Annotated in this window: 55 protein-coding genes (1 of these 55 running past the window's edge); 31 read left to right on the top strand and 24 right to left on the bottom strand. The window is 67.6% G+C overall.

What is annotated here, in order from left to right:
* Positions 1-4: 4 nt before the first annotated feature.
* Positions 5-792, bottom strand: a protein-coding gene (locus tag ACTJI6_RS15320) for an IS5-like element ISPme2 family transposase (RefSeq protein ID WP_088238952.1) whose coding sequence is annotated in 2 segments (ribosomal slippage) — positions 5-456 and positions 456-792 — 789 coding nt in all. Because the reading frame shifts where the segments join, the coding sequence is not laid out codon by codon here.
* 176 nt (positions 793-968) lie between these two features.
* Positions 969-2279 carry a peptidoglycan-binding domain-containing protein gene (locus ACTJI6_RS15325; protein WP_440801856.1) on the bottom strand — a complete coding sequence of 437 codons (1311 nt, stop codon included), beginning with the start codon at positions 2277-2279 and terminating at the stop codon, positions 969-971.
* A gap of 93 nt (positions 2280-2372) precedes the next feature.
* On the opposite strand from ACTJI6_RS15325, the gene ACTJI6_RS15330 reads away from it, so the two are divergent.
* Genes ACTJI6_RS15330 through glyS form a run of 3 tightly spaced genes read left to right on the top strand, consistent with a single transcriptional unit; the run spans position 2373 to position 5988 of the window.
* Positions 2373-3290, top strand: a complete 918-nt coding sequence (locus ACTJI6_RS15330) for a glycine--tRNA ligase subunit alpha (RefSeq protein ID WP_440801857.1) — start codon at positions 2373-2375, stop codon at positions 3288-3290.
* Positions 3287-3757, top strand: coding sequence for a DUF6446 family protein (locus tag ACTJI6_RS15335; protein WP_440801859.1), 471 nt, complete (start codon positions 3287-3289; stop codon positions 3755-3757). Before ACTJI6_RS15330 ends, ACTJI6_RS15335 begins: the two co-directional genes overlap by 4 nt.
* Positions 3757-5988, top strand: coding sequence for a glycine--tRNA ligase subunit beta (gene glyS, locus ACTJI6_RS15340; protein WP_440801861.1), 2232 nt, complete (start codon positions 3757-3759; stop codon positions 5986-5988). The genes ACTJI6_RS15335 and glyS overlap by 1 nt, the downstream gene beginning before the upstream one ends.
* A 142-nt stretch (positions 5989-6130) precedes the next feature.
* On the opposite strand, the gene ACTJI6_RS15345 is transcribed toward glyS, so the two are convergent.
* The 12 genes from ACTJI6_RS15345 to ACTJI6_RS15400 all read right to left on the bottom strand — a co-directional run bounded on the left by ACTJI6_RS15345 (position 6131) and on the right by ACTJI6_RS15400 (position 14766).
* Positions 6131-6910, bottom strand: a complete 780-nt coding sequence (locus ACTJI6_RS15345) for a succinate dehydrogenase iron-sulfur subunit (protein WP_440801862.1) — start codon at positions 6908-6910, stop codon at positions 6131-6133.
* 12 nt (positions 6911-6922) lie between these two features.
* Positions 6923-7762 (bottom strand): hypothetical protein, encoded by an 840-nt coding sequence (locus ACTJI6_RS15350; RefSeq protein ID WP_440801865.1) that lies wholly within the window; start codon positions 7760-7762, stop codon positions 6923-6925.
* A 1-nt stretch (position 7763) separates the two neighbouring features.
* A complete protein-coding gene (locus ACTJI6_RS15355; RefSeq protein ID WP_440801867.1) occupies positions 7764-8063 on the bottom strand; it encodes a hypothetical protein in 300 nt (99 codons plus the stop codon).
* A 25-nt stretch (positions 8064-8088) separates the two neighbouring features.
* Entirely contained in the window at positions 8089-8454 is a 366-nt protein-coding gene (locus ACTJI6_RS15360) for a hypothetical protein (RefSeq protein WP_440801869.1), read from the bottom strand.
* Positions 8454-10256, bottom strand: coding sequence for a succinate dehydrogenase flavoprotein subunit (gene sdhA / locus ACTJI6_RS15365; protein WP_440801871.1), 1803 nt, complete (start codon positions 10254-10256; stop codon positions 8454-8456). Before sdhA ends, ACTJI6_RS15360 begins: the two co-directional genes overlap by 1 nt.
* A 7-nt stretch (positions 10257-10263) precedes the next feature.
* Complete coding sequence (locus ACTJI6_RS15370) at positions 10264-10650, bottom strand: succinate dehydrogenase, hydrophobic membrane anchor protein (protein WP_440801872.1); 387 nt, start codon at positions 10648-10650, stop codon at positions 10264-10266.
* A gap of 8 nt (positions 10651-10658) precedes the next feature.
* Entirely contained in the window at positions 10659-11051 is a 393-nt protein-coding gene (gene sdhC / locus ACTJI6_RS15375; protein ID WP_126155574.1) for a succinate dehydrogenase, cytochrome b556 subunit, read from the bottom strand.
* A gap of 212 nt (positions 11052-11263) precedes the next feature.
* On the bottom strand, positions 11264-12298 hold the full coding sequence (locus ACTJI6_RS15380) for a MaoC family dehydratase (RefSeq protein ID WP_440801874.1): 1035 nt from the start codon (positions 12296-12298) through the stop codon (positions 11264-11266).
* Positions 12295-12501: a DUF1737 domain-containing protein gene (locus tag ACTJI6_RS15385; protein ID WP_126155576.1), complete on the bottom strand. Its 207-nt coding sequence runs from the start codon at positions 12499-12501 to the stop codon at positions 12295-12297. Before ACTJI6_RS15385 ends, ACTJI6_RS15380 begins: the two co-directional genes overlap by 4 nt.
* Before the next feature lies 1 nt (position 12502).
* On the bottom strand, positions 12503-13051 hold the full coding sequence (locus ACTJI6_RS15390; protein ID WP_440801876.1) for an NnrU family protein: 549 nt from the start codon (positions 13049-13051) through the stop codon (positions 12503-12505).
* A 41-nt stretch (positions 13052-13092) separates the two neighbouring features.
* The gene (locus ACTJI6_RS15395; RefSeq protein ID WP_440801878.1) at positions 13093-13938 is read right to left on the bottom strand and encodes an HpcH/HpaI aldolase/citrate lyase family protein; all 846 of its coding nucleotides are present in this window, start codon (positions 13936-13938) and stop codon (positions 13093-13095) included.
* 81 nt (positions 13939-14019) lie between these two features.
* On the bottom strand, positions 14020-14766 hold the full coding sequence (locus ACTJI6_RS15400; RefSeq protein WP_440801880.1) for a sulfite exporter TauE/SafE family protein: 747 nt from the start codon (positions 14764-14766) through the stop codon (positions 14020-14022).
* Between the two features lie 155 nt (positions 14767-14921).
* Between ACTJI6_RS15400 and mdh the strand changes: the two genes are divergently transcribed.
* The 14 genes from mdh to ACTJI6_RS15470 all read left to right on the top strand — a co-directional run bounded on the left by mdh (position 14922) and on the right by ACTJI6_RS15470 (position 27805).
* Positions 14922-15884: a malate dehydrogenase gene (gene mdh, locus ACTJI6_RS15405; protein ID WP_126155579.1), complete on the top strand. Its 963-nt coding sequence runs from the start codon at positions 14922-14924 to the stop codon at positions 15882-15884.
* A 117-nt stretch (positions 15885-16001) separates the two neighbouring features.
* A complete protein-coding gene (locus ACTJI6_RS15410) occupies positions 16002-16337 on the top strand; it encodes a hypothetical protein (RefSeq protein ID WP_440801881.1) in 336 nt (111 codons plus the stop codon).
* Positions 16338-16508: 171 nt separating this feature from the next.
* Complete coding sequence (gene sucC, locus ACTJI6_RS15415) at positions 16509-17702, top strand: ADP-forming succinate--CoA ligase subunit beta (RefSeq protein ID WP_440801882.1); 1194 nt, start codon at positions 16509-16511, stop codon at positions 17700-17702.
* Positions 17703-17783: 81 nt separating this feature from the next.
* On the top strand, positions 17784-18668 hold the full coding sequence (gene sucD / locus ACTJI6_RS15420) for a succinate--CoA ligase subunit alpha (protein ID WP_440801884.1): 885 nt from the start codon (positions 17784-17786) through the stop codon (positions 18666-18668).
* A gap of 71 nt (positions 18669-18739) precedes the next feature.
* Positions 18740-19090: a hypothetical protein gene (locus ACTJI6_RS15425; RefSeq protein WP_126155583.1), complete on the top strand. Its 351-nt coding sequence runs from the start codon at positions 18740-18742 to the stop codon at positions 19088-19090.
* Between the two features lie 65 nt (positions 19091-19155).
* Entirely contained in the window at positions 19156-19551 is a 396-nt protein-coding gene (locus tag ACTJI6_RS15430; protein ID WP_440801887.1) for a hypothetical protein, read from the top strand.
* A gap of 7 nt (positions 19552-19558) precedes the next feature.
* Entirely contained in the window at positions 19559-20023 is a 465-nt protein-coding gene (locus ACTJI6_RS15435; RefSeq protein WP_440801889.1) for a hypothetical protein, read from the top strand.
* A gap of 43 nt (positions 20024-20066) precedes the next feature.
* Positions 20067-23033, top strand: a complete 2967-nt coding sequence (locus tag ACTJI6_RS15440; RefSeq protein WP_440801890.1) for a 2-oxoglutarate dehydrogenase E1 component — start codon at positions 20067-20069, stop codon at positions 23031-23033.
* Positions 23034-23037: 4 nt separating this feature from the next.
* A complete protein-coding gene (gene odhB / locus ACTJI6_RS15445; protein WP_440801893.1) occupies positions 23038-24642 on the top strand; it encodes a 2-oxoglutarate dehydrogenase complex dihydrolipoyllysine-residue succinyltransferase in 1605 nt (534 codons plus the stop codon).
* 54 nt (positions 24643-24696) lie between these two features.
* Positions 24697-24951 carry a hypothetical protein gene (locus ACTJI6_RS15450; protein WP_440801894.1) on the top strand — a complete coding sequence of 85 codons (255 nt, stop codon included), beginning with the start codon at positions 24697-24699 and terminating at the stop codon, positions 24949-24951.
* Positions 24951-25340, top strand: coding sequence for an MAPEG family protein (locus tag ACTJI6_RS15455; protein ID WP_126155824.1), 390 nt, complete (start codon positions 24951-24953; stop codon positions 25338-25340). The genes ACTJI6_RS15450 and ACTJI6_RS15455 overlap by 1 nt, the downstream gene beginning before the upstream one ends.
* A 53-nt stretch (positions 25341-25393) precedes the next feature.
* Positions 25394-26788 (top strand): dihydrolipoyl dehydrogenase, encoded by a 1395-nt coding sequence (lpdA, locus tag ACTJI6_RS15460; protein ID WP_440801897.1) that lies wholly within the window; start codon positions 25394-25396, stop codon positions 26786-26788.
* 70 nt (positions 26789-26858) lie between these two features.
* Positions 26859-27317, top strand: coding sequence for a transglycosylase SLT domain-containing protein (locus tag ACTJI6_RS15465; RefSeq protein ID WP_440801973.1), 459 nt, complete (start codon positions 26859-26861; stop codon positions 27315-27317).
* 155 nt (positions 27318-27472) lie between these two features.
* The gene (locus ACTJI6_RS15470) at positions 27473-27805 is read left to right on the top strand and encodes a hypothetical protein (protein ID WP_440801899.1); all 333 of its coding nucleotides are present in this window, start codon (positions 27473-27475) and stop codon (positions 27803-27805) included.
* A gap of 22 nt (positions 27806-27827) precedes the next feature.
* Here ACTJI6_RS15470 and ACTJI6_RS15475 read toward each other — a convergent pair whose 3' ends face one another.
* Positions 27828-29030 (bottom strand): phosphoglycerate kinase, encoded by a 1203-nt coding sequence (locus tag ACTJI6_RS15475; RefSeq protein WP_440801901.1) that lies wholly within the window; start codon positions 29028-29030, stop codon positions 27828-27830.
* Between the two features lie 162 nt (positions 29031-29192).
* On the opposite strand from ACTJI6_RS15475, the gene ACTJI6_RS15480 reads away from it, so the two are divergent.
* The 7 genes from ACTJI6_RS15480 (at position 29193) to glmM (ending at position 36989) form a co-directional block, all read left to right on the top strand.
* Positions 29193-29699, top strand: coding sequence for a peptidylprolyl isomerase (locus ACTJI6_RS15480; RefSeq protein ID WP_440801903.1), 507 nt, complete (start codon positions 29193-29195; stop codon positions 29697-29699).
* Positions 29692-30282 (top strand): peptidylprolyl isomerase, encoded by a 591-nt coding sequence (locus ACTJI6_RS15485; RefSeq protein ID WP_126155829.1) that lies wholly within the window; start codon positions 29692-29694, stop codon positions 30280-30282. Before ACTJI6_RS15480 ends, ACTJI6_RS15485 begins: the two co-directional genes overlap by 8 nt.
* 76 nt (positions 30283-30358) lie before the next feature.
* Positions 30359-32902 (top strand): putative PEP-binding protein, encoded by a 2544-nt coding sequence (locus tag ACTJI6_RS15490; RefSeq protein ID WP_440801905.1) that lies wholly within the window; start codon positions 30359-30361, stop codon positions 32900-32902.
* A gap of 283 nt (positions 32903-33185) precedes the next feature.
* Positions 33186-33851 (top strand): cell wall hydrolase, encoded by a 666-nt coding sequence (locus ACTJI6_RS15495; RefSeq protein ID WP_241232868.1) that lies wholly within the window; start codon positions 33186-33188, stop codon positions 33849-33851.
* Positions 33852-33897: 46 nt separating this feature from the next.
* Entirely contained in the window at positions 33898-34674 is a 777-nt protein-coding gene (locus tag ACTJI6_RS15500; RefSeq protein ID WP_440801907.1) for a dihydroneopterin aldolase, read from the top strand.
* On the top strand, positions 34671-35642 hold the full coding sequence (gene folP, locus ACTJI6_RS15505) for a dihydropteroate synthase (protein ID WP_440801908.1): 972 nt from the start codon (positions 34671-34673) through the stop codon (positions 35640-35642). The genes ACTJI6_RS15500 and folP overlap by 4 nt, the downstream gene beginning before the upstream one ends.
* Positions 35643-36989 (top strand): phosphoglucosamine mutase, encoded by a 1347-nt coding sequence (gene glmM / locus ACTJI6_RS15510; RefSeq protein WP_440801910.1) that lies wholly within the window; start codon positions 35643-35645, stop codon positions 36987-36989.
* Between the two features lie 57 nt (positions 36990-37046).
* On the opposite strand, the gene ACTJI6_RS15515 is transcribed toward glmM, so the two are convergent.
* Both ACTJI6_RS15515 and dksA read right to left on the bottom strand, forming a co-directional pair.
* Entirely contained in the window at positions 37047-38174 is a 1128-nt protein-coding gene (locus ACTJI6_RS15515; protein WP_440801913.1) for an FAD-dependent monooxygenase, read from the bottom strand.
* 7 nt (positions 38175-38181) lie between these two features.
* On the bottom strand, positions 38182-38604 hold the full coding sequence (gene dksA, locus ACTJI6_RS15520) for an RNA polymerase-binding protein DksA (protein ID WP_126155835.1): 423 nt from the start codon (positions 38602-38604) through the stop codon (positions 38182-38184).
* A 161-nt stretch (positions 38605-38765) separates the two neighbouring features.
* On the opposite strand from dksA, the gene ACTJI6_RS15525 reads away from it, so the two are divergent.
* The 3 genes from ACTJI6_RS15525 (at position 38766) to ACTJI6_RS15535 (ending at position 41424) form a co-directional block, all read left to right on the top strand.
* Positions 38766-39605 carry an AAA family ATPase gene (locus tag ACTJI6_RS15525; protein ID WP_440801916.1) on the top strand — a complete coding sequence of 280 codons (840 nt, stop codon included), beginning with the start codon at positions 38766-38768 and terminating at the stop codon, positions 39603-39605.
* Positions 39602-40045, top strand: coding sequence for an N-acetyltransferase family protein (locus ACTJI6_RS15530; protein WP_440801919.1), 444 nt, complete (start codon positions 39602-39604; stop codon positions 40043-40045). Before ACTJI6_RS15525 ends, ACTJI6_RS15530 begins: the two co-directional genes overlap by 4 nt.
* A 98-nt stretch (positions 40046-40143) precedes the next feature.
* Positions 40144-41424 (top strand): O-acetylhomoserine aminocarboxypropyltransferase/cysteine synthase family protein, encoded by a 1281-nt coding sequence (locus tag ACTJI6_RS15535; RefSeq protein ID WP_440801920.1) that lies wholly within the window; start codon positions 40144-40146, stop codon positions 41422-41424.
* Between the two features lie 27 nt (positions 41425-41451).
* On the opposite strand, the gene ACTJI6_RS15540 is transcribed toward ACTJI6_RS15535, so the two are convergent.
* A complete protein-coding gene (locus ACTJI6_RS15540) occupies positions 41452-42435 on the bottom strand; it encodes an SIMPL domain-containing protein (protein ID WP_440801922.1) in 984 nt (327 codons plus the stop codon).
* Between the two features lie 188 nt (positions 42436-42623).
* Here ACTJI6_RS15540 and ACTJI6_RS15545 point away from each other — a divergent pair, with 188 nt between their 5' ends.
* Positions 42624-45536, top strand: a complete 2913-nt coding sequence (locus ACTJI6_RS15545; protein ID WP_440801924.1) for a hypothetical protein — start codon at positions 42624-42626, stop codon at positions 45534-45536.
* Positions 45537-45541: 5 nt separating this feature from the next.
* Here the strand turns inward: ACTJI6_RS15545 and ACTJI6_RS15550 are convergent, their stop codons facing one another.
* Both ACTJI6_RS15550 and ACTJI6_RS15555 read right to left on the bottom strand, forming a co-directional pair.
* Entirely contained in the window at positions 45542-46162 is a 621-nt protein-coding gene (locus ACTJI6_RS15550; RefSeq protein WP_440801926.1) for a DUF1345 domain-containing protein, read from the bottom strand.
* Between the two features lie 40 nt (positions 46163-46202).
* Complete coding sequence (locus ACTJI6_RS15555; protein WP_440801929.1) at positions 46203-47219, bottom strand: TraB/GumN family protein; 1017 nt, start codon at positions 47217-47219, stop codon at positions 46203-46205.
* Between the two features lie 194 nt (positions 47220-47413).
* Here ACTJI6_RS15555 and groES point away from each other — a divergent pair, with 194 nt between their 5' ends.
* The 3 genes from groES to ACTJI6_RS15570 all read left to right on the top strand — a co-directional run bounded on the left by groES (position 47414) and on the right by ACTJI6_RS15570 (position 49769).
* Positions 47414-47701, top strand: a complete 288-nt coding sequence (gene groES, locus ACTJI6_RS15560) for a co-chaperone GroES (protein WP_126155842.1) — start codon at positions 47414-47416, stop codon at positions 47699-47701.
* Positions 47702-47736: 35 nt separating this feature from the next.
* Entirely contained in the window at positions 47737-49374 is a 1638-nt protein-coding gene (gene groL, locus ACTJI6_RS15565; protein ID WP_126155843.1) for a chaperonin GroEL, read from the top strand.
* Between the two features lie 131 nt (positions 49375-49505).
* Complete coding sequence (locus tag ACTJI6_RS15570) at positions 49506-49769, top strand: hypothetical protein (protein WP_440801934.1); 264 nt, start codon at positions 49506-49508, stop codon at positions 49767-49769.
* 7 nt (positions 49770-49776) lie between these two features.
* Here ACTJI6_RS15570 and ACTJI6_RS15575 read toward each other — a convergent pair whose 3' ends face one another.
* The 4 genes in view from ACTJI6_RS15575 to ACTJI6_RS15590 are tightly spaced (at most 59 nt apart) and all read right to left on the bottom strand, a layout consistent with a single transcriptional unit that may run on beyond the window.
* A complete protein-coding gene (locus tag ACTJI6_RS15575) occupies positions 49777-51306 on the bottom strand; it encodes a Ppx/GppA family phosphatase (protein WP_440801936.1) in 1530 nt (509 codons plus the stop codon).
* A gap of 59 nt (positions 51307-51365) precedes the next feature.
* Entirely contained in the window at positions 51366-53531 is a 2166-nt protein-coding gene (locus ACTJI6_RS15580) for an RNA degradosome polyphosphate kinase (RefSeq protein WP_126155846.1), read from the bottom strand.
* Between the two features lie 23 nt (positions 53532-53554).
* Positions 53555-54253, bottom strand: coding sequence for a chromosomal replication initiator DnaA (locus ACTJI6_RS15585; RefSeq protein WP_440801939.1), 699 nt, complete (start codon positions 54251-54253; stop codon positions 53555-53557).
* A protein-coding gene (locus tag ACTJI6_RS15590; protein ID WP_440801942.1) for an AI-2E family transporter crosses the window boundary here: on the bottom strand, positions 54254-54755 show its end. 713 nt of this gene lie beyond the right edge of the window; 502 of the gene's 1215 nt are visible here — the last part of the coding sequence; the start codon falls outside the window, past its right edge; it ends in the stop codon at positions 54254-54256. It abuts the gene before it with no gap.

The following is a 54755-nucleotide window of genomic DNA, read 5'->3' on the forward strand; positions in this document are numbered from 1 at the left end:
TAGGTCATGTTGACAAATGGCGGAGCCAGAGGCGGATCGACGTGATGTCGATGAAGCCCAGGAAGCTTTCGGCGGTCTTGTCGTAGCGGGTGGCGACGCGACGGGCATTCTTGAGCTTGTTGAAGCACCGCTCAACGAGATTGCGCAGGCGGTAGAGCCTGCGGTCAACGGCGACCCGTAGCTTCCGGGTTTTGCGCATGGGGATGACCGGCACCACGTCGCGCACCTCCATGGTCTTGCGGATGTTGTCGGAGTCGTAGCCGCGGTCTGCGAGCAGAACGCTTGGCTCGGGCAGGTTGTCAGCCATGACCAGATCGAAGCCGAGGTAGTCCGATGTCTGCCCGGCCGTGATCTCGGTTCTCATGGGCAGGCCTGCCGCATTGACCCGCAGATGGATCTTGGTCGTGAAGCCACCTCGCGAGCGGCCGAAACCTTGGCGCGGAGTCCCCCTTTTGCGCCCGCTGCCTGATGATGAGCGCGAACCACGGTGCTGTCGATCATCTGCAGCGCATCCGGCACGATCCGGCTCTCGTTCAGCGCCTCCAGGATCTGTTCCCACAGCCCCGCCAACGTCCAGCGCCGGAACTGCCGATAGACAGACGACCATTTGCCGAACTCTTCCGGCAGGTCGCGCCAGGGCGACCCCGTTCGGGCGATCCAGAAAATCCCATCCAGAACAAGCCGATGGTTCGTGGGCTTGCGGCCGTTCGGAGAACGGACAGCCAGGATGAAGCGTTCAAAGAACGCCCACTCGTCGTTCGACATCAGGTTTCGTGCCACGCTGGTCTCCATTGCAGATACCAGCTTGAATCACGATCACCGCGCCCGGTGAATCCCTTTTGTCAACACGCCCTAACCTAGGCTTCGGCGTCACGCCAGATTTCCACATCAACTTGCCCCACTTCTCTGACTGTCTCATTGGTCCGCATTGCACACCGCGACTAACCCCGACTGTCAGTGGTCCGGTTTCACTCTACCGGCAAAGTCGCTTCACTTGACGCCCCCTCATTCACCGCCGGACCCTTGCGCGCAAAACTATCCGACATCTCCGCCGCGATCGGCGCCTGCGCCTGCGCGTCGCCCACGGGCCAGATCAGCACGAAGCCCTCGGCCCGGCCATCGCGGACCCAGCCTTCGGCCCGGCCGATATGAGCCTCGTTCGAGCCTTCCAGCAGCACATGGCCGGGCTTGATGGTGCGGGTCGGCTGCGGCACCCAGCCAAGCGCGGTGACAAGGCCTGACAGATCCAGCAGCTCCTGTTGCCCGCCGGGCTGGCTGAACAGGATCAGCGCCGCGCCGGACCCGTCCCTGGGACCATAGATCGACAGCGCCCGTTCCGTCCGGTCGAACTCCAGCCGGTCCATCGGCGCCAGCAGCGACAGCCCGGTCGCCGCGTCCTCCAGCGTTTCCAGCCCGACCTCGGCCCGCCAGGCGTCGCGGCGTGCGATCAACTCGCGCATCGCGGTGCCGGGGTCGGTGGACAGGCGTTCGGCCAGAATCTCGGCGCGGATGGCGTCGCGGGTGCGCGGGCCGTCCTTGCCGTCGATCTCTCCGTCATAGACGCCCGCCCAACGCAGCGCGCGCTGCACCTGGTCCAGCGGCGGCATTTCGCCGGGGGCGGCCGGGGGCGCGGGCAGGTTCGGCGCCTGCCCCGCCTGGACCACCGCCGCCAGATCGGCGGCGTCCGACACGAAAGCGTCGTTCGGGACAAGGTCGCCATCCTTGAAAACCTTCAGCCAGGCATCGGCGGCAGCCCGGTCCAGCGGACCCAGAACCACCCCGAACCAGCCGTTCGGCAGGCCCGCCAGCCCCGCCTCGGGGAAGGTCTTGCGCCATTCGACAAGGGCCGCGTCCGCATCTGTCCGCGACGGGACCGATTGCAGGCGCAGATAGGCGCCCGGCGCGGGCAGATCCGGCTGCGGCACGGCGGGTTCTGGCGCGGCAGCCGGCGCCTCGGCCACGGGCGCGGTCTGGCCTACCGGGGTCAGCACCACATCCTCGCCCGGCACGGTGACGAAACTGTCCGCCGGGATCTGCCGTGCCTCTTTCAGCGCGCCGATGCGCTCGCCCGCCTCCTCGGGCGTCAGCGGCCCGATGGCGATGGCGGTCCAGCCGCGCGGCAGCGGAAAGGTCACCACATCGCCCAACTGGCTGGCCCAGCGGGCGGCGGCCTCGGCCACGTCGCCGCCCCGCTTGGCCTCGATGCGGATCACGGCGTCCTGCGCGAAGCCCGCCATCGGCAGTCCCGCCGCCATCACCACGAAAGCCAGTCGCCGCATTCCCATCCCCTTTTCCGGCCTTTATTGACCCTGTTCCCCGCGCCGCCTAGAAGGCGCGCAAGCATGTGCTGATCTATGCAAAGGACGGCCCCGATGACCAGCCCCAACCGACCCCGCAGCTTTCAGGAGATCATCCTGCGCCTGCAAGCCTATTGGGCCGAACAGGGCTGCGCGATCCTGCAACCCTATGACATGGAGGTGGGCGCGGGCACCTTCCACCCGGCCACCACGCTGCGCAGCCTGGGCGGCAAGTCCTGGGCGGCGGCCTATGTCCAGCCCTCGCGACGCCCCACGGACGGGCGCTATGGCGAAAACCCGAACCGGCTTCAGCACTATTACCAGTATCAGGTCATCATCAAGCCGTCGCCCGCGAACCTGCAAGACCTGTATCTGGGCAGCCTGCGCGCCATCGGCCTGGATCCGCTGGTCCATGACGTGCGCTTCGTCGAGGATGACTGGGAATCCCCCACGCTGGGCGCCTGGGGCCTGGGATGGGAGGTCTGGTGCGACGGCATGGAGGTCAGCCAGTTCACCTATTTCCAGCAGGTCGGCGGCCATGACTGCCGCCCCGTTTCGGGCGAGCTGACCTATGGGCTGGAACGGCTGGCGATGTATGTGCTGGGGGTCGAGCATGTGATGGACATGCCCTTCAACGATCCCGGCGCGCCGATCCCGCTGACATATGGCGACATCTTCCGCCAGACCGAGCAGGAATATTCCCGCTGGAACTTCGATCAGGCCGATACGGACATGCTGTTCCAGCACTTCAAGGATGCCGAGGCCGAATGCGCCCGGATCCTCGCCGCCGACCCGGTGGACGGCGCGGGGCGGACCATCCCCATGGCCCACCCGGCCTATGACCAGGCGATCAAGGCCAGCCATATTTTCAACCTGCTGGATGCGCGCGGCGTGATCTCGGTCACGGAACGGCAGGCCTATATCGGCCGGGTCCGGGCGCTGGCGAAAGCCTGCGCCGACCTGTTCGTGACCACGGAAGCGGCCCAGGCATGAACGGCAAGATCATCGGCATCGGCCTGCTGGCCGCCGCCGTGATCGCGGGCGGCGGCATGTGGTATTTGCAGGAATATCATTTCTACGACCGGCTGGACCCCTCGGCCGTGGCACCGACCGTGATGGTTGACGGCGCCCCCCTTCCCCTGGCGACCACCGGGGTCGAGGCGATCGACGCCGACAGTTCCCCCCTGCGGTGGCGCGCCTGTTTCCGCCTGGCCGAACCCCTGCCCGCGGGCGCGGAACCCTTTGCCCAGCCGACGCCGCTGGCGGCGCCCTCATGGTTCGGCTGCTTCGACTATGCCCAGCTAACCCGCGACCTGGAATCGGGCGTGGCCGCCGCCTATCTGTCCCGGCCCGAAATCCGGCCCGACGTGGACCGCGTGATCGCCGTTTATCCCGACGGCCGCGCCTTCGGCTGGCACCAAATGAACGACAAGACCCCGGAACGCGGAGTGATGGACTGATGCCCGACCTGCTGATCGAACTGTTTTCCGAGGAAATCCCCGCCCGGATGCAGGCCCGCGCCCGCGAGGATCTGAGGAAGCTTGTGACCGACGGCTTGGTGAACGCCGGGCTGACCTATGCCTCGGCCGGGGCGTTTTCCACGCCGCGCCGCCTGACCCTGACGGTCGAGGGGCTGACGGCCAACAGCCCCACCACGCGCGAGGAACGCAAGGGCCCCCGCACCGACGCGCCGGACGCCGCGCTGGAAGGCTTCCTGCGTTCGACCGGCCTGACCCGCGACCAGTTGCAGGCCCGCGACGACAAGAAGGGCCAGGTCTGGTTCGCCGTGATCGAACGCGCGGGCCGCCCCGCCTCGGAAATCGTGGCCGAGGTCCTGGACGCCACCATCCGCAACTTCCCCTGGCCCAAGTCGATGCGTTGGGGTGCGGGTTCGCTCCGCTGGGTCCGCCCGCTGCATTCGATCCTCTGCCTGCTGTCGGACGAAGCGGGCGCCACCGTCGTCCCCCTGGCGGTCGAAGGCATCACGGCGGGCAACAACACGCGCGGGCATCGCTTCCTGTCCCCCGATGCCTTCACCGTCACGGGCTTTGACGATTACGCCGCGAAACTGCGCCGTGCCCATGTGATTCTGGACAGCGCCGAACGCGAGGCCGCGATCCGCCAGCAGGCCGAAAATCTCGCCTTCGCGCGCGGCTGGCAGATCGTCCCCGACGACGGGCTTCTGTCCGAGGTCGCGGGCCTTGTCGAATGGCCCGTCCCCCTGATGGGCGTGATCGAGGACCGCTTCCTGGACCTGCCGCCCGAGGTGCTGCAAACCTCGATGAAGGAACACCAGAAGTTCTTCTCGGCCAAGAACCCCAAGACCGGCCGCATCGAAGGTTTTGTGACTGTCGCCAATATCGAGACCCCGGACGACGGCGCGACGATCCTGGCCGGGAACCAGCGGGTGCTGGCCGCGCGCCTGTCGGACGCCGCGTTCTTCTGGGAAAACGACCTGCGCGAGGCGAAGGCGGGGATGCAGGCCTGGGCCGAGGGTCTGAAATCGGTGACGTTCCACAACAAGCTGGGGTCACAGGCGGATCGTGTTGCGCGGATCGCGGCGCTAGCCCGAGAGATCGCGCCCTTGGTCGGCGCCGACGCGAACCAGGCCGAACAGGCCGCAAAGCTGGCCAAGCTGGACCTGCGCAGCGCGATGATTGGAGAGTTCCCCGAACTGCAAGGCACCATGGGCCGGTATTACGCTCTTGCGGCAGGCCAGCCCGAGGCGGTAGCGGATGCCGCCCGCGACCATTACTCGCCGCTTGGGCCATCCGATGCGGTGCCGACTGCGCCGGTTTCGGTGGCGGTGGCCTTGGCTGACAAGATCGACACACTGACCGGGTTCTGGGCGATTAATGAGAAGCCTACCGGCTCGAAGGATCCCTATGCGCTGCGGCGGGCGGCGTTGGGGGTTATTCGGTTAGTACTGGAGAGCAAAAATGCAATCAGAATTTCTGACCTTATCCATTTTGCCAACAATAGTATTTCTGACGAATACAATGCTAAAGCGGACAAGATAAAACGAAGCCTGAAGGAGGCTGCTGAGAGTGTAGGTTTACCACTGGGCGAAACAGCCGAGATTGCATTCAAGTCGGTCAATCAAGTTAGCGGTGAAATCGCTAACGCGACGGGTCATGAGATGAAGTGGGTTGTCGGAGAATGGCGCACCGACCTCCTCTCCTTCCTCCACGACCGCCTCAAGGTCTACCTCCGCGACCAGGGCATCCGCCACGACATCATCGACGCCGTGCTGGCGCAGCCCGGCAATGACGACCTCGTGCTCGTGGTGAACCGCGCCACCGCGCTCAACGCCATGCTGCAAACCGATGACGGGAAAAACCTGACCCAGGGCCTCAAGCGCGCCGGGAACATCCTGGCGCAGGCCGAGGAAAAGGACGGCGTCGAATACAGCTTCGGCGCCGACGCGAAATTCGCCGAAACCGACCAGGAACGCGCCCTGTTCGCCGCCCTCGATACCGCCGAACCCGCGATCAAGCAGGCCATCGCGGCGGAAGACTTCCCCGCCGCCATGACGGCCATCGCCGCCCTGCGCGCGCCCATCGACGCCTTCTTCGACACGGTGCAGGTCAACACCGACAACCAGATCGTCCGCCGCAACCGCCTGAACCTGCTGCACCGCATCCGCGCCGCAGGCCAGCAGATCGCCGACTTCACCAAGGTCGAGGGGTGAAAAGCGCCCGGAAAAAGGTCCACTGGACCTTTTCCAGCGACAAACAAGCGACTCGCAGCAAAAGGGCCACAGGCAAAACCTCCGGCCCTTCTTCTTTGTCCCAATACCCCGCGGGGGTCCGGGGGCGCGAAGCCCCCGGCTTTTACACCATCCGGTCGACCATCATGTGCTTGATGGACGCGATCGCCTTGGCCGGGTTCAGCCCCTTGGGGCAGGTATTGGTGCAGTTCATGATCGTGTGGCAGCGATACAGCTTGAAGGGATCCTCCAGATCGTCCAGCCGCTCCCCAGTCGCCTCGTCGCGCGAATCGATGATCCAGCGATAGGCGTGCAGCAGTGCCGCCGGACCCAGATAGCGGTCGCCGCTCCACCAGTAGGACGGGCAGGCGGTCGAACAGGAGGCGCACAGGATGCACTCGTACAGCCCGTCCAGCTTCTTGCGGTCCTCGATGGACTGCTTCCATTCCTTGCCGGGCGTGGGCGACTTGGTGATCAGATAGGGGTTCACGCTGGCGTGCTGGGCATAGAAATGCGTCAAGTCGGGGACCAGATCCTTGACCACCGGCATGTGCGGCAGCGGATAGATCGACACGTCGCCCTTCACCTCGTCGATGCCATAGATGCAGGCCAGGTGGTTGCCGCCGTCGATGTTCATCGCGCAGGAACCGCAGATCCCCTCACGGCAGGACCGGCGGAAGGACAGGGTCGGGTCGATCTCGTTCTTGATCTTGATCAGCGCGTCCAGGACCATCGGCCCGCATTTGTCCAGATCGACGAAATAGGTGTCCAGGCGCGGATTTTCGCCCGTATCGGGATCCCAGCGATAAATCTTGAACTTGCGGACATTGGTCGCGCCCTGGGGCGCGGGCCAGGTCTTGCCGACGCGGATCTGGCTGTTCTTGGGCAGGGTGAACTGGACCATTGGGTGCTCCTCTCAGGAAGTGCCTTGCGGCACATCCGCCGCGAAAAGATGTTCGGCGCGGGCGACCAGATCGACGATCCGGCCATGCGCGTGCGGGTTCAGCGCCAGCCCGTTCAGGCGGCGCAGGAATTCGGTGGCGCCGGTGTTCAGGCGGCTGTTGGACGGCCCGTCCAGCGGAGCCAGCGCGTCGATCAGGTCGTCCCCGATCCCCGCATGGCGCAGCAACTGGCGGCCGGGGCGCAGGGGATCGGCCTCGTCCTCCAGCTTGAAGCGGGTCACGCGGCCGCCGACTTCGGCCGTCAGGCGGCGCATCAGGTCGCCCCATCCGGGAAGGCCCGCCGTCTCGGTCTCGAACTCGGCCAGGCTGCGGCCATAGCCGTCGGTGCGCACCGCCTGCGCCCAGACCGAGGGGCGCCAGGCCTTCTGCTGGCGGGTGTAGATCGCGAAATCGACCGCGAAATCCCGCGCTTCGGCCAGAAGCAGCGCGGCGATCTGCGGCAGGGCGGGATACAGCCGCACCTCGCCGCCATTGCCGGGCATGGCGCCTGCCAGGTTCTCGTGGCTGACCAGCACCGGCACGTCATTGCCGGGCAGCGTATCCAGCACCGCGCGGAAGGCCAGCTTCAACGCCTGTGCGCGGTCCCCGGACGGATCCAGGCTGAAGGCCACCGCCGCCCGGCCCAGGGGACGCATGGGCGATCCTTCCTCGGGCGTACGGATCACCAAATGGTCCGCCAGCGCGTCGGCGTTGCGGCGCAGGTGCCGCTGAATCGCGGTGCTGCCGGTCTTCTGGACGCCCAGATGGACGATCAGGCGCCGCGCCCCCTGCCCTGTCCGCCCTGCGCCCGCCATCTCAGCCCGTCCAGCCCGGCTGTTCGGTCAGCGGGCGGCGCGGCATCTGCCCGGAGCGGCGCTGCACGCAGCGGTCATAGACCTGCGAAGGATCGCGCCCCGCCAGATAGTCGCCCGACAGATCGACCGAAACGCTGCCGAAGCCGCGCGTCCCGCCGCCGCCGAAGCCGGTGCCGACGCCCAGGGCCACATTGGTGCGCGGGCGGACGGTCAGTTCGGCGTCGCGCAGGCAGGTCAGTTCGGCCTGCTGGACCGGCACCGGGCCGCAGGCGGCCAGGGTTCCCGCCAGCAAAAGCGCCATATGTCCCGCCCGCGCGCGCATCACGTCACGCCGTGCGCGCCGCCGCGGCGATGCACTGGGTCGTCGCCGGACGCGAGACGATGGCCGCCACGCTGTCCGCCGTGCCCGTCACGCCCGCGCGGGACGCTTGGGCGATGTCGATCAGTTCCGCCGTGGTGGCGTTGTTGACCACGCAATCGGTATAGGGCGCGACATTGGCGCCGGGCAGGCGCTTTTCCATCTCGGCGTTGATCACGGTGCGGGCCACCTGGCGCGAGGCCGCATCCAGCACCGTGGGCGTGGTGATCACACTGGGGGGCGTGGTGACGGTCGTCGCGGGCGGAACGGGGGCCACGCAGCCCGCCAGGGCGGCGGCGGCAAGACCCAGGGCGGCAAAAGTCTGGAAGCGCATCAGTAAACCCTTTTCTTGGGAGCAATCTTCTTCAGGTCGATCCCGCCATCTGCTTCCGTGGTCAGAGGGTCCAGATGAACGGGGCGGTAATCCAGTTTAACCGCGTTTCCATCCACCCATGCAAGCGAGTGCTTGCGCCAGTTGGCGTCGTCCCGCTCGGGCCAGTCCTCATGCGCATGGGCGCCCCGGCTTTCCTTCCTCGCCTCGGCCGCGACGATCGTCGCCAAGGCGTTGGGCATCAGATTGGTCAGCTCCAGCGTTTCCATCAGGTCGGTGTTCCAGATCAGACCCCGGTCGGTGACCTTGAGGTCGTCCAGCTTGGCGGCGATCCCCGTCATCTTCTCGGCGCCCTCGGCCAGGGTCTTGTCGGTGCGGAACACCGCCGCGTCGGCCTGCATGGTGCGCTGCATCTCCAGCCGCAGATCCGCAGTGGGCGTGGTGCCGTTGGCATTGCGCAGCGCGTCGAAGCGGGCCAGCGCCTTGTCCACCTGGGCCTGGTTGGTGGCGGGGACATGGCTTTCGCGGTCGATCACCTGACCCGCGCGGATCGCGGCGGCGCGGCCGAAGACCACCAGGTCGATCAGGCTGTTCGACCCCAGCCGGTTCGCGCCGTGGACGGACGCGCAGCCCGCCTCGCCCACGGCCATCAGGCCGGGGAAGATCGCATCCGGGTTGTCGGCGGTGGGGTTCAGCACCTCGCCCCAATAGTTCGTGGGGATGCCGCCCATGTTGTAATGGACCGTCGGCAGGATCGGGATCGGCTGCTTGGTCACATCGACGCCCGCGAAGATCTTGGCGGATTCACTGATGCCGGGCAGGCGCTCGGCTAGGGCCTCGGGCGGCAGGTGCATCAGGTTCAGATACATGTGGTCCTTGTCGGGACCGACGCCGCGGCCTTCGCGGATCTCGATGGTGATGCAGCGGGAAACCACGTCGCGCGAGGCCAGATCCTTGTAGGTGGGCGCATAGCGTTCCATGAACCGCTCGCCCTCGGAGTTCGTCAGGTATCCGCCCTCGCCCCGCGCGCCTTCGGTGATCAGGCAGCCCGAGCCGTAGATGCCGGTCGGGTGGAACTGCACGAATTCCATATCCTGCAAGGGCAGGCCCGCGCGCGCCACCATGCCGCCGCCGTCGCCGGTGCAGGTATGGGCCGATGTCGCGCTGAAATAGGCGCGGCCATAGCCGCCGGTCGCCAGCACCACCATCTTGGCGTTGAAGACGTGGATGGTGCCGTCGTCCAGCTTCCAGCAGACGACGCCGGTGCAGGCGCCGTCGGTGATGATCAGGTCCAGCGCGAAATATTCGATGAAGAATTCCGCGTTGTTCTTGAGCGATTGCCCATAAAGCGTGTGCAGGATCGCGTGGCCGGTGCGGTCGGCCGCCGCGCAGGTGCGCTGCACCGGGGGGCCTTCGCCGAATTCAGTGGTGTGGCCGCCGAAGGGGCGCTGATAGATCTTGCCTTCCTCGGTCCGGGAAAACGGCACGCCGTAATGTTCCAGTTCGTAGACTGCCTTGGGCGCCTCGCGCGCGAGGTATTCCATCGCGTCGGTATCGCCCAGCCAGTCCGACCCTTTCACGGTGTCGTACATGTGCCATTGCCAGTTGTCCGGTCCCATGTTCGACAGCGACGCGGCGATGCCGCCTTGCGCCGCGACGGTGTGGGACCGCGTGGGGAACACCTTGGTCACGCAGGCGGTGCGCAGCCCCTGTTCCGCCATGCCCAGCGTCGCGCGCAGACCGGCGCCCCCGGCCCCCACCACGACCACGTCGTAATCATGCGTATGAATGTCGTAAGCAGCCATGATGTCCTCAGATCGCGATGGTGACCAGCGTCATCTTGGCCAAGGCAAAGACTGCCGCCGCGATGACCGCCCAGGAAAAGACCACCGAAACGATGATCGCCACCTTGCGCGCCGTGTGTTGGAAATAATCGTCGATCATGATCCGGGTGCCTTTGATGAAATGCACCATGCCCACGACGATGAACAGCGCCGTGATCAGCGCAGGATAGGGGCGACCGAAATAGGCCACCAGTTCGGGATGCGGCAGGCCGATCGCCTTGCCGATGACCAGCATGAAGGCCGGGACCAGCAGGACAAGGGCGCAGGAGCTGACGGTCAGGAACCAGTGGTCCTGGGTGCCGCTATGGGCCGAGCCGAGTCCCTGGGCTGCCTTGCGGGGGGTGATATAGCGCATGGTATCCCTCAGAACAGGAAGAACAGGATCAGAGAGATCAGCGTCAGCACCACCGATCCGATGATGATGGCCCAGCTGGCGCGCTCGGCCTCTTCGATGCGCAGCAGCTGGCCCGAATCGTAGAACAGGTGCCGGATGCCGGCCAGCGTATGGAACCACAGCGCCCAGGCCGACCCGGTCAGGACGATGAAGCCGATCCAGGACCGCACCACCCAGTCGGCGGCGGCGAAGGCGCGCGGGCCGCTGACGGCGGCGACCAGCCACCAGACCAGCAGCAGGATGCCCGCGACAAGCGCATGGCCCGTGATCCGCGTCATGATCGAGGTCACGGCGGCGATGGGCAGGCGATAGACCTGGAGATGGGGGGAAAGCGGCCGGTTGCCCCGGTTCACATCGGCCATGATGCGGCGCTCCTTTAAACGGTTCTGGCTGGACCCGTCGCAGGCATGGCTGGCCTCGCGGGCTGGCGATTGGCGCGTGTTCTGTCGGCATTTGTGACATCTGTCACCGCCAGATGCCAGAGCGGCCGCCTAATTTCCTCGCTTTGCGACCTTTGTGATCACGACCTGCCAGGCTGTGATCACAAGGGATGCTGCGGATGCGAATGTTTGCGCTAGACCGGAATCAAGGCCCAGTAATCCAGATCCAGCAGCACCTCGGGCAGATAGCGGCCGTCGCCGTCCTTCAGCGGGAAGGCCGCGCTGTCGCCCTTGGTCGCGACCAGCCGCAGCCGGATCGCGCCGACGCCCGGCGCATCGGTTTCCGCCTTGTCCAGAACCTCGGACCAGGCGCGAATTGTGTCGCCCGCGAAGCAGGGGTTGGCATGGGCGCCCGCGTTCAGCGCGACGATCATCTGCGCATTGGCCAGCCCGTTGAAGGACAGCGCGCGGGCCATGCTGATGACATGGCCGCCATAGATCAGGCGCTTGCCGTCCTCGCGGTGGGTGGCGTCGAAATGCACCTTGGCGGTGTTCTGCCACAACCGGGTCGCCAGCATATGCTCGGCCTCCTCGATGGTGACGCCGTCCACATGGTCGATCTTCTCGCCCACCTGATAGTCGCCCCAGCGATGCGGTTCGCCCGCCAGGTCGAAGTCGTAATCGCTGAAATCCAGTCCTTCGGGGATCATCAGATCGTCGGCGGCGACCGCCGGAGCCAGGTCCGGCACAACGGTTTCCGGCGCCGGGGCATCCGCGTCGCGCTTGCGCACCATCACCCAACGGACGTAATCCAGCACGGGTTCGTCCATCTGGTTCAGGCCCTGGGTGCGGACCCAGACCACGCCGGATTTCCCGTTCGAGTTCTGCTTCAACCCGATCACCTGCGATTCCGACCGCAGCGTGTCGCCCGGCCAGACCGGCGCCAGCCAGCGGCCCTGCGCATAGCCCAGGTTCGCCACCGCGTTCAGGCTCACATCCGGCACGGTCTTGCCGAAGACGACGTGGAAGGCCAGCAGGTCGTCCATCGGGCTGCCGTCCAGCCCGCAACTGGTGGCGAATTCGTCGCTGGAATAGAGCGCGTGACGCGCGGGATACAGCGCGTGATACAGCGCCCGTTCCCCCTCGGCCACGGTGCGGGGGACGGCGTGGCGGATCACCTGGCCAATGCGGTAATCCTCGAAGAAACGGCCCGGATTGGTCTTGGTCATTGTTGTCCCAGCTTCATGTCGGGATGATAGTCGGCCTTGATCTGCTTGGTGATCGCCTGGCCCATGCGCATCACGCCCTTGACGGGATCCCAGGCCATGGTGGGGCTGCCATGCAGCGACCAACCCTTCGACAGCGCCTCGCTGACGCGGTGGCAGAATTGCGAGGTGTCGTCCTCGGTGATGCAGCGATAGATGGTGGTCACGTCAGCCTCCGAATGGCCAGGGTCCGACCCAGCCGTGGATCAGGCCCACGACCAGCATGACGACGACCGCGCCCACGGCCGCCATGATCTCCTTGCGCAACGGGAACGGGCCGGTGCGCCGTTTCCAGGCGCCCGCGCGGTTCAGCACGGCGATTTCCACCACGGCCCAAGCCAGCAGCCCGCCGAACAGCACCAGCGACGGCAGGTCACCGTTCACCAGCAGATGCGCGACAGCCCACAGCGAGAAGGCCGTCAGTTGCGGATGACGCAGCCAGGCGGTGACGCGGGTCTTCATCCCGTCCGCGGCGTAGAGATAGAAGGCCAGCAGCACCAGCAGGTTGTTGATCCCGACCGTGGCGGGCGACGGCCCCCACCAGACCGGCCCGTCGGCCCGCTTGTAGCCGATCACCATCAGCACCACCGACAAGACCAGCAGCAGCGCGACCAGCCCCTTGCCCGTGTCGCCCAGGGCCGCGCGGCGTTCGGGGGCCGCGCGCTTGAACAGATGCGCCGCCCACCACAGGGCCACGCCGAGACTCAGCAGAACCATCTGGCTTTCCTTTGCTGGATGTCATTGCCGCCACCCTGCCCCTATCCGGCCATCTCTGCAATCGCCCGCGCCTTGTCCAGGGTCTTGCGGGCGGTCTCGACATGCAGGTTCTCGACGATCCTGCCGTCGACCACGGCGACACCCTTGCCCTCGGCGGCGGCGGCCTGGAAAGCCTCGATCTGCCGGCGGGCCAGGTCGATCTCGGCCTCGGTGGGCGCGAAGGCGTCGTTGGCGATGGCAAGCTGGGCGGGGTGGATCAGCGTCTTGCCGTCGAACCCCATGTCGCGGCCCTGTTCGCATTCCGCGCGCAACCCGTCATCATCCTTGAAGGCGTTGAACACGCCGTCCACGATCACCTTGCCATGCGCCTTGGCGGCCAGCAGGCAGAGGCCAAGCCCCGCCTGCATCGGCAGCCGGTCCGGGCGGAAGCGGCTGCCCAGTTCCTTGGCAAGGTCGTTGGTGCCCATCACCATCCCCTCCAGCCGGGGATGGGCGGCGATGGCGGCGGCGTTCAGCATCCCCAGCGGCGTTTCCATCATCGCCCAAAGCGGCAGGCCGGGGATCAGCGCCGCCACCCGGTCCAGATCGGCAGGGCCGTCCACCTTGGGGATCAGCACCGCATCCGCGCCCGCCAGCCCGGCGCAGAAGCGCGCGTCGTCTGCGCCCCATTCGGTCGCCAGGCCGTTGATCCGCACGATCCGGGCGCGCGGGCCGTAATCGTTCGCCAGCGCCGCCGCCAGGGCATCGCGCGCGGCGGGCTTTTCGCCGGGGGCCACCGCGTCCTCAAGGTCGAAGATGATCGCGTCGGCGGGCAGCCCCTGGGCTTTTTCCATCGCCCGCGCATTGGCGGCGGGGATATACAGAACCGAACGATAGGGACGCGCCATGAAAACCTCCTCGCAACAATCTTGCGCGACGCTGCCCTGCGGCGCCAGATTTGGCAAGCGCAAACTTGCTGCGCTGCGGCGTCAGGCCAAGGCCTGCCAGATCAGCCGCAGCGACACCGCCAGCAGGCCCCAGGTGATCAGCTTGTAGAACAGCGCCTGCGGGATGATGCGGACCAGCCGCAGCCCGGCCCAGACCGCCAGCAGCGACACCGGAGTCAGGATCGCCGCCGCCGTCAGGTTGGCCGCCGACAACTGGCCCAGTGCGGCATAGGGAATCAGCTTGACCCAGTTGCAGATCGCGAAGAACCAGGTCGTCGTCCCGGCATAGATCAGCGCGGGCAGGCGCAGCGGCTGGACATAGACCTGCCAAGGCGGCGCGCCCGCATGGCTGACAAAGCTGGTATAGCCCGACAAAAGCCCCCACAGCGTGCCCCGCCCGGCCGAGGGCTCGCGCTGCCGGTCGGGCAAGGGCGGACGGATCAGCGCGTTCAGGGCAAACACCGCGCCGACCGCGCCGACGATGAAGGTCACGCCCTCGACCGGCACCACATGGGCGCCTGCCCAGCCGATGCCGATTCCGGCCAAGGCGCCGGGGATGGCCGTCGCCAGCACCCGCATGTCGAAGTGATGGCGAAAGGCCAGCAGCCCGCCGATGTCGGACACCACATAGACCGGCAGCATCAGCCCCGCCGCCTGCACCGGCGACATGACCAGCGACAGGATCGGGACCGAGATCATGCCGACCATCGCCAACCCGCCCTTGGCAAGGCCCACCGCCGCGGCGGCGATCACCGCCAGCACCCAGCCCCAGACTGTCAAATCCAGCATTCGCGCCCCCTTGCCTGCGCCAGCCATGCGTCCCGGCACGGCGATTGGCAAGTGTCAGCGCCAACAGTGCCGCGCTGCGGCGGCGGAGGCTTGCGATTCGTGCTGCGACCCCGTAACCACCCCGGCAACCATCACCCTGTAATCGGAGGTTATCCATGGCCCGACCCAAAATCGCACTGATCGGTGCGGGGCAGATCGGCGGCACGCTGGCGCATCTGGCCGCGATGAAGGAACTGGGCGATGTCGTCCTGTTCGACATCGCCGAGGGCACGCCGCAGGGCAAGGCCCTGGACATCGCGGAATCCGGCCCGTCCGAGGGTTTCGACGCCGCGCTGAAAGGCACCAACGATTACGCCGACATCGCGGGCGCCGATGTCTGCATCGTCACCGCCGGCGTGCCGCGCAAGCCGGGGATGAGCCGCGACGACCTGCTGGGCATCAACCTCAAGGTCATGAAATCGGTGGGCGAAGGCATTGCCAAGCACGCGCCCAACGCCTTCGTCATCTGCATCACCAACCCGCTGGACGCGATGGTCTGGGCGCTGCGCGAGTTCAGCGGCCTGCCGCATGAGAAAGTCTGCGGCATGGCGGGTGTCCTGGATTCGGCGCGCTTCCGCCACTTCCTGTCGCTGGAATTTGGCGTGTCCATGAAGGACGTGACGGCGTTCGTGCTGGGCGGCCATGGCGACACGATGGTGCCGCTGGTGCGCTATTCGACCGTGGGCGGCATCCCGCTGCCGGATCTGGTCAAGATGGGCTGGACGACCCAGGACAAGCTGGACCAGATCGTGCAGCGCACCCGCGACGGCGGCGCGGAAATCGTCGGCCTGCTGAAGACCGGCAGCGCCTTCTATGCCCCCGCCACCAGCGCGATCGAGATGGCGGAAGCCTATCTGAAGGATCAGAAGCGCGTCCTGCCCTGCGCGGCCTATGTGGACGGTGCCTATGGGCTGAACGGCCTCTATGTGGGCGTGCCCACGGTGATCGGCGCGGGCGGCGTGGAAAAGGTGATCGACATCACCCTGGACGGCGACGAACAAGGGATGTTCACGAAGTCGGTCGACGCTGTGAAGGGCCTGGTCGAGGCCTGCAAGGGCATCGACAGCGCCCTGGCCTGACCGGCCCCCGCAGGACTTGCAAGGCGCGTCCCCCGTAGGCGCGCCTTTTGCATTCGGCGATGTTCATCTTTCCGGTTCCGACGTAGCATTCCGGCGGTAAGCAAACCGGAGGCGACCATGACCAGACACGTCCTGCCTGCTGCCCTTTTCTCTGCCCTGCTGATTGGCGCCTGTTCCGCGCCGCCGACCAGCCCCCGCCCCACCGACCAGTTGCCCTTCATGGGCAGCTGGGATTGCGGCGCCACCACCATGACCTTTACGCCGACATCCTATATCCCGTCGAACGACGCCGCGCCGATCACGATCCGGGGCTTCTCGACCCAGAACCGCGTGACGACCATGACCCTGGCCGACGGCGCGGTGATCCAGGTGCAATGGAAGAACGACAACCAGATCTCCTGGCTGTCCCAGAGCACCGGCGACAGTTTCGAATGCGCGCGCGTGGCGGGCTGACGCTCGGCCGAATCTGACCTTCTGGGCCTTTGTGATCACGGCATTTCCAGCCGTGATCACAATCGGCGCCTTCTTGCGGCTTTCCGGCATTTTACGGGAAAATGGTTTCCCGCGCTGATTGCCTTGTGGCATGACCCCGGCAAATCTGTCGAACCGAAAAAGGGGGTCAGGATGAACATCCACGAATACCAGGCCAAGGCGCTGCTGCGTCAATACGGCGCGCCGGTCAGCGACGGCCGGGTCGTGATCAAGGCGGACGAGGCCAAGTCGGCCGCGGGCGAACTGGACGGCCCCCTGTGGGTCGTCAAGGCGCAGATCCATGCGGGCGGCCGCGGCAAGGGGAGCTTCAAGGAAGCCGCCGCCGGTGAAAAGGGCGGCGTCCGCCTGGCCAAATCCGTGGCCGAGGCCGAGGAACTGACCCGCCAGATGCTGGGCCGCACCCTTGTGACCCACCAGACCGGCCCGGCGGGCAAGCAGGTCAACCGCATCTATATCGAAGACGGCAGCGACATCGCGCGCGAGCTGTATCTGGCCCTGCTGGTGGATCGCGGGTCGTCGCGCGTCAGCTTCGTCGCCTCGACCGAGGGCGGCATGGACATCGAGGAAGTGGCCGCCCACACGCCCGAGAAGATCGTCAGCTTCAGCGTCGATCCGGCGTCCGGCTTGTCCGATTTCCACGGCCGCCGCGTGGCCTTCGCCCTGGGGCTGGAAGGCGCTCAGGTCAAGCAATGCGTGGCCCTGGTCAAGAACCTGTATCGCCTGTTCATCGACAAGGACATGGAGATGCTGGAGATCAACCCGCTGATCGTCACCCCCGAAGGCCAGATCAAGTGCCTGGACGCGAAGATGGGCTTCGACAACAACGCGCTCTATCGCCAGCCCGACATCCTGGCCCTGCGCGACGAGACCGAGGAAGACCCCAAGGAACTGGCCGCGTCGAAGTTCGACCTGAACTACATCGCGCTGGACGGCGAGATCGGCTGCATGGTGAACGGCGCGGGCCTGGCGATGGCCACGATGGACATCATCAAGCTCTATGGCGCGGAACCCGCGAACTTCCTGGACGTGGGCGGCGGCGCGACCAAGGAGAAGGTGACGGAAGCCTTCAAGATCATCACCTCGGATCCGAACGTCAAAGGCATCCTGGTCAACATCTTCGGCGGCATCATGCGCTGCGACATCATCGCGGAAGGCATCATCGCCGCCGTGAAGGAGGTCGGGTTGCAGGTTCCGCTGGTCGTGCGGCTGGAAGGCACGAACGTGGACCTGGGCAAGCAGATCATCCGCGACTCGGGGCTGAACGTGATCCCGGCGGACGACCTGTCGGACGCGGCCGAGAAGATCGTGAAGGCCGTTAAAGGTTGAAACACACGGCGCGTGATTTCACGCGCCTTCCCCTGAACAATGGTGCGTGGGACCACGCACCCTACGTCAAGGAAAGCCGTAATGGCCGTTCTCGTTAACAAAGACACCAAAGTCATCTGCCAGGGGATCACCGGATCCCAGGGCACCTTTCACACCGAACAGGCGATCGCCTATGGCACGCGGATGGTCGGCGGCGTGACGCCCGGCAAGGGCGGCTCCGAACACCTGGGCCTGCCGGTCTTCAACTCGGTCCACGAAGCCGTCGCCAAGACTGGCGCCAATGCGACCGCGATCTACGTCCCGCCCCCCTTCGCGGCGGACTCGATCCTGGAGGCCATCGACGCGCAGATCCCGCTGATCGTCTGCATCACCGAAGGCATCCCGGTGCTGGACATGATGAAGGTGAAACGCGCCCTGCAAGGGTCGCAGTCGCGCCTGATCGGGCCGAACTGCCCCGGCATCATGACCCCTGACGAATGCAAGATCGGCATCATGCCGGGCTCCATCTTCCGTCGCGGTTCCGTCGGCGTGGTCAGCCGGTCCGGCACGCTGACCTATGAGGCGGTCAAGCAGACCTCGGACGTGGGGCTGGGCCAGTCCTCGGCGGTCGGCATCGGCGGCGACCCCATCAAGGGGATGGAGCATATCGACGTGCTTCAGATGTTCCTGGACGACCCCGAGACCGAGTCGATCATCATGATCGGCGAGATCGGCGGTTCGGCCGAGGAAGAAGCGGCCGAATTCCTGGCCGAGCAGAAGAAGAAGGGCAAGTGGAAGCCCACGGCGGGCTTCATCGCGGGCCGCACCGCGCCTCCGGGCCGGCGCATGGGCCATGCAGGCGCCATCGTCTCGGGCGGCAAGGGCGACGCGGAATCGAAGATCGAGGCCATGAAGAAGGCCGGGATCGTCGTCGCCGACAGCCCGGCGGGCTTGGGCGAGGCGGTTCTGAAGGCCATCAAGGGCTGACGCAACCCGGCCCGCGCCGCGCGCGTTCCCCCGGTCAAGAGCAACCGCTCTGTAACAACAGGAGAATCACGATGAAGATGCTTTCAGCGACCCTCATTGCCTCGACTGTCGTGCTGGGGGCCTGCGCGCCCGAGCCGATCACCCGTGTGGAAACCACCGTGACGACCAGCCCGGTCGATACCGAGGCGCTGGCGACGGCGACTGGCCTGCCCGCGGATGCGGTCCTGGGCGTGACCCGCACCGGCAGCCAGTATGTCGTCTTCTATCGCGAGGAAGGCGTCACCGCCGAGCAGCTTGCGGACGCGCCGCGCCTGATCTGCGCCAACACGGCCTCGACCGTGTTCAGCGCCGATCCGGTGGATACGACCGCGCCGCAGTTCGGCACCGGCGGTGTGCAGCGCATGACCGTCACCTGTGCGTGACGCGATTTGACAGCCGATGCCCCCGGCATACCTAAGGGGGCATCGGGACCAATCAGGGGGATGACGTGGACGACCAGCCGCAGCGCGCAGACAGGCTTTCCGCCGGGGCCAAGGCCCGGACCGGCGGCTGCATCGCGCCCCTGTCGCTGGCGGCCCTGCTGACGCTGACGGCCTGCGGCCGCGCGCCCACCACTGACATCCTGCCCGGCGGGATCCCCGCCATGACGAACCTGCACCAGGCCAGCACCCTGCCGCCGGATTCCGTGCGCACCGTCGCGCGGCGGGATTACGGCTGGCGGCTGATCTATCATCCGGCCCGCGCGCCCATCCACGCCGAACAGGGCGCGGCGCGCGCGCTGTGCGGGCTGGAACGCCGCGCGGTGGCGCGGATCGAACGGATTCCCCGCGCCGATCCCTATGCCGATCCCGGCGCGGCCATCATCGACGTTTATTGTGCCTGAGGCGGTCATGACCCTTGCAACTTTCCCCAAATCCCTGCCCCGATCCTTGAATGCCGCCGGACTGCTGGCAGCCCTGCTGCTGGCCGGTTGCGTGCAGACCGTCCCGGTTTCGGCCCCGCCCCCGGTCGCGGCGGCGCCTGCGGTTCCGGCGGTCCCGCCCGTCGCCGCGCCGACCGTGCGCCCCGCCCCGCCCGCCCCTGTCCCGGCGGCCCCCGCGATCCCGGCCGGGCCGGTCGACAGCCGCACCGGCCTGCACCAGGCCGCGCTGATTTCCGTCACCGGCGACGCCGACAGCCGCTTTACCGTGCTGTTCCGCCCGGCCCAGACAGACGCCGGCAAGATTAGCGCGGCGCCCGCGCAGCTGTGCCGCCAGGCGGGCCGCGACCTGAAGGACAGCCGCACCAACAAGCCGGGCGCGGGCAGCGCGATGCCCGGCGTCCAGATGATGATCGTCACCTGCGCCGCCGCCTGACGCGGCCCCACCTTTCCCCATTGCGTCAAGGACGCGAGATCAGATGACCGAACAGCCCAACAACGCCGATTTCCACGACTCGTCCTTCCTGCAAGGGCACAACGCCGCCTATATCGAACAGCTCTATGGCCAGTGGGCGCAGAACCCCGGCGCCTTCGACGCGGCCTGGGACGCCTTCTTCCGCAGCCTGGGCGACGCCGGAGAGGATGCCGCGCGCGAGGCCAAGGGCGCCACCTGGAAGCGTGCCGACTGGCCGCCGCTGCCCTCGGACGAAAACACCGCCGCCCTGACCGGCGAATGGCCGATGGCGTCGAAAAGCGAAGCCACCGCCGCGATGAAGAAGATCGCCGCCAAGGCCGAGGAAAAAGGCGTCACCCTGACCGAGGACCAGATGCGCCAGGCGGTGCTGGATTCGATCCGCGCGCTGATGCTGATCCGCGCCTTCCGCATCCGCGGCCACCTGCACGCGAACCTGGACCCGCTGGGCCTGCGCAACGTCCCCGACCATGGCGAGCTGAACCCCGAAACCTATGGCTTCGGCCCCGGCGACATGGACCGGCCGATCTTCATCGACAACGTGCTGGGACTGGAGGTCGCCTCGATCCGCCAGATCACCGAGCTGATGCAGCGGACCTATTGCGGCACCTTCGCGATCCAGTTCATGCATATCTCGAACCCCGAGGAAGCCGCCTGGCTGAAAGAGCGGATCGAGGGATACGGCAAGGAAATCCAGTTCACCCGCGAAGGCCGCCGCGCCATCCTGAACAAGCTGGTCGAGGCCGAGGGCTTCGAAAAGTTCCTGCATGTCAAATACATGGGCACCAAGCGTTTCGGCCTTGACGGGGGCGAGGCGCTGATCCCGGCGATGGAACAGATCATCAAGCGCGGCGGTGCGCTTGGGGTGAAGGAAATCGTCATCGGCATGCCGCACCGGGGCCGGCTGTCGGTGCTGGCGAACGTGCTGTCGAAGCCCTATCGCGCGATCTTCCACGAATTCCAGGGCGGCAGCTTCAAACCCGAGGACGTGGACGGGTCGGGCGACGTGAAATACCATCTGGGCGCGTCCAGCGACCGGGAATTCGACGGCAACACCGTCCACCTGTCGCTGACCGCGAACCCCTCGCACCTGGAGGCCGTGAACCCGGTCGTGCTGGGCAAGGCGCGGGCCAAGGGCGACCAGTTGGGCGACACCTTCGACCGCAGCAATGTGCTGCCGATCCTGCTGCACGGCGACGCGGCCTTCGCGGGCCAGGGCGTCGTCGCGGAATGCCTGCAACTGTCGGGCATCAAGGGCCACCGCACCGGCGGCTGCATCCATATCGTCGTGAACAACCAGATCGGTTTCACGACCGCGCCGCATTTCAGCCGCACCTCGCCCTATCCGACCGACATCGCGCTGATGGTCGAGGCGCCGATCTTCCACGTCAACGGCGACGACCCGGAAGCCGTGGTCCATGCCGCCAAGGTCGCGACCGAGTTCCGGCAGAAGTTCCAGAAGGACGTGGTTCTGGACATCTTCTGCTATCGCCGCTTCGGTCACAACGAAGGCGACGAGCCGATGTTCACCAACCCAGCGATGTACACCCAGATCAAGGGCCACAAGACCACGCTGCAACTCTATACCGAACGGCTGGTCGCCGACGGCCTGATCCCCGAGGGCGAGATCGAGGACATGAAGGCCGCCTTCCAGGCCCACCTGAACGAGGAGTTCGAGGTCGGCAAGGCCTTCAAGCCGAACAAGGCCGACTGGCTGGACGGCAAGTGGTCGGGCCTGGACCGCGAGGGCGCCGAATACGTGTCCGGCGAAACCGGGATCGAGCCGTCCACGATGGCCCAGATCGGCCGCGCGCTGACCACGGTGCCGGACGGGCACAACCTGCACAAGACCGTGGGCCGGTTGCTGGAAGCCAAGCGCCAGATGTTCGAGACCGGCGAGGGCTTCGACTGGGCCACCGGCGAAGCCCTGGCCTTCGGGTCGCTGCTGCTGGAAGGCAAGCCCGTGCGCCTGGCCGGTCAGGACAGCACGCGCGGCACCTTCAGCCAGCGGCATTCGGCCTTCATCGACCAGAAGACCGAGGATCGCTATTATCCGCTGAACCACATCGCCGACGGCCAGGCCCATTACGAAGTCATCGACTCGATGCTGTCGGAATATGCGGTGCTGGGTTTCGAATACGGCTATTCGCTGGCCGAACCCAACGCCCTGGTTCTGTGGGAAGCGCAGTTCGGCGACTTTGCCAACGGCGCGCAGATCATGTTCGACCAGTTCATCTCGTCCGGCGAGAAGAAATGGCTGCGCATGTCCGGCCTGGTGATGCTGTTGCCGCACGGTTTCGAGGGCCAAGGCCCGGAACACAGCTCGGCCCGCCTGGAACGGTTCCTGCAAATGTGCGCCGAGGACAACTGGATCGTCGCCAACTGCACGACTCCGGCCAACTATTTCCACATCCTGCGCCGTCAGATGCACCGCCGGTTCCGCAAACCGCTGGTGCTGATGACGCCGAAATCGCTGCTGCGCCATCCGAAGGCGGTCAGCCGGGCCGAGGATTTCCAGTCCGGTTCCACCTTCCACCGGGTGCTGTGGGACGACGCGCAGCGCGGGGCGTCCGACATCACGCTGGTGCCCGACCACCGCATCCGCCGCGTCGTGATCTGTTCGGGCAAGGTCTATTACGACCTGCTGAAGGCGCGCGACGAGGCCGGGATCGACGACATCTATCTGCTGCGGCTGGAACAGTTCTATCCCTTCCCCGCGCAGTCGATGGTCAAGGAACTGGCCCGCTTCAAGGATGCCGAGGTGATCTGGTGCCAGGAAGAGCCCAAGAACCAGGGCGGCTGGAGCTTCGTCGAGCCGTATCTGGAATGGTCGCTGGACCGGCTGGGCGCGCGCCACAACCGCGCCCGCTATGTCGGCCGGAACGCCGCCGCATCGGTCGCCACGGGCCTGGGTTCGCGCCACAAGGCCGAACAGGAAGCTCTGGTGAACGAGGCGTTGTCGCTGGAAGGATGACCTGATGCCCACCCAAGTCCGCGTTCCCGCCCTGGGCGAATCCGTCACCGAGGCGACCGTCGCCACCTGGTTCAAGAAGCCGGGCGATGCCGTCGCGGTGGATGAGATGCTGTGCGAACTGGAAACCGACAAGGTGACGGTCGAGGTGCCCAGCCCCTCGGCCGGCATCCTTGCCGAGATCGTCGCGGCGGAAGGCGAAACCGTCGGTCCCGACGCGCTGCTTGCGCAGATCGACGAGGCCGGCAGCGACGCGACCCCGAAATCCCCCAAAGAACAACCGCAGGCCGAGACGGCCCAGAAGACCCCGGAAGGACAAGAGATGAGCGGCAAATCCGTGGATGTGATGGTCCCCGCGCTTGGCGAAAGCGTGACCGAGGCGACCGTGGCCACCTGGTTCAAGAAGGTCGGCGACAGCGTAGCCGCCGACGAGATGCTGTGCGAACTGGAAACCGACAAGGTCTCGGTCGAGGTTCCGGCACCGGCGGCGGGCGTGCTGGCCGAGATCCTGGCCGAGGAAGGCGCCACCGTGGACGCCAAGGCCCGGCTGGCGATCATCACCGAGGGCGCGGCGGGCAGCGCGGGCGCGGCCAAGCCCGCCAGCGGCTCCTCGGACAACAAGGGCGCCTATGGCAATGCCGCGCCCGTCGGATCCGCGTCGGGCGGCGAGGACGGGACCACGGCGGGCCAGGTCGGTTCCCCCGGCGCCGGTCCCGAACAGATGAAGCCGCGCAGCGATGTCGAGGATGCGCCCTCGGCCAAGAAGGCGATGGCCGAACAGGGCGTCAGCCGCGACCAGGTGACGGGTTCGGGCCGCGACGGGCGGGTGATGAAGGAAGACGTCGCCAAGGCCGCTGCGGCGCCGAAAGCCGCCTCCCCCGCCCCGGCGGCCCCCCGCCCGGCCGGGGATGCCGCGCGCGAGGAACGCGTCAAGATGACCCGCCTGCGCCAGACCATCGCCCGGCGTCTGAAGGACGCGCAGAACACCGCTGCGATGCTGACCACCTATAATGAGGCCGACATGTGCGGCATCATGCAGCTTCGCAACGAATACAAGGACGCCTTCGAGAAGAAGCACAAGGTCAAGCTGGGCTTCATGTCCTTCTTCGTGAAGGCCTGCTGCCACGCCCTGAAGGAAGTCCCCGAGGTCAATGCCGAGATCGACGGCACCGACGTGGTCTACAAGAACTTCGTCAACATGGGCGTCGCCGTGGGCACGCCCTCGGGCCTTGTCGTGCCGGTCGTCCGCGACGCCGACCAGAAGGGCTTTGCCCAGATCGAGAAGGAAATCGCCGAACTGGGCGCCAAGGGCCGCGACGGCAAGCTGACCATGCAGGAAATGCAGGGCGGCACCTTCACCATCTCGAACGGCGGGGTCTATGGATCCTTGATGTCCTCGCCCATCCTGAACCCGCCGCAGTCGGGGATCCTGGGAATGCACAAGATCCAGGACCGCCCGGTCGTGGTCGGCGGGCAGATCGTCATCCGTCCGATGATGTATCTGGCGCTGTCCTATGACCACCGGATCGTCGACGGCAAGGGCGCCGTGACCTTCCTGGTCCGGGTGAAAGAGGCGCTGGAAGATCCCCGCCGCCTGCTGATGGATCTGTAAGCCACAGGGCACTGCCGCATCACCGGCAGTGCCCTTTCCCGAAGGAGATAGGCCATGCAACTGATCGCCCATTACGCCGTCGCCGACTATGCCGCCTTCCGCATCGCCTTCGATGCGGATGCCGAGGATCGCGGCAACAACGGCCTGTCGCTGCTGCAATTGTGGCGAGAGGACAACGGGAACGCCTGGGCGCTGTATCAGGTGAACGACGCCAAGGCGGCGCGGGCCTATCTGTCGGGGGCCGCCGCGACCTTCAATGCGCAGGCAGGCGTCCGCGCAACCGATTTCCATTTCGTCGAAACCGCGTGATGACCACCGAACTGACCGTTCTGGCCTTGGCGGGCCTGTTGCAGGCCGTCCAGTTCGCCGCCTTTTCGGTCGCGGCGAACATGCAGGTCGGCCCGAAGGTGGCGATGGGTCCGCGCGACGAGACGCCGAAGCTGACCGGCACCGCGGGCCGCCTGCAACGCGCGCTGGCGAACCACTTTGAAGGGCTGGTCCTGTTCACGCTGGCGGTCGTCGTGGTGACGCTGGGCGGGCAGGCCAGCGGCCTGACTGCGGCCTGCGCGTGGATTTATCTGCTGGCGCGGATCCTCTATGTCCCGGCCTATATCCTGGGCTGGATGCCCTGGCGGTCGGTGATCTGGGGGGTGGGTTTCGCGGCGACGATGGTGATGATAATCGCCGCGCTGATCTGACCGCGCGGCATCGACAACGCCCCAGGGGCGCGAGGGACAAGAAGGAGCAAGCCATGTCCACCTATGATCTGATCGTGATCGGCGCCGGGCCGGGCGGCTATGTCTGCGCCATCCGCGCGGCGCAACTGGGCCTGAAAGTGGCCGTCGTCGAGGGCCGAGAGACGCTGGGCGGCACCTGCCTGAACGTCGGCTGCATCCCCTCCAAGGCGCTGCTGCACGCCAGCCACATGGCTCATGAGACGCACGAGAATTTCGAGAAGATGGGCCTGATGGGCGCCCATGTCACCGTCGATTGGCAGAAGATGCTGGGCTACAAGGCGGAAACCGTCGCGGGCAACACCAAGGGCATCGAATTCCTGTTCAAGAAGAACAAGATCGACTGGCTGAAAGGCTGGGCGGTGATCGAGGCCGCGGGCAAGGTCAAGGTCGGCGACACCACCCATGAGACGAAGAACATCGTCATCGCCAGCGGCTCGGTGCCGTCCGCGCTGAAGGGCGTTACGGTGGACAATGACGCAGGCGTGGTGGTCGATTCCACCGGCGCGCTGGCGCTGCCGAAGATCCCGAAATCCATGGTGGTGATCGGCGCGGGCGTGATCGGGCTGGAGCTTGGCTCGGTCTATGCGCGTCTGAGCGCCGAGGTGACCGTGGTCGAATACCTGGACGCGATCACGCCGGGCATGGACGGCGAGGTGCAGAAGCAGTTCCAGAAGATCCTGACCAAGCAGGGCCTGAAGTTCGTCCTGGGCGCCGCCGTGTCGGGGGTCGAGGCCGCCGAGGGCGGGGCCAAGGTCGCCTATACCCTGCGCAAGGACGACAGCCAGCACAGCCTTGACGCCGAGGTGGTTCTGGTCGCGACCGGCCGCCGTCCCTATGTCGAAGGACTGGGCCTGGATACGCTGGGCGTGGCCCTGACCGATCGCGGCTTCGTCAAGATCGACGACCATTGGCAGACCAGCGTGAAGGGCATCTATGCGATCGGCGACGCAGTGCCTGGCCCGATGCTGGCCCACAAGGCCGAAGACGAGGGCATGGCGGTGGCCGAGGTCATCGCGGGCAAGCATGGTCATGTGAACTATGCCGTGATCCCCGGCGTGATCTACACCACCCCCGAAGTCGCCAGCGTCGGCCTGACCGAGGAAGCGGCCAAGGCGGACGGGCGCAAGATCAAGGTCGGCAAGTTCCCCTTCATGGGCAACGCGCGGGCCAAGGCGATGATGCAGGCGGACGGCTTCGTCAAGCTGATCGCGGATGCGCAAACCGACCGGATCCTGGGTTGCCACATCATCGGCCCGAATGCCGGAGAGATGATCCACGAGGTCTGCGTGGCGATGGAATTCGGCGCCGCCGCCCAGGATCTGGCGCTGACCTGCCACGCGCATCCGACCACCTCGGAAGCGGTGCGGGAAGCGGCGCTTGCCTGCGGCGACGGGGCGATCCATGTCTGACCTGGAAAGGGGGGCGCTGCCCCCCTCGACGCTGGCGCGTCTCACCCCTCGGGATATTTCGGCACAGAAGATGGGGCGTCGGGGGTTGATCCTGGCGGTGCTGGCCCTGGCGGCCTGCGGCGGCGGGCAGCGGATGCGGGACGGGCTGGGCCGCAACGGACTTTACCCCAACGAAACGCCGGAACTGCGGTCGCGCATCAATTACTGGTCGCGCCATTACGAGGTTCCCCCGGCGATGGTGCAGCGGATCATCCTGCGCGAATCGCAGCACCGGCCCGGCGCGCGCAACGGTCCTTACTATGGGCTGATGCAGATCAATCCGCAGACCGCCCGCACCATGGGCCATCGCGGTTCCCCCGCCAGCCTGCTGGAGGCGGACACCAACCTGCGCTATGGTGTCAAATATCTGCGCGGCGCCTGGATGGTGGCGGACGGCAACCCGGACAAGACGGTGATGTGGTATTCGCGCGGCTATTACTATGAAGCCAAGCGCAAGGGGCTGTTGAAGCAGACCGGGCTGAGGGGCTGACAGGCCGGCCATGCGGAACGAAGGGCGTCCTGGGGGGCGCCTTTTTCATGGGCTGGGCGGGATCGGTAAAACCTTAGGAAGTTGGAATTTGGTGCCGGGCGCAAGCTGGGTTAAGAAATGATGAAGGCATTGTTTCACATCAACCCGGAGGCGTCATGCAGACCAGCATCTCCGTCGTTCACGTTACGCCCGTCACGCCGACGTCCACCGCCGCCGTGCCGCTGATCCCCGAGGTGGCGCCCGTCTCGCTGTTCGAGGATGTCATCGAACGCATCACGCCACCGCTGGAATTCCGGGCATGGATGGAAAAGCTGAAAACCTATGCCGAGGCCGCGCGCGGCACCGAGCCGGCCGATCCACAGTCGGTCGCCGAGGCAGAGCAGGCCGCGCCCGCCATGCCCCAGCGGAAACCCGTGGCAGAACCGGTCCCGGTCCCAGGGGACGGCCCCACCCAGGATGCGATGGCGCAGAGCCAGCGAACCGCCTGACGCNGCAGGGCGGCTTGTCGGATCAGTGCTTCGCGTCCTTCAGTGCCGCGACACCGGGCAGTTCCTTGCCCTCCATCCATTCCAGGAAAGCGCCTCCGGCGGTCGAGATGAAGGTGAAGTCCCCCGCGACGCCCGCCTTGTTCAGCGCGGCAACGGTATCCCCGCCCCCGGCCACGGAAATCAGCTTGCCGTCGCGGGTCAGCGATGCGGCCGCCTGCGCCGCCGCATTGGTGGCGCGGTCGAACGGCTCGATCTCGAAAGCGCCGAGGGGTCCGTTCCAGATCAGCGTCTTGCATTTGGCCATCGCGTCCCGCAGCGCGTCGACCGTGGCGGGACCGGCGTCCAGGATCATCGCGTCGACCGGGCATTGATCGACCGGCAGCACCTGGGATTCCGCGCCCGCCTTGAATTCGCGCGCCACCACGATGTCCAGCGGCAGATGGATCACGCAGCCGCCCTGGTCGGCCTTGTCCAGGATTTGGCGCGCAGTGTCGGCCATGTCGCGTTCGGCCAGCGACTTGCCGACCTCGACCCCCTTGGCGACAAGGAAGGTGTTGGCCATGCCGCCGCCGATCACCAGATGGTCCACCTTGTCGACCAGGTTCATCAGCAGATCCAGCTTGGTCGAGACCTTGGCCCCGCCCACCACCGCCATCACCGGACGAAGCGGATTACCAAGCGCCGCATCCAGCGCCTTCAGCTCGGCCTCCATCAGCCGTCCCGCGCCCGAGGGCAGAAGCCGCGCCAAACCCTCGGTCGAGGCATGGGCGCGATGCGCGGCGGAAAAGGCGTCGTTGATATAAACCTTGCCAAGCGCCGCGATGGATGCGGCGAAAGTCGGATCGTTCTTTTCCTCGCCCTCGTGAAAGCGGGTGTTTTCCAGCAGCGCCACATCGCCGGGCTTCAGGTCGGCCACCACGCGCTTGGCCGGGCCGCCGATGCAGTCGTCGGCGAAGGCGACCGGCTGGCCCAAGGCGGCCTCCAGCGCGGGGACGATCTGCTTCAGGCTCATCGACTCGACCCGCTTGCCCTTGGGGCGATCGAAATGGGCCAGCAGCACCGGGATGCCGCCGCGCGCCTGGATGTCCTTGACCGTCGGCACGATCTTTTCGATCCGCGTCGCGTCGGTCACGCGGCCGTCTTCAACCGGCACGTTCACATCCACGCGGGTCAGGACGACCTTGCCGTCCATGTCCAGATCGTCAATCGTCTTGAAGTCGGCCATCGTGTCGTCCTTTCGGGCATTTGGGCTTGGATGGCTTGTCCCGCATGGGCGTCCCGGCGTCAACTCTCGCGTAAGTATGATCCCGCCGTGAACGGGTTTGCGCGTTGCCCTTGGGGCGGCAAAGCCCTAGACCAAGGACCGAACGTGGCAAAGGAGGGCCGCATGGCCGAGATCAAGGATCCCGAAAACACCATCATCATCCAGTTGAAGGACGGTCCCGTCGTCATCGAACTGCTGAGCGATGTGGCCCCGAAACATGCCGAACGCATGAAGGAACTGGCCCGCGCCGGGAAATACGACAACGTGGCCTTCCACCGCGTGATCGAGGGCTTCATGGCCCAGACCGGCGACGTGCAGCACGCCAACATGGAAAACAACTACAACCCCGGCCGGTCCGGCACCGGCGGTTCCGACCTGCCCGACCTTCCGGCGGAGTTTTCCAAGCTGCCTCATGATCGCGGCACCCTGGGCGCGGCGCGGTCGCAGAACCCCAACAGCGCCAACAGCCAGTTCTTCATCAACTTCAAGGACAACCATTTCCTGAACGGCCAGTACACCGTCTATGGCCGGGTGATCGAAGGCATGGAGCATGTGGACAAGATCGCGCGGGGCGAACCGCCTGCGAACCCGGACCGCATGATCAGCGTCAAGGTGGCGGCCGATGCGTAAGCTGCTGATCCCCGCACTGGTGCTGGCCGCATCGGCGGCCCATGCCCAAGCCCCCGCCCATGAGGACGGCCCCGGCCCGAACATGGTGATCGAGGTCGCCGCCGCCGATGGTACGCCCAAGGGCACCATCACGCTGGATCTGCTGGCCGACAAGGCGCCGAACCATGTCGCCCGGCTGGTGGAACTGGCCAAGGCCGGGGCCTATGACGGCGTGGTGTTCCACCGCGTCATCGACGGCTTCATGGCCCAGACCGGCGATGTCGAACATGGCAAGCAGGGCGGCGCCAGCGTCAGCATGGCGGGCATGGGCGGATCGGACCTGCCGGATCTGGAAGCCGAGTTCAACGATGTCTCGTTCCAGGCGGGCACCGTCGGCATGGCCCGCGCCCAGGATCCGAACAGCGCCAACAGCCAGTTCTTCATCGACCTGGCGCCCGCGACCTTCCTGGACGGGCAATACACGGTCGTCGGCCAGTTGATCGACGGCTGGGACGTGCTGAACCAGGTCAAGAAGGGCGATGCGAACGCCAACGGCGCGGTCGAAAGTCCCGATTACATGGCCAAGGTCACGATCGTCGAATAAGACAGGACGAAGGGGGCCGCGGCCCCCTTTTTCGCGCTTGCGGCATCGGCTGCCCAACGCCTATCTTGCGCGCGACATGGACCCGCGCAACCTTCCCGATGTGACGGAAATCACCCCCTCGGCCGGGGTCGAACGCGCCTGTCACGGCTGGCGGGCGAAATGCCTGCAACGGCTGGTCAGGATGCACCTGCCGGTGCCGCGCAGCTTCGCCATCCCATCGGAATCCGTGCAATCCATCGCCACCGGCAAGCGCGTCGATCTGGGCGCGCTGTCCGAGCTGTTCGCGGAAGGCGACGGGCTGGTCAGCGTCCGCCCCTCGGCGCTGATGCCGGAATGGGGCGGGCCGGGCACGATCCTGAACGTCGGCATCAACGACCAGACTCACGACCGCCTGGCCAGACGCATCGGCAAGGAAAACGCGGACACGCTGTATCGCCGCTTCGTCCAGGGCTATGCCATCCACATCGCCCGGCTGGATCCCGACATGTTCGCCCAGGAGGGCGAGGACGCCCTGGCCGAGGCCCTGCGCAGCTATCGCGAGGAAACCGACGAGGATTTCCCCCAGGATCCCGCCACCCAACTGGCCGAGGTTCTGCGGTCCATGGCCCGCGCCTGGGACGGCCCGACCGCGCGGCTGCTGCGCCAGGCCAAGGGCGCCCCCCCCGATGCGCCGCTGGGGCTGGTGGTGCAGCAGATGGCGCTTGGCCTGGGGCCGGGCCTTTGCGGGTCGGGCAGCATCCAGTTCGTCGATTCCGTCACCGGCACCCCCCGCATCACCGGCCGCTTCCGCCGCCAGCATCACGGCGGCACTCAGGGTGCCGACGCCCAGACCCAGTTCCTGACCCGCGACGAACGCGGCCCCTCGCTTGAGGATACCGCGCCCGAGGTCTTTGCCGACCTGATCCGCTTTGGCGTCGCCGCCCGCGAACGCCTGCGCGAGGAGATGCAGATCGAATTCGTGGTGGTCGACGGCCGGGTCTCGGTCATCGACGCCACGCGGGTGCAGCGCAGTTCTCGGGCCGGGATCCGCATCGCGGTGGCCCTGGCGCGCGACGGCATCATCCCGGAATCCGAGGCCGTGATGCGCGTCGAACCCCGCGCGCTGGCCGACCTTCTGCACCAGCAGGTCGATCCGCGCGCCCCGCGCGAGGTGATCGCGCGCGGTATCAACGCCAGCCCCGGCGCCGCGACCGGCCGGATCGTCTTCACCGCCGCCGCCGCCCAAGCCGCCGCCGCGCGGGACGAGGCCTGCATCCTGGTCCGCCGCGAAACGGTCCCGGAAGATGTGCGCGGGATGCACGCTTCCGTCGGGGTGCTGACCGAACGCGGCGGCACCACCAGCCACGCGGCGGTGATCGCGCGCGGCATGGGCCTGCCCTGCATCGTCGGCGCCACCGGGATCAGCATCGACGCCCGGCAGCGAACCCTGCGCGCGGGCGCCACCACCCTGCTGGAAGGCGACGAGATCACCATCGACGGATCGACCGGAGAGGTTCTGGCGGGCCGCGTTCCCCTGCTGGAACCGGCGCTTGACGACAATTTCACGCAACTGCTGGACTGGGCCGACGCGGCCGGGGGCATCAGCGTGCGCGCCAATGCCGACACGCCCGAGGACGCCCGCACCGCGCGGCGCTTCAATGCGCAGGGCATCGGGCTGTGCCGGACCGAGCATATGTTCTTCGATGCCGACCGCCTGCCCGCCATGCGCGAGATGATCTTTGCCGACAAGCCCGAGGATCGGCGCCTGGCCCTGGACCGGATCCTGCCCATGCAGCGCCAGGATTTCACCGCGCTGTTCGAGATCATGGCGGGGCTGCCCGTCACCATCCGACTGTTCGACCCGCCGCTGCACGAATTCCTGCCCCATGACCGCGAAGGCTTGCGCGAACTGGCCGATTCGATGGACCTGCCGCTGTCCGACGTGACCCGCCGGGTCGAGGCGCTGTCGGAATTCAACCCGATGCTGGGAATGCGCGGGGTCCGATTGGGGATCACCGTTCCCGAAATCTATGACATGCAGGCCCGCGCCATCTTCGAGGCCACCGTGGACGCCAGCCGCAAGGGCGATCCGGTGGTGCCCGAGATCATGATCCCGCTGGTCAGCGCCATGCGAGAGGTCGAGTTGGTCAAGAACCGCATCGACGCCGTGGCTGCCGAGGTCAGGAACGACCGCCGCACCGATTTCGCCTATCGCCTGGGGGTGATGGTGGAAACGCCGCGCGCCTGCCTGCGGGCGGGCGACATCGCCGCGCATTCCGCCTTCCTGTCCTTCGGCACCAATGACCTGACGCAGATGACCTATGGGTTGTCGCGCGACGATGCCGGACGGTTCATGGGCACCTATGTCGGTCAGGGCGTCTATGCCGAGGATCCGTTCCACTGCCTGGATCAGGACGGCGTGGGGGAATTGCTGCTGACCGGGGCGCAGCGCGCGCGCGCGCAGCATCCCGGCATCACCATCTCGGTCTGCGGGGAACATGGCGGCAACCCCGAATCCATCGGCTTCTGCCATGATGCGGGTTTCGACTATGTGTCCTGTTCGCCGTTCCGGGTGCCGGTGGCGCGCCTGGCGGCGGCCCACGCAGCCCTGCGCGCGGGTCGCCGCGACACGGTTTCCTGACCGATTCGAGGCCGCTTCTCGGATTTTTCGGCGTTGTGACAGCGCCTTAACAAACCCGCGATGGTTGTCTTCTTGCCGAAACTTGCCGGTTTCGCGCCTGAAGGTCGGCGGGATGCTGCCGGAAACGGCCGGTTTCGGCCCTTAAAGGGGTTTCACGAACAAGTTCCGTGGCGGGGCCAATTCCTAAAACCGTAATCATTTCGCCAGCCGCCGCGCCATCCTTCTGCTCGGGACCGCGGCGATCTTAACACCCTGTCCATTCGACACGGCTATAGGAATGAATATGGAAACGCTGCTTCAGCGGCTGGCGCCGTTTTGCCTGTGCGCCGCTGCCCTGACCTTCACGGCGACAGGCGCCATTGCGGGCAACGGATCGTTGTTCGCATCCGATACCGGTCTGTTCGGCGCCGCGCCCAAGACGCAGGCCGCCCCGCGACCGACGCCGGTTCTATACACCGGCAATGAACCTGTGAAGGCCGAAACCGCCGTCGCCGACGACAAACCGCAGGCCCAGCTGCTGCTGGCCAGCACCGGCAAGGCGACGCGGGGCCGGTTCGACGAACGCGACCTCAACTGCATGGCCGAGGCGATCTATCACGAGGCGCGCGGCGAAAGCACCCAAGGCCAGGCCGCCGTGGCCGAGGTGATCCTGAATCGCGTCGAAAGCCGGCAGTTCCCGTCCTCGGTCTGCGGGGTGGTGAACCAGCCCAGCCAGTTCAGCTATACCATCGGCGGCCGCAAGGCGATCGGCAACAAGGCCGCCTATCTGCGCGCCCGAGAGATCGCCCGCCGGGCGCTTGGCGGCGCGCCGCGCGTGCTGACCGGCGGGGCCACCTATTTCCACACGCCCGCCGTCCGCCCCGACTGGTCGCGCCGCTTCCAGCGCACCGTGCGGATCGGACAGCACATCTTCTATCGCCCCGGCGGCCAGCGCGTCGCGTCGAACTGACGCCGGGCTTGCCTGCCGCCTGGTTTTCCTGTGAATGGCAGGCATGATGAGCCAGCCCGACCGCATCCACCTGCGCGACCACCTTGTCGAAGCCGAGATCGGCGCCTTCCAGTCCGAACGCGGCCGCACCCAGCGGCTGCGGTTCTCGCTGACGGTGGCCCTGCGCGATCCGGTCGATGCCGGGGACGATCACGTGGACCGGATCCTGTCCTATGACGTTCTGGTCCAGGCGGTCGAAACCGCGCTTGCCGATCAGCGCTACAATCTGGTGGAAACCCTGGCCGAACGCATCGCGGCCGAGGTTCTGGCCCATCCCCAGGCTGCCAGCATCGCCGTGACCGTGGAAAAGCTGGATCGCGGGCCGGGCGCGCTTGGCATCACCATCACGCGCGACGCGGGCCGGATGCCGGTCGCCCGGCATGTGCTGCCCGTGCGGATCGTCGTGGGACAGCCCGCCGCCTTGCCGCCGGGCGCGGTGATCGTAATCCCCGATGCGCCCGCCCCCCTGCCCGGCGGCGGCGATCCCCGGAGAATTGCCTTGCTGGGATTCGACCAGGCAGCCTGGATCCTGTGCGCCCGGCTGGGGATCGAGGTCGCCGAGACCCGCACCGAACTGGACGCCGCGATCCGCGCGGAATCGCCCGTGGTCTGGGCGCCCGCAAGGCTGGCGGTCGAGGCGCCCTCGGTCGCGCCCCAGGCCGCGCCCCTGGCCTTCTGGCTGGCCGCGCGCCTGTCCGCCACCCGCGTCGATATCGCATCCGACGCGCCCCTGCCCGACGCGCCCGACGGTATCGCCTTGGGCCGGATCGCGGGTGCGGCATGAACGTCTATGCCCGTCCCATCCCGCTGCCCCATGGCCGATACCCGCTGGCGGGCGGCTGGACGCGCTTTTCGCAGGTCGAGATCCTGGAACGCGGCAAGCCCCCTCGGATCAGCGACGACATCCCCCCCGACCTGCTGGACCGCCTGACCGCGCGGCGTCCGGCCGTCGCGGGCTTGCCTTTGGACAGGCCGCGCGTGATGGGCATCGTCAACGCGACGCCCGACAGCTTTTCGGACGGCGGGCGGTATGACGCCGCCAGCCACGGCGCGGATCTGATCCGGGACGGGGCCGACATCCTGGACATCGGCGGCGAATCGACCCGTCCCGGCGCGGCCGAAGTGCCCGCGGCCGAGGAAACCGCCCGCATCGTCCCGGCGATCCGGGCGCTGGCCCATGCTCCCATCTCGGTCGATACGCGCAAGGCCGCCGTCGCCCGCGCCGCCCTGGATGCGGGCGCGGCGATGGTCAACGACGTGTCGGGCTTCGATTTCGACCCCGCGCTGGCGCAGGTGGTCGCCGACGCCAGGGTGCCGGTCTGCCTGATGCATGCGCAGGGCCTGCCCGCGACGATGCAGGACGATCCGCGCTATGATGACGTGCTGCTGGACGTGTATGACGCGCTGGAGGCGCGGATCCGGCGGGCCGAGGCGGCGGGCATTCCGCGCGCGCGCATCGTCGTCGATCCGGGCATCGGCTTCGGCAAGACGCAGGCGCATAATCTTGCCATCCTGCGGCGGATTTCGCTGTATCATGGCCTGGGCTGCGCGATCCTGCTGGGCGTCTCGCGCAAGCGGTTCATCGGGACGATCGGCGGGGCGGACGACCCGGCCGATCGATCGCCGGGAACGCTTGCACTGACACTGGCGGCTGTGGCGCAGGGGGTGCAGATCCACCGCGTCCACGACGTGCGGGGACTGATTCAAGGACTGCGGCTGTGGCAGGCCGTCAACAACGAAAAGGCAGACTAGATGAGCAGAGGCTTGTTCGGGACAGACGGTGTGCGCGGGCGCGCCAACACCCATCCCATGACCGCCGAGATGGCGCTGCGCCTGGGCGCGGCGGCGGGGCGCTATTTCCGGCGCGAGGGCGATGACAGCGCGCATCGCGTGGTGATCGGCAAGGACACGCGCCTGTCGGGATACATGCTGGAGAACGCCCTGACCGCCGGGCTGACCAGCACCGGCATGAATGTGCTGCTGCTGGGTCCGGTGCCTACCCCCGCCGTGGGGTTCCTGACCCGGTCGATGCGGGCGGATGTGGGCATCATGATTTCCGCCAGCCACAACCCGGCCGAGGATAACGGCATCAAGTTCTTCGGCCCCGACGGCTTCAAACTGTCGGACGAGGCCGAGGCCGCCATCGAAGCCATCGTCGCGGGCGACATCACCCCCGCCCAGCCCGCCAATATCGGCCGCGCCAAGCGGATCGAGGACGGGCGCGGCCGCTATGTCGAATATGCCAAGACCACCTTTCCGGCCGGACGACGGCTGGACGGGCTGCGCGTCGTGATCGACTGCGCGAACGGCGCGGCCTATCGCGCCGCCCCGGACGTGCTGTGGGAACTGGGCGCCGAGGTGATCCCGATCGGGGTCGATCCCGACGGGCGCAACATCAACGCGGGCGTGGGTTCGACCCACCCCGAGGCCTGCGCCGCGGCGGTCCTGGCCCATGGCGCGCATCTGGGCATCAGCCTGGACGGCGACGCGGACCGGGTCATCATCATCGACGAAAAGGGCCGGGTGGCCGATGGCGACCAGATCATGGCGCTGATGGCGGCCCGCTGGGCGGCTCAGGGACGGCTGCGGGGCGACGCCCTGGTCGCCACCGTGATGTCGAATCTGGGGCTGGAGCATTTCCTGTCGGGGCGCGGCCTGCGACTGGAACGCACCAAGGTCGGCGACCGCTATGTGGTCGAACGGATGCGAGAGGGCGGTTTCAACCTGGGCGGCGAACAGTCCGGCCATATCGTGATGACCGACTATGCCACCACCGGCGACGGGCTGATCGCGGCGATGCAGTTCCTGGCCGCCATGGCCGAGACCGGGGACAGCGCCAGCACCCTTGCCGCGCAATTCGACCCGGTGCCGCAGATGCTGAAGAACGTCCGCTATGCCGCAGGCGCCGACCCCCTGTCGGCGGTCGAGGTCCGCGCCGTCATCGCCGATGCCGAGGCGCGGCTGGCGGGCACGGGCCGCGTGCTGATCCGCAAATCCGGCACCGAGCCCCTGATCCGCGTCATGGCCGAGGCCGATAACGAGGCGGTTCTGCGCGAGGTCGTGGACGGAATCGTCGCGGCGGTGGAGAAGGCGGCGTAAGGCAAGGCCGGGGGTTTCACACCCCCGGACCCCCGTGGGATATTTCCGCACAGAAGATCAGGACATTTCCGTCACGGGATCGAAGTCATAGATCCAGTCGAAGCGCCCCAGGATCGCGTCGGGCGCGATCATCCCCCCCAGCCGCAGCGCGGCATGGGCGGCCAGGCGCTTCGGTCCCGTCAGGTGATAGTTGCGGGCATTGGCATTCGCCGCCGCGACGATCCGGGTTGCGCGCGGCTTGCGCAGCGATTCGTATCGCGCCAGGGCTGCGGGCTGGTCGGGCGCGGCGTCCAGACAGGCGGCCAGCGTCCAGGCATCCTCTATCGCCATGCAGGCGCCCTGCGCCATGAAGGGCAGCGTCGGGTGGGCGGCGTCGCCCAGGATCGCCATGCGGCCGTCCTGCCAGCGGGATGCGACCTCGTGCCGGAACAGGCCCCAGACATGGACGGCATCGACCCGCGCCAGCCAGCCCGGAACCGGACCGCCGAACCCGGCGAAGGCCGCGCGCAGGTTGGCCGGATCGTCGGGATGCGACCAGCCTTCGTCGCGCCACTCGCGCGTTTCCAGAACGGCCACGATATTGCGCAGCCCGCCCGACAGCGGATAGCTGACCAGATGGCGGCCCGGTCCCATGAAGACCTGCGCCTCGGGCGTGTCGTCATCATCGGCGATGACGGCGCGCCAGGCGGTCTGGCCGGTGAAGAACGGCACCTCGCGCCCGTTCAGCGCCGCGCGGATGCGGCTGTGCAGCCCGTCGGCGCCGATCAGAAGGGGCGCTTCGGGCGGGATTTCGACCGTCCGGTCCAGATGGATCGTCACGCCCCGTTCACGGGCGGATTGTTCCAGAACCTCGATCAGGCGGGCGCGGTGGATCAGCCGGAAGGGGGCGCCGGGCCGGTGGCGGGCCAGATCCAGCCGCACGACCTGGGCGCCCGCAGCCTCGCGCAGGACGACGGCGCGGCTGGGCAGGGACACCGCGTCAAGCGCGGACAACAGGCCAAGCGCCTGCATGACGCGCAGCGCGTTGGGGGACAGTTGCAGGCCTGCGCCGACCTCGGTGATGGCGGGGGCGCGTTCCAGGACGTCGACCTGGGCGCCGCGCCGGCGCAGGGCGATGGCGGCCGTCAGGCCCGCGACGCCGCCGCCGACGATGGTGACAGGCCGTGCGTGCAGGGCGCCGCCCATGGCCGCGTCAGTCGTCGCGATGGACGCGTTCGCGGCGTTCGTGGCGTTCCTGGGCTTCCAGCGTCATGGTGGCGATGGGCCGCGCGTCCAGGCGCTTCAGGCTGATCGGTTCCCCGGTCATCTCGCAATAACCGTATTCGCCCGTCTCGATCCGGCGCAGAGCCGCGTCGATCTTGCTGACCAGCTTGCGCTGGCGGTCGCGGGTGCGCAGTTCCAGCGCGCGGTCGGTTTCCTCGGACGCGCGGTCGGCCAGGTCGGGCACCGAGCGGGCGCTGTCCTGCAAGCCCTCCAGCGTTTCGGCGGATTGATCCAGCAACTCCTGCTTCCAGGCTTCCAGCTTGCGCCGGAAATATTCAAGCTGCCGGTCGTTCATGAACGGCTCATCCTCGGCGGGACGATAGTCCTGGGGAAGGAAGGTCTGGGCTTTCATAAATCCTCTCCGGCGGCGCCGGGCTGGACTGCGAACCGGCACCTTGCGCGCCCCCTTAAAGTATGACGTGCTGCTTGTCACTAGGCGAAACGAACATGAACGGAGGACAGGCATCCCATGCGTTGTTTTCCTTCAAGTATCTCACCTGAAAGGAGAGTTTGATGCAGTTCACCGGCACCGGCCGATATGTCGCCCCGCCCGACCTGGCGATTGCCGTCAATGCCGCCGTGACGCTGGAACGTCCGCTGCTGGTCAAGGGGGAACCGGGAACCGGCAAGACCGAGCTGGCCCGGCAGGTGGCCGACAGCCTGGGCCTGCCGATCATCGAATGGCACGTCAAATCAACGACCAAGGCGCAACAGGGGTTGTATGAATACGACGCGGTGTCGCGGTTGCGCGACAGCCAGCTGGGCGATGCGCGGGTCCATGATGTCGGCAACTACATCCGCCAGGGCAAGCTGTGGCAGGCCTTCACCGCGCCGCAGAAGGTGGTCCTGCTGATCGACGAGATCGACAAGGCCGACATCGAGTTCCCCAACGACCTTCTGCAGGAACTCGACCGGATGGAGTTTCACGTTTACGAGACGGCCCAGACGATCCGCGCCGCGCACCGGCCGGTGGTCATCATCACCTCGAACAACGAAAAGGAATTGCCGGACGCCTTCCTGCGGCGGTGCTTTTTCCACTACATCCGCTTTCCCGATGCCGACACGCTGCGCGCCATCGTCGAGGTGCATTATCCTGGCCTGAAGCGCGCCCTGCTGGACCAGGCGCTGACCCAGTTCTTCGATCTGCGCGAGACACCGGGGCTGAAGAAGAAGCCCTCGACCAGCGAATTGCTGGACTGGCTGAAGCTGATCCTGGCCGAGGATCTGGCGCCCGAGGATCTGAAGCGCGATCCCCAGACCATGCTGCCCCGCCTGCATGGCGCGCTGTTGAAGAACGAACAGGACGTGGCGCTGTTCGAGAAGCTGGCCTTCATGGCGCGGAGGCAGCGATGATCGTCCGGCCGCTGCGCACCGAGGACAAGGACCAGTGGCAGGCGCTGTATGACGCCTATCACAGCTTCTATGACCGGCCCGGCCTGCCGCAGGAGTTCTTCGATGCGGCCTTCGCACGGCTGACAGCGGGGGATCCGGGCGATTTCCATTGCCTGGTGGCCGATGACGGCGGGGCGCTGCTGGGCCTGACGCATTACGTCTTTCACCCGCATCTGTGGTTCCCCGAGGGCACCTGCTATCTGCAAGACCTGTTCACCGCCGATGGCGCGCGGGGGCGTGGGGTGGGCCGGGCGCTGATCGAGGGCGTCTATGCCGCCGCCGATGCGGCGGGCCGTCCGCGCGTCTATTGGCTGACGCAGGAATTCAACTATGCGGGGCGGATGCTCTATGACCGGGTTGGGGTGCGGACGCCCTTCATCCGCTATAACCGGCCGTTGTAGGACGCGGCGGCCGGGCCGCCCCGGCAAAAGAGATTTCTTTGCCGTTGCGGGACTTGGCCCCGTCGGCCTAGGCTCTGCCCGACCAGAAGGAGGGGCAGATGACCCAGGGCTTTGACACGACAGCGATTCACGCGGGCACGGAGCCCGATCCGGCGACCGGCGCGCGGCAGGTGCCGATCTATCAGACCACATCCTATGTCTTCAAGGATGCCGACCACGCCGCGCGGCTGTTCGGGCTGCAAGAGGTCGGATACATCTATTCGCGCCTGACCAACCCGACCGTGGGCGCCTTGCAGAACCGCATCGCCGCGCTGGAAGGGGGCGCGGGGGCGGTCTGCTGTTCGTCGGGCCATGCGGCGCAGATCATGGCGCTGTTCCCGCTGATGGGGCCGGGGCTGAACATCATCGCCTCGACCCGGCTGTACGGCGGGACTGTCACGCAGTTCAGCCAGACCATCAAGCGGTTCGGCTGGTCGGCGAAATTCGTCGATTTCGACGATCTGGAGGCCCTGCGCGCCGCCATCGACGGCGACACCCGCGCGATCTTCTGCGAATCGATCAGCAATCCCGGCGGCTATGTCACCGACATCCCTGCGGTGGCGGAGATCGCGAAGGCCGCAGGCATCCCGCTGATCGTGGACAATACGCTGGCGACGCCCTATCTGTGCAAACCCATCGAACAGGGCGCCACCCTGGTCGTCCACAGCCTGACCAAATACATGACCGGCAACGGCACCGTCACCGGCGGCGCGGTGGTGGACAGCGGCAGCTTCGACTGGTCGGCCTCGGGCAAGTTCCCCAGCCTGTCGGACCCGGAACCCGCCTATCACGGCCTGAAATTCCACGAGACCTTCGGCAATCTGGCCTTCACCTTTCACTCCATCGCCATTGGCTTGCGCGACCTGGGCATGACGATGAACCCGCAGGGCGCCCATTACACGCTGATGGGGATCGAGACGCTGGGCCTGCGCATGGCCCGCCATGTCGAAAACGCCCAGAAGGTCGCGGAATGGCTGGAAAAGGATCCGCGCGTCACGGCCGTGACCTATGCGGGGCTGGCGTCCTCGCCCTGGAACGCGACGGCGAAGCGGCTGTATCCCAAGGGCGCGGGGGCGCTGTTCACCTTTGCGGTCAAGGGCGGCTATGACGCGGCGGTCAAGGTGGTCGGCGCGCTGAAGCTGTTCAGCCATGTCGCGAACCTGGGCGACGCGCGGTCGCTGGTGATCCATTCGGCATCGACCACCCACCGCCAGCTGACCGAGGATCAGCAGCGCGCCGCGGGGGCCGCCCCCGACCTGCTGCGCCTGTCCATCGGCATCGAGGATCCGGCGGACCTGATCGCCGACCTGGATCAGGCCCTGGCCGCGGCGGTGGCATAGGAAAGGGGGCCGAAGCCCCCTGCCCGATCAGTTCGCGGGGGCCTGCCCTTCGGCCGGGGGCGTGCCCATCGGCACCACCGGCTGGCCGGGTTCCGGCGCGCCGGTATCGGTGCCCAGCGGCGGCGGCACGTCGCCCGGCACGGGCGCGCCCGCATCGTCGCCCGGTACGGGCGCGCCCGCGTCATCGCCCGGCACCGGCGGGTGGCCCTCGGGAAGGCCGTGGTTGTGGTGGCCACGACCGCCCTTGCCGTCCATCGGGCCGCAGTCCTGCCCGCCCAGGGCGAACTGCATCTCGACCAGGGCGGACAGCGCCACCTCGCCCGCCGCGATCGGCACCTTGGCGGAATCCGCGGCGGCCCGCGCCTCCATCATCATCGGACGCGGCCCTTCAGGCGTCGGCGTGTCGCGCAGCACCAGCACCGGGCCAAGCGTCAGGCCCGCAGCCTCGGCCAGCACCTCGGCCTTGTGGCGCGCGTCCTCGACCGCAGCGCGGCGGGCTTCGTCCTCGGTCGCGCTGCTGTCGTCGCGGATGAAGCTGATGCCGTTGATCTCGTTCGCGCCTGCGGCGACGATGGCATCCAGCACCTCGCCCAGGCGGGCCACATCCTTGACGCGCACCGACACCATGTTGCTGGCCTGATAGCCGGTCACCGTGGGCGCGCGCCCTTCGCCGTAATCCATCACCGGGTTCAGGTTCAGACCCGAGGTCTGGACATCCGCCGCATCGATCCCCGCGCCCGCCAGCGCCTCGAACACCGCCGTCTGCTGCTGCGAATTCTGGCGCATCGCGTCGGCGGCACCGGCGGCCTGGGTGGTGACGCCCAGCTGGATGGTCGCCAGGTCGGGGGCCACGCGCGCTTCGCCCTGGCCGGTCACGGTCAGGCGCGACATGCCGGGATGGCACATGCCATGCCCGCCCTTGCCGGGCGCGGCCATCGCCGGGGCGCCAAGCGCCAGCGCCGTGGAGGCCACCAGGGCGGCCCGTGCCAGCCTGCGCGGAAACTGTGTCATGTCTCTGTCCTCTTTGCGGAAATTTTCCTGGCCCCACTAACCGCGATCCTGCCGGGAAGTTCAAAGCAAATGCGTTCACGGATCCGCCAGTTTGGCTTTCCTCAACCGGCGAAATCCGCTAAATCTGGGGTAATCAAACCAAATCGCGGACCCATAGAACACGCGATCATCATGAGCAGTGATCCACCATGAACAGACATATCGCCCCGCCCGATTTCGCCATGAGCTTTACGTCCGAGGCGGTCATGCTGGAACACCGCGACGGCCTGGGGTGGCGGCCCCTGGGCCAGGCGCCCTTCGCGGGCCGCGAGATGACCGCCCGGTTGGCCGCGCTGCGCGACCAGGCGGGCGCGCCGCCCAGCCAGCTGGACACCGTGCTGGTCATTCCCGACGACCAGATCCTGTACAGCACGCTGACGGTTCCGGTTGGATCGGATACGCCCCTGGCCATCGCCCGCGCGCTTGAGGGGATGACCCCCTATGCTGCGGACGAACTGGCCTTCGACTGGTGCCCCTCGGCCAGCGGCGATGTCGAGACGCTGCGCATCGCCGCCGTCGCCCGCCGGACCCTGGAAGAGGCCGAGGATTTCGCCCGGTCCCAGGGCTTCCGCCCCTCGGGCTTCGTGGCGCGTCCTGGGGACGACCGCTTCGACGGGCAGCCCGATTTCGGCCCCAGCCGCCTGGCCGAGGATCAGGTCACCCGCCCGCCCTTCAGCCAGCCCGACCTGACCCAGGCGCGCGTGACCGATCCGGTGGTGGCCGTCCCGGAACCCGCCGGGACCAAGGCCGAGGCGCCCGCCGTCATCAGCCGCATCGTGCCGCATGTGGCGGCGGTTCCGCCGGTCAAGGCCAGCCCCGAACCGGAACAACCCGCAGCCGAACCTTCTGTCGGGCCTGCCTCTGAACCTGCCCCCACCGCCGCCACCGCCACCGCCGCCAGCGTGATCCGCCACAAAGAGGTCAAGTCCCCCGTCGCGGCCCCCCGCCCCCTGTCTCCGCGCGCCCAGGCCGTCCACGACCGCGCCCGAGAGGCCCGCGCCCGGCCCGCCGCGCCGCAGGACGCCGTGGCCGCCGAATCCCTGATGGCCCGCCTGCGTCGCCTGGATCCGGGCCGCTTGCCGGTCCTGATGGGGATCCTGGTTCTGGGCCTTGTCGCGGTGCTGGCCTTCTTCGGCGCGCCGTCGAACGAAGAAGCGCCGGTAGCAACGACGCAGCCTGTGGCCGGCCCCGATCTGCCTGCCGATCCCGCACCAGAGCTTGCGGCGACGGCCCCCGCCCCGGATCAGGCGGCGGTTCTTCCGCCCGCCGTCGATCCTGTTGCGGCCGATCCCGCCGCGGAACCCCGCCAGGCCGAGGCTGCGGCCGAACCGGCCGAAGTCGCGGCTGTCCCTGTCCCCGCGCCGACGGCGCCGGTGGAACAGGAACCCGCCCCGGTTGCGGCGGCTCCGGTCCTGGCTCCTGCCGATGCCGCGACCGCACTTTCCGCCGCTCGTCCCCAGCCGACGCCGCAGCAGCCTGCCCCCGCGCCGCAGCCTGCCGTACCGACCGCGCAGGGCGACGACGCCCTCAGCCAGGCGCTGACCGAAGCGATGGCCGCGGCCCCCGCCGCCACTTCCGCGACCCAAAGGCCGATCAGCGCGGCCACCATGACGGAAGCGCCCGCACCCGCTCTGGCTGCAACGCCTGCCCCGGCAGCGACGGCCCCGGCGACCGCCGTCCCTGCGACGCGGGTGACGCCTCCGGCGCAGCGGCTGGCCAGTTCCGCCCGTCCGCCGCGCGTGGCCCCGGTGCGGGCGGCGGCCCCGGCGCCCTCCGATGCGCGCCCGGTGGTTCCTGCCAGCCCGCCGCCCTTCGCGGAACGCGCCCGCCCGCAGACCCCCGCGCGGTTGACCGGATCGCGTCCGCCGGAACGTCCGGCCTCGGTCACGCCTGCCAGCAGCCCGGCCCGCGCGCGTGATGCCGCCCCTGCCGCCGACCCGGCCCGCGCTGCGCCGCCCGCCGCGTCTTCCGGCAGGCCGCCCGCGCGGCCCCAGCGGCAAAGCCTGATCGAGGAAGGCAGCCGGTCCGAGGATGGCCAGCCGACTCGCCTGAGCCAGGCCGAACGCCGCGCCCTGACCGACCTGCTGCGCGACCTGCGCACCGCCCAGGCGGGGGCGCGGGGCCTCAGCGATGCGGAACGCGGCGCGGTGATCCGGCTGGCCGAGGCCCGCCCGTCCCGCAAGCCCATGGCGGTCGGCGGGCCGTCGCAACAGGCGGTGCGCGATGCGGTCGCGGCGGCCGTCGCCGATGCGCCCCGTGCCCGGTCGGGTCTGGGACAATCGGCCCGGCCCCATGCCCGGCCCGGCGGGGCGCGCCCTGCCGTCCGCAGCGATCCCGGCCCCGGCAGCGCCAGCCTGTCGAGCGGGGCCATCGACCGGGCCGTCGCCGCAGCCGTTTCGGAAAGCTCTCCTCTGCCGGGCGCCGTCGCTTTGACGGCGCTTCGTTCATCTGCGCTGCCGCCGCGCCGTGCGGCGGGCGCCGGGGCCGCCGCGGTGGCGGCCACCGTGGCCGCAACCCCGTTGGCCCCTACCGCCGACGACCTGCGCGCCGCCGCCCAGGCGCAGTCGCAAGAGGCTGCCTTGGCCGAACAGCGCCGCCAGGACGCCGAATTGCAGGCCCAGGCCGAGGCCCGCGCCCGCGCCCGTGCCGCCCAGGACGCCCAGGCCGAGGCGCAGGCCCGCGCCCAGGCCGAAGCCCGCGCCCGCGCCCAGGCCGAAGCAGAAGCGCGCGCCGCAGCCGCCCGCCAGCAGCGCTATGCCCCGCCCGAGGCCGAGGAGGAACCCGAGGTCACCGCCGCCATCCCCGACGGGCGCACGCCGACCACGGCCGGGGTCGCTGCGACGGTCAAGGACGGCATCCAGATCAACCGCACCCAGATCATCGGCACCATCGGCGCGGGCAAGGCCAGCCGCGCGCTTGTGCGGCTGTCGAACGGCCGCATCCTGACCCTGCGTCTGGGCGACAAGATCAACGGCGGCACCATCACCGACATCGGCGACAGCCGCATCACCTTCGTCAAGGGCGGCCAGGCGCAGGCCCTGTCGGTTCTGGGCGGGCGCTGATCCCGTCAGCCCTGCGACAGCGCGACATTGACCGCCAGGGCCAGAAGCACGGTGTTGAAAAAGAACGACAGCGCCGAATGCAGCACCACCACGCGGCGCAGCCGGGTATCACGGATCGCCACGTCCGATGTCTGGGCCGTCATGCCCAAGGTCATGCTGAAATAGATGAAATCCCATGGCCCCGGCTCCCTGGTTCCGGGAAAGTCCAGGCCCCCCGCGCGCTGCCCGGCTTCGACGGCATAGAACAGCCGCGCGTAATGGAACGCCATCACCATGTGCAGCGTGGCCCAGCCCAGCGGGACCGAGGCGACGGCCATCGCCGGGCGCAGCCAGCCCGCCCCGGTCCTGTCCCCCAGCGTGCCGAACACCGCCCACAGGCACAGCGCCACCGCGCCCACGGCCAGCAGCACGATGACATGGCCGCCCTCGTCATCCTCGGCCCCGTGACGGCGCAGGTCGGCGCCTGTCAGGCGATGGGCGAAGCGCGCCGCCAAGGCCAGATAGGCGGCAAAGAACAGGTTGCCGCCCGCCAGCGTGCGGTCGATCAGCGCCATCGGCAGCGCCAGACCCGCCGCAACCCCCACCGCCAGGGCGGCCAGGAACCGCCCATGACGGCGCCAGTTCATCCCAAGGCCCGACGGTCGCGCGTCGGCCTGAGGGCGCCGGTCATCCGTCCAGCCTCTCGATGGTCCAGCCGTCCCTCTCCAGCAGCCGCAGGACGCCCTGGTCGCCCGGCAGATGCAGCGCGCCAAAGCCCGCGACGATGCCCTTGCCCTGCCGGGCGGCATCGCGCGCCCCTTGGGTCAGCGGGGCGATCCAGGACTGGTTCCGGCGGTCCATCAACTGCTCTTTCGCCAGCCGCATCTGCGCATCCACCTGATCGCGCGTCAGGCCCGAATTGCGATAGGCATCGAAGCGGCCGAACTCCCAGATCGCCCAGACATCGCCCGCGAAATAGGCATCGGTCAGCGTCACCGCGTAATCGTCGGCATGGGCGGCGGCGGGCAGCGCGGCGCGGATCATCTCGATCTCCTGCTGCGGGGTCAGGTGGCCGAACAGGGTGAAGACGGTATCCCAGGGCTCCAGGGCGCGAACCGGCAGATCCAGGGCCTCGGCCCGCTCGACAAGGCGGTGGTCCAGCCCCTGGGCGCCGCTTTCGGCCATCTGCCGGATCATGCAGGGGCTGATCCCCAGCATCATCGCCACATACCAGGGCCGCAGCTTCGACGTGACGACGGCGGGGGTGCCCCGTTCGGCCATCGCCGCCGACAGCAGGCCCCAATCCCGGTCGTCCAGCCGCTCGGGCAGGGTCGGGCCGTCGGGATCCGCCATCAGCGTGGGATCCGCGGCCAGGGCCTCGGTCAGCCTGCGTTCCTCCTCGGGCCCGGCCTCGACGAAGAGGGCGGCGGCATCGGCCAGCAGCGGCTCGACCCGCGCCAGCATCGCGTCGTGGCGCGGATCGCCGAAATGATAGGTCCCGACCAGGGTCATCTTCTGATCGTCCTTGCTGGCCCGCCACAGCAGGCCCCGATGATAGGGGATGTCGGCCACCGCCGCGTCGATTTCGGCCCGCTGGTCGGGGGTCATTGCATCGAACAGGTTGGCGCCCACGCATTCGGATGCCTGCGCCCATACCGGGGCCGCCGCCCACAGCGCAAAAACCGCCGCCACCAAGACCCTCATCCGCCGCTTCCCCGCTGTTGCCGCCCGAAGGCTGGCACAGCCCCGCCGCCTTGACCAGCCGCCCGGCCCAAGAATTTGGCGTCGCGGCGGCGTTGACAGGGCCGCTCGGGTGGCCTAGATCACCGTCATTGGCACTCATCCGGTGTGAGTGCCAACACCGCAACACTGCAACCTGAAACACGGAGTGTTCACCAATGGCATTCAAACCGCTGCACGACCGCGTCCTGGTCCGTCGCGTCCAGTCGGACGAAAAGACCAAGGGCGGCCTGATCATCCCCGACAGCGCCAAGGAAAAGCCCGCGGAAGGCGAGATCATCGCCGTCGGCGAGGGCGCGCGCAAGGATTCGGGCGAACTGATCGCGCCCAGCGTCAAGGCGGGCGACCGCGTGCTGTTCGGCAAATGGTCGGGCACGGAAGTCACGATCGACGGCGAGGAGCTGCTGATCATGAAGGAAAGCGACATCCTGGGCGTCATCGCCTGATCCGCATCCTTCACCCATAAATTCAGGAGATTCACATGGCTGCGAAAGAAGTCAAGTTCAACACGGACGCCCGCGACCGGATGCTGAAAGGCGTCAACATCCTGGCAGACGCCGTGAAGGTCACGCTGGGCCCGAAAGGCCGCAACGTGGTGATCGACAAGTCCTTCGGCGCCCCGCGCATCACCAAGGACGGCGTCTCGGTCGCCAAGGAAATCGAGCTGGCCGACAAGTTCGAGAACATGGGTGCCCAGATGGTCCGCGAAGTGGCCTCGCGCACCAATGACGAGGCCGGCGACGGCACCACCACCGCCACCGTGCTGGCCCAGGCCATCGTGAAAGAGGGCATGAAGGCGGTCGCCGCCGGCATGAACCCGATGGATCTGAAGCGCGGCATCGACCTGGCGACCTCGAAGGTTGTCGAGGCCATCAAGGCCGCCTCGCGCCCGGTGAACGACAGCGACGAAGTCGCCCAGGTCGGCACCATCTCGGCCAACGGCGAGGCCAATATCGGCCGCTTCATCGCCGACGCGATGCAGAAGGTCGGCAACGAGGGTGTCATCACCGTCGAAGAAAACAAGGGGATGGAGACCGAGGTCGAAGTCGTCGAAGGCATGCAGTTCGACCGCGGCTATCTGTCGCCCTATTTCGTCACCAATCCCGACAAGATGATCGCGGATCTGGAAGACGCCTACATCCTGCTGCACGAGAAGAAACTGTCCTCGCTGCAACCGATGGTTCCGCTGCTGGAAGCCGTGATCCAGTCGGGCAAGCCGCTGGTCATCGTGGCCGAGGACGTGGAAGGCGAGGCCTTGGCGACCCTAGTCGTCAACAAGCTGCGCGGCGGTCTGAAGATCGCGGCGGTGAAGGCTCCGGGCTTCGGCGACCGCCGCAAGGCCATGCTGCAAGACATCGCCATCCTGACCGGCGGTCAGGTCATCAGCGAAGATCTGGGCATGAAGCTGGAAAATGTCGGTATCGACATGCTGGGCCGCGCCAAGAAGATCACGATCAACAAGGACAACACCACCATCGTCGACGGCGCCGGTGAGAAGTCCGAGATCGAGGCCCGCGTTTCCCAAATCCGCCAGCAGATCGAGGAAACCACCTCGGATTACGACCGCGAGAAGCTGCAAGAGCGTGTCGCGAAGCTGGCCGGCGGCGTCGCCGTCATCCGCGTCGGCGGCATGACCGAGGTCGAGGTGAAGGAACGCAAGGACCGTGTGGACGACGCGCTGAACGCGACCCGCGCGGCCGTGCAGGAAGGCGTTGTCGTCGGCGGCGGCGTGGCCCTGGTTCAGGGCGGCAAGGCCCTGGAAGGCCTGACCGCCGAGAACAGCGACCAGGAAGCCGGCATCGCCATCGTGCGCCGCGCCCTGGAAGCCCCGATGCGCCAGATCGCCGAAAACGCCGGTGTCGACGGTGCCGTGGTTGCCGGCAAGGTCCGCGAATCGACCGACAAGTCGTTCGGCTTCAACGCCCAGACCGAAGAATATGGCGACATGTTCAAGTTCGGCGTGATCGACCCGGCCAAGGTGGTTCGCACCGCCCTGGAAGACGCGGCCTCGGTCGCGGGCCTGCTGATCACCACCGAAGCGATGATCGCCGAGAAGCCCGAGCCGAAGGCCGCGGCCGGCGGGATGCCCGACATGGGCGGCATGGGCGGGATGATGTAATCATCCCCTGCCCTGCGGCAGACACGGAAAGGGCGCCTTCGGGCGCCCTTTTTGCTTGGCGCGGCAGGCGTCCGCTAACCGGATGTGAAGGATTTCGCGCTAGATCATCGGACATGCCGCAGGGGAATCACATGATCCGCATCATCGCAGTCCTAACCCTGGTTGTCCTTGGTCCGGCCCAACCGGCGCAGGCCTGCGGCAGCGGCGCCAGCAGCACCTTTTGCGCAGATGGCTGGGTCGCGCAGCAGCCCGCCAAGGCGCTTGGTCCGGACAGCGGGGGCGATTCCCAAGGGGGCGGATGGCCTGACGACGCGACGGAACCGTCCGGCGATGGAATCTATGTCGAAGGGGCGGTGGTCGTGGACACGCCTTCCGAGGATGACGGGCAGTTGTGATCCGGGATCAGCCCTCGATCACGCCTTCCACTCCCAGGGCGCTGCACAGCGCCTTGAACCGGGCCTCGGCCACCTCGCCCATCAGCTTGCGGCCGACGGGCGTCAGGTGCAGGCGCAGTTGCGTGGCGTCGAAGGTCAGCCTGCCCGCGTCCGCCGGGTCGTCCAGCGCCAGCATCGCGCCGAACCGCATCGCCTTTCCCAGCACCTCGGCATCGCGGATGTCGCCCTCGTCCAGCAGCTTGAACAGCGGCGCCATGGGCGACCCCGCGCGGCTGTTCTTATAACGGTGCAGCAGCGCCAGGCCCAGGAAGACGCGCTCGGGGTGGGACAGCGCGGCCATGTTGGCGCGGGTCACATTGTCGAAGCAGGCCTCGGCGCGGTAATCGGGATGGGCGCGCCAGCTTGTGTCGTGCAGCAGGCAGGCCACGCGGATCAGGCGGTCGCGTTCCGGCGGCGCGTTCTGGAACAGGGGTTGCAGGAACTGGTACAGCTTCTTGCCGGATCCCGGCATCCGCGCCATCTGGCGTTCGGTAAAGCGCGCGGCCTCGATCAGCGGGTCGCGCTTGCGCAGGCTGTCGGGCATCTGTTCGTACAGCAACCCCTCGCGGATGCCATAGCTGCTGACGGCCAGTTCGGTCGGCGCGAAGGTCTCGGCCAGTTGCAGCAGCACCTGCGAGGCCAGCGGCACCAGTTCCATCCGAGAGGACGAGATGTCGACCTGGCTGCGCAGCTCGTTCAGGTCATGCGTGCCGATCCAGGCCACCGTATCTGCCACCGCCTTGGGCGTCATGCGGTATTCGTGCAGCACGGTCATCGGATAGGCCACACGCTCCATGTCCAGCCGGGCGATGGCGCGCCAGCTGCCGCCCACCAGATAGATGCGTTCGTGATGGGTGCCCATGACGGCAGCCAGTTCGGTCACGACCTTCCTGATATACTTGCGCAGCCCGTCCTTGCCGCCGGGCACCTGTTGCAGGCGGAACGGTCCCAACTGCGAGGACACGCGCCGCCCGACCTGCCCGTCCGCGACCTCGGCCAGTTCCATCGAGTTGCCGCCGATGTCGCAGACCAGCCCGCGCGCGTCGGGCCAGCCCAACAGCACGCCCTGGGCGGACAGGCGGGCCTCTTCCTCGCCGTCGATGACCCACATCTTGATGCCGGTCTCGCGTTCGACGCGGGCCTGGAATTCGGGACCGTCTGCGGCCTCGCGCACGGCGGCGGTGGCGACGCAGGTCAGCGGGCCGATATCCATCCCCTTGGCAAGCGCCGCAAAGCGTTGCAGCGCCGCGAAGCCGCGCTTGACGCCCTCGGGGTTCAGGCGGCCGGTCTGGGCCATCTTGGCCCCCAGCCCGGCCATGATCTTTTCGTTATAGAAATAGGCAGGCGACCGGGCCGCGCCGTCGAAGACCACCAGCCGGATCGAGTTCGACCCCACGTCGACCACGCCCACGCGCGACAGGGCGCGCTTGGGCAGGGTCGCGAACATCTTGCCGAAAGGCTCGACCTTCTTGCCGGTCGTCGTCCGCACGCCGTTCATCGCCGCCTCTCCTGCTTGGTCCGCATCGCCGCTGTTAATGAACCGCCCTGACGGGTGCGTCAATCGTTCGAATGGGTTAATGCCGGAACGTCCCCGGCCCCCGCAGTGCCCCGTCCGGACAGTGACGGATGGTCCATGAAGAAACGGTGACAGTTGAACAGGTCGTCGCGCCCCTCGGGCAGATAGCGCACGAACCGGCCATCGGGTTGCAAAAGCCAGCTTTGCGCCTCGTCCGCCATGTTGGCGGCCATGATCTGGCTGACGATCTGCGCCTTGACGGTATCGTTCACGCATTCGACCAGGGTTTCGACACGGCGGTTCAGGTTGCGGTCCATCCAGTCGGCCGAGCTGATGAAGACGCGCGCCCGCTTCGACGGCAGGCCATAGCCGTTGCCGAAGCAGACGATCCGCGAATGTTCCAGATATCGCCCGACGATGGATTTCACGCGGATATTGTCCGACAGCCCCCGGATGCCGGGCCGGATCCCGCAGATGCCGCGCACCACCAGGCTGATCTTCACGCCCGCAGCACTTGCCGCATACAGCGCGTCGATCACGTCCCTTTCGATCAGCGAATTCATCTTGGCCCAGATCGCGGCGGGACGTCCCTGACGGGCCAGTTCGGCCTCTCTCGCGATCAAGGAAATCAGCCGGTCCTTGAGGTCGATGGGCGAGATGGAAATGTTTTCCAGCCCTGCCGGCTGCACATAGCCCGACAGGTAGTTGAAGACCTTGGTCGCGTCCCGGCCCAGGGCCGGGTCGCAGGTGAACAGCGACAGGTCGGTATAGATCCGCGCCGTGATCGGGTGATAGTTGCCGGTCCCGTAATGGGTATAGGTGACCAGGTTGTCGCCTTCCCGGCGCACCACCGTGCTGATCTTGGCATGGGTCTTGTAGTTCACGAAGCCATAGACAACATGCGCCCCGGCCCGTTCCAGGCGGCGCGACTGGCGGATGTTCGCGGCCTCGTCGAAGCGGGCCTTCAGTTCGACAAGCGCGGTGACGGACTTGCCGGATTCGGCGGCCTCGCACAGCGCATCGACGATCGGGCTGTCGCGGCTGGTGCGGTACAGCGTCTGCTTGATCGCCAGCACGTTCGGATCGCGCGCGGCCTGGGCCAGGAAGCGGATCACCATGTCGAAGGTCTCATAGGGGTGGTGCAGCAGCATGTCCTTTTGCTTGATGGCGGCGAACATGTCGCCGTCATGGTCCTGTACCCGTTCGGGAACGCGCGGCGTGAAGGCGGGCCATTGCAGGTCGCGGCGCGAATCCAGCACCAGTTCGCGCAGGTCGGCCACGCCCAGCAGCCCCTCGACCTCGATCACCTCGTCGGGACCGACCTCCAGTTCCTCCATGATCAGGCGGCGCAGCCGGTCGGGGGCGCCGCGCGTGATCTTCAGCCGGATCACGCTGCCCCGGCGGCGGCGTTTCAGCGCGGTCTCGAATTCGCGGACCAGATCCTCGGCTTCCTCCTCGACCTCCAGGTCGCTGTCGCGCAGCACGCGGAAAGCGCAATGGCCCGTGTCGCGATAGCCCGGAAACAGGCTGGACAGGTGCATCAGCAGCAGGTCTTCCAGCTTGAAGAACCGCTCTCCGCCCGGCAGGGGGATGAAGCGGTCCAATTGCGCGGGGATCGGCAGCAGCGCCTGCATCTGCCGCCCGTCGGTCTCGCGGGCCAGTTCAAGCGCCAGCGAGAAACCCGCGTTCGGGATGAAGGGGAAGGGGTGCGCCGGGTCGATGGCCAACGGCGACAGGACCGGGAACACCTTGCGTTCGAAATAGTCGTGCAGGAATTCCTCTTCGGCGCGGGTCAGCCGGGACCGGGACAGGATGACGATGCCCGCCTCCTCCATTTCCCGGCGGATGCGGTTCCAGACGCCCTGCTGCGCGCCCATCAGGCGGCGGGCGTCGGCATTGATCATCGACAGCTGTTCCGCAGGCGTCAGCCCGTCGTCCGAGGGCGTGGCGTTGCCCTCTCGCACCAGTTCGCGCAGGCCCGCCACGCGGACGGTATAGAATTCGTCCAGGTTGGTCGCGCTGATCGACACGAAGCGCAGCCGTTCCAGCAGCGGCACGCGGGGGTTGCGCGCCTCGTCCAGGACGCGCCAGTTGAAGGACAGCCAGCTGATCTCGCGGTTGAAGAAGCGCGCGCCGTTCTGGGGCACGCCCTCGGGCAGATCCTGGGGTTCCGGGAAGGGCGTTCGAAGGAAATCGGCTTGCGTCATGGTCCTGGCCTTCAGCGGATGAATCAGGTCTCGGTCTCGGATAGACCGTTCAGCAGGTCGGCGGCAATGCGGCGGGTGATCGGGCGCTTGTCGGCCATTGCGGCGCGGTCCATCGCCGCGACAAGCTGGCGGGCCAGGCCCAGGTCGCGGGGCATGTGCAGGACCAGCCAGTCGATCAGGTCGGCGGGAACGCTCTGCTGGCGGTCGGCGAACAGCTTCACCAGCACGGCGGCCAGCAGGGCTTCGTCGGGCGGCCCCAGCCGGACCTGGGGCATCGCATCCATGCGCGACCGCAGATCGGGCAGCACCAGACCCCAGTCGCGCGGCGGCGTCCGCGCCGTCAGCAGCAGCAGGCAATCGCGCGGCGCGCACAGGTTCCACAGGTGAAACAGCGCCTGTTCGGCCCCCGCCGCCCGGCCCGCGCGATCGGCGTCCTCGACCACCAGGGCGCCGCCTTCGACCGCCAGGGCGTCGACGGCGTCCGGGCGCAGCGCCGCCGCCTTGGCCCGACGGGCGCCGTTCTCGGCCGCCCAGAAGGCCGCCAGATGCGACTTGCCGGCCCCTTCCGGCCCGATCAGCAGCATCCGCCCCTGCGGCCAGTCCTGCGGCGCGTCCAGCGCGGCAAGCGCCGCCCGATTGGCGGGCGCGGGCAGGAAATCGGCACGCGAATGGGCGGGCGGCGTGGTCAGGTCCAGCGTCAACTGGCGGAAGGTCGTGCCCATCTATTCGGCTTCGGGATGCCTGCGGGCGATTTCCTCGCGCATCATCTGGATCTGGCCTTGCGCCCGGTGCTGGTCGGCGCTGATGCGCGCCTCGCGGATGGCATTGGCGACGGTGCCTTCGGGGACCAGTTCGACCAGCACCGGCTGGCCCGGATCGGGAGGCAGCGCCTGGCCGGTGAACAGCGCGCTTTCCTGGTATCGCTGCGTCAGGAACCGGGCGATCACCCCCAGGGCGGCGGCCAGCGGCACCGCCATGACCATGCCGACGAAGCCGAACAGCACCCCGAAGACCGACAGGGCCAGCAGCAGCCAGACGGGATGCAGGCCGACATGATGGCCGACGATCTTGGGTTGCAGGTAATTGCCCTCGACGATCTGGCCCAGGGCGAAGATCGCCACCACCATCCCGATCCACAGCGGGTCGCCCCAGAAGCTGAACAGGGCGACGCCGATGGCGGTGGCCCCGCCGATCAGCACGCCGACATAGGGGATGAAGGACAGC

The organism is Paracoccus sp. 22332 (assembly GCF_052045125.1).
Taxonomy (GTDB): domain Bacteria; phylum Pseudomonadota; class Alphaproteobacteria; order Rhodobacterales; family Rhodobacteraceae; genus Paracoccus; species Paracoccus haematequi_A.

What these genes read in the sequence shown, in the direction of transcription:
- ACTJI6_RS15585 (WP_440801939.1), bottom strand. Translation starts at nt 54,253, where the DNA reads ATGGGCACGACCTTCCGCCAGTTGACGCTGGACCTGACCACGCCGCCC.
- ACTJI6_RS15545 (WP_440801924.1), top strand. Translation starts at nt 42,624, where the DNA reads ATGAACAGACATATCGCCCCGCCCGATTTCGCCATGAGCTTTACGTCC.
- ACTJI6_RS15575 (WP_440801936.1), bottom strand. Translation starts at nt 51,306, where the DNA reads ATGAACGGCGTGCGGACGACGACCGGCAAGAAGGTCGAGCCTTTCGGC.
- ACTJI6_RS15345 (WP_440801862.1), bottom strand. Translation starts at nt 6,910, where the DNA reads ATGGTCCAGTTCACCCTGCCCAAGAACAGCCAGATCCGCGTCGGCAAG.
- ACTJI6_RS15570 (WP_440801934.1), top strand. Translation starts at nt 49,506, where the DNA reads ATGATCCGCATCATCGCAGTCCTAACCCTGGTTGTCCTTGGTCCGGCC.
- mdh (WP_126155579.1), top strand. Translation starts at nt 14,922, where the DNA reads ATGGCCCGACCCAAAATCGCACTGATCGGTGCGGGGCAGATCGGCGGC.
- ACTJI6_RS15355 (WP_440801867.1), bottom strand. Translation starts at nt 8,063, where the DNA reads ATGGCGCTTTTGCTGGCGGGAACCCTGGCCGCCTGCGGCCCGGTGCCG.
- groL (WP_126155843.1), top strand. Translation starts at nt 47,737, where the DNA reads ATGGCTGCGAAAGAAGTCAAGTTCAACACGGACGCCCGCGACCGGATG.
- dksA (WP_126155835.1), bottom strand. Translation starts at nt 38,604, where the DNA reads ATGAAAGCCCAGACCTTCCTTCCCCAGGACTATCGTCCCGCCGAGGAT.
- ACTJI6_RS15435 (WP_440801889.1), top strand. Translation starts at nt 19,559, where the DNA reads ATGACCCTTGCAACTTTCCCCAAATCCCTGCCCCGATCCTTGAATGCC.
- ACTJI6_RS15370 (WP_440801872.1), bottom strand. Translation starts at nt 10,650, where the DNA reads ATGCGCTATATCACCCCCCGCAAGGCAGCCCAGGGACTCGGCTCGGCC.
- sucC (WP_440801882.1), top strand. Translation starts at nt 16,509, where the DNA reads ATGAACATCCACGAATACCAGGCCAAGGCGCTGCTGCGTCAATACGGC.
- ACTJI6_RS15325 (WP_440801856.1), bottom strand. Translation starts at nt 2,279, where the DNA reads ATGCGGCGACTGGCTTTCGTGGTGATGGCGGCGGGACTGCCGATGGCG.
- ACTJI6_RS15555 (WP_440801929.1), bottom strand. Translation starts at nt 47,219, where the DNA reads ATGAGGGTCTTGGTGGCGGCGGTTTTTGCGCTGTGGGCGGCGGCCCCG.
- ACTJI6_RS15400 (WP_440801880.1), bottom strand. Translation starts at nt 14,766, where the DNA reads ATGCTGGATTTGACAGTCTGGGGCTGGGTGCTGGCGGTGATCGCCGCC.
- ACTJI6_RS15580 (WP_126155846.1), bottom strand. Translation starts at nt 53,531, where the DNA reads ATGACGCAAGCCGATTTCCTTCGAACGCCCTTCCCGGAACCCCAGGAT.
- ACTJI6_RS15495 (WP_241232868.1), top strand. Translation starts at nt 33,186, where the DNA reads ATGGAAACGCTGCTTCAGCGGCTGGCGCCGTTTTGCCTGTGCGCCGCT.
- folP (WP_440801908.1), top strand. Translation starts at nt 34,671, where the DNA reads ATGAACGTCTATGCCCGTCCCATCCCGCTGCCCCATGGCCGATACCCG.
- sucD (WP_440801884.1), top strand. Translation starts at nt 17,784, where the DNA reads ATGGCCGTTCTCGTTAACAAAGACACCAAAGTCATCTGCCAGGGGATC.
- ACTJI6_RS15360 (WP_440801869.1), bottom strand. Translation starts at nt 8,454, where the DNA reads ATGCGCTTCCAGACTTTTGCCGCCCTGGGTCTTGCCGCCGCCGCCCTG.
- ACTJI6_RS15455 (WP_126155824.1), top strand. Translation starts at nt 24,951, where the DNA reads ATGACCACCGAACTGACCGTTCTGGCCTTGGCGGGCCTGTTGCAGGCC.
- sdhA (WP_440801871.1), bottom strand. Translation starts at nt 10,256, where the DNA reads ATGGCTGCTTACGACATTCATACGCATGATTACGACGTGGTCGTGGTG.
- ACTJI6_RS15515 (WP_440801913.1), bottom strand. Translation starts at nt 38,174, where the DNA reads ATGGGCGGCGCCCTGCACGCACGGCCTGTCACCATCGTCGGCGGCGGC.
- ACTJI6_RS15350 (WP_440801865.1), bottom strand. Translation starts at nt 7,762, where the DNA reads ATGGCGGGCGCAGGGCGGACAGGGCAGGGGGCGCGGCGCCTGATCGTC.
- ACTJI6_RS15395 (WP_440801878.1), bottom strand. Translation starts at nt 13,938, where the DNA reads ATGGCGCGTCCCTATCGTTCGGTTCTGTATATCCCCGCCGCCAATGCG.
- ACTJI6_RS15440 (WP_440801890.1), top strand. Translation starts at nt 20,067, where the DNA reads ATGACCGAACAGCCCAACAACGCCGATTTCCACGACTCGTCCTTCCTG.
- glyS (WP_440801861.1), top strand. Translation starts at nt 3,757, where the DNA reads ATGCCCGACCTGCTGATCGAACTGTTTTCCGAGGAAATCCCCGCCCGG.
- ACTJI6_RS15535 (WP_440801920.1), top strand. Translation starts at nt 40,144, where the DNA reads ATGACCCAGGGCTTTGACACGACAGCGATTCACGCGGGCACGGAGCCC.
- groES (WP_126155842.1), top strand. Translation starts at nt 47,414, where the DNA reads ATGGCATTCAAACCGCTGCACGACCGCGTCCTGGTCCGTCGCGTCCAG.
- ACTJI6_RS15335 (WP_440801859.1), top strand. Translation starts at nt 3,287, where the DNA reads ATGAACGGCAAGATCATCGGCATCGGCCTGCTGGCCGCCGCCGTGATC.
- ACTJI6_RS15410 (WP_440801881.1), top strand. Translation starts at nt 16,002, where the DNA reads ATGACCAGACACGTCCTGCCTGCTGCCCTTTTCTCTGCCCTGCTGATT.
- ACTJI6_RS15475 (WP_440801901.1), bottom strand. Translation starts at nt 29,030, where the DNA reads ATGGCCGACTTCAAGACGATTGACGATCTGGACATGGACGGCAAGGTC.
- ACTJI6_RS15465 (WP_440801973.1), top strand. Translation starts at nt 26,859, where the DNA reads ATGGGGCGTCGGGGGTTGATCCTGGCGGTGCTGGCCCTGGCGGCCTGC.
- lpdA (WP_440801897.1), top strand. Translation starts at nt 25,394, where the DNA reads ATGTCCACCTATGATCTGATCGTGATCGGCGCCGGGCCGGGCGGCTAT.
- ACTJI6_RS15480 (WP_440801903.1), top strand. Translation starts at nt 29,193, where the DNA reads ATGGCCGAGATCAAGGATCCCGAAAACACCATCATCATCCAGTTGAAG.
- ACTJI6_RS15485 (WP_126155829.1), top strand. Translation starts at nt 29,692, where the DNA reads ATGCGTAAGCTGCTGATCCCCGCACTGGTGCTGGCCGCATCGGCGGCC.
- ACTJI6_RS15330 (WP_440801857.1), top strand. Translation starts at nt 2,373, where the DNA reads ATGACCAGCCCCAACCGACCCCGCAGCTTTCAGGAGATCATCCTGCGC.
- ACTJI6_RS15500 (WP_440801907.1), top strand. Translation starts at nt 33,898, where the DNA reads ATGAGCCAGCCCGACCGCATCCACCTGCGCGACCACCTTGTCGAAGCC.
- ACTJI6_RS15540 (WP_440801922.1), bottom strand. Translation starts at nt 42,435, where the DNA reads ATGACACAGTTTCCGCGCAGGCTGGCACGGGCCGCCCTGGTGGCCTCC.
- ACTJI6_RS15525 (WP_440801916.1), top strand. Translation starts at nt 38,766, where the DNA reads ATGCAGTTCACCGGCACCGGCCGATATGTCGCCCCGCCCGACCTGGCG.
- ACTJI6_RS15530 (WP_440801919.1), top strand. Translation starts at nt 39,602, where the DNA reads ATGATCGTCCGGCCGCTGCGCACCGAGGACAAGGACCAGTGGCAGGCG.
- ACTJI6_RS15390 (WP_440801876.1), bottom strand. Translation starts at nt 13,051, where the DNA reads ATGGTTCTGCTGAGTCTCGGCGTGGCCCTGTGGTGGGCGGCGCATCTG.
- ACTJI6_RS15450 (WP_440801894.1), top strand. Translation starts at nt 24,697, where the DNA reads ATGCAACTGATCGCCCATTACGCCGTCGCCGACTATGCCGCCTTCCGC.
- ACTJI6_RS15425 (WP_126155583.1), top strand. Translation starts at nt 18,740, where the DNA reads ATGAAGATGCTTTCAGCGACCCTCATTGCCTCGACTGTCGTGCTGGGG.
- ACTJI6_RS15550 (WP_440801926.1), bottom strand. Translation starts at nt 46,162, where the DNA reads ATGAACTGGCGCCGTCATGGGCGGTTCCTGGCCGCCCTGGCGGTGGGG.
- ACTJI6_RS15490 (WP_440801905.1), top strand. Translation starts at nt 30,359, where the DNA reads ATGGACCCGCGCAACCTTCCCGATGTGACGGAAATCACCCCCTCGGCC.
- odhB (WP_440801893.1), top strand. Translation starts at nt 23,038, where the DNA reads ATGCCCACCCAAGTCCGCGTTCCCGCCCTGGGCGAATCCGTCACCGAG.
- ACTJI6_RS15380 (WP_440801874.1), bottom strand. Translation starts at nt 12,298, where the DNA reads ATGACCAAGACCAATCCGGGCCGTTTCTTCGAGGATTACCGCATTGGC.
- sdhC (WP_126155574.1), bottom strand. Translation starts at nt 11,051, where the DNA reads ATGGCCGATGTGAACCGGGGCAACCGGCCGCTTTCCCCCCATCTCCAG.
- ACTJI6_RS15470 (WP_440801899.1), top strand. Translation starts at nt 27,473, where the DNA reads ATGCAGACCAGCATCTCCGTCGTTCACGTTACGCCCGTCACGCCGACG.
- glmM (WP_440801910.1), top strand. Translation starts at nt 35,643, where the DNA reads ATGAGCAGAGGCTTGTTCGGGACAGACGGTGTGCGCGGGCGCGCCAAC.